Consider the following 57,671-nt stretch of genomic DNA (forward strand, 5'->3'; position numbering starts at 1 on the left):
TTTAGACCAAAAAGCCGATTTCCAAAGCTTACTTTTTATTTGTGGAAATTTCTTTTTTACTAGTCTAGATGAAGTGCTTTTATATGCATTTATGAATTTCGATAGCTGTGAATTTGGCTGTGCAGAAAACAGCACATGAATATGGTCTTTATCATGATTCCACTCTTGTAATTTAATACCATATAGCATATTATGCACAAATATGCAAATTCATTTCCATATTATAGAAGATGGAGTCTTCTTTGCTTTTATTTCGATAAAAATGAAAATATTTCTTCTCTTAAATATATTTTAGCTTCACCAAATATTGTACAAGATGTAGAATTTACTGAATATTATATAATTTTAAGTAGATCATACGGAATAAATAATAATTCAAAATTGGAATTTTATCCTAATATGTTAAACAAACAATCACACAAAAAAATAAATAATATTCCCGTTTGGTTTTTAGACGTTCCAGAAAAAACAATAAATATTTTACCTATGTCAGAAGGAATATCAAAAATTGATAATTCATTATATATATTATTTGAATCAGGTGCTTTAAAATATAAAAACTTTTGTAAATCACCAACAGAATATATTTGGAAATTAAATATAGAAATACTTTCAAAAAAAGAACATTAGATATAATTATTATGTTTTATATAAAAAAACAAAGAGGATAGCTCTTTGCTATCCTCTTGCCTTGGCGGGGACGACGGGATTTGAACCCGCGGCCACCGGTGTGACAGACCGGCGTGATAACCAGGCTTCACCACGTCCCCAACTCTAGTCATCAATTAATATTTTACCATATTTATATAATCTTGTCAATCGCCTTATCGGCTACATTTTATTTAACTGGCGGGGACGACGGGATTTGAACCCGCGGCCACCGGTGTGACAGACCGGCGTGATAACCAGGCTTCACCACGTCCCCAATCTTAATGACAAAGACCGTTATTTATTTTGCCATAAACACATGCATTTGTCAACACTAAAACGAGTTAAATTTCTGTAAAAACAAACCAATTACTTTACTAATTCATTAATCTTGTTTTTATCATGCAAATATTTTGCAAAATATAAAAACGGCGTATCAGCTGCTGCAACAATCCATTTAAAAAAGTAAGTGGTCCATAATATACTCCAAAAAACGTTTAATTCATATACACCCCAGAATGCTATAAAACAAAATACAAAACTATCTATAAATTGTGAAACCATAGTTGATAAGTTGTTTCTTACCCACAAAAATTTAAGCTGTGGTAACTTATTTTTCCATAGATGATATGCCCAAATATCATGAAGCTGTGATAACCAATATGCAGTTAATGATGCTATTACAATCCTTGGCATTATTGAAAAAATAGTTTCAAGAGCACCCTGTGCAAAATCTGATTGATCTGGTTTAAAATAAAGAGCTAATTGCATCATAACAGTCATAACTATAAGACTCCAAAATCCAACATATACAGCTTTCCTTGCATCTTTTTTTCCATAATTTTCTGATAAAATATCAGTTACTAAAAAGGTTGTTCCATAAACTATGTTTCCTAAAGTTGCAACGAATCCAAATAACTCTACCGTCTTTAACACTTGAATATTTGCAATAATAGTAGCAATAGCAGTCCAAATATACAGGCCAGTTTTACCCATTAGCCTGTAAAATAGCAAAATACCTCCAAAGTTTACAAGCATCAGCAAAAACCAGAGTACTTCGTTTGTCACAGCAGATTCCTCCTTTTTAATTTTCTATCTAATAATTTCTATACCAAAACCTGCCATTCCGATCCCAACATGTGTAGATATTACTTTACCAGTATTAGAATAATCAAAATATTCAACTTCATACCTTTCCTTAATCAATTTCATCATTTCATCAATATGCTCTTTTCCATTGCAATGAATACCTATCAAACCTATTTTTTGACCAATTTTTATTCCTTCCTCTTCCATTTTTGATAAAATCATACTATATGCCTTTTTATATCCTCTTGTTTTATCAAAAGGAATCATTTCTCCTTCTTCATTTATATAAATTCCAACTTTTATCTTCAACAAATTACCAACAAAACCTGTAAATTTACTTACTCTTCCACCTTTGGCCAGAAAATCAAAATCGGAAACAAAAAATATAGCATGAAATCTTTTATTTTCTCTTTCTTCCCTTACCTTTTTCGCAACTTCTTCAAGGCTCATTCCAGAATTAAGCAATTCTCTGGCATACTTTGCCATGTTAGAAATTATTGAAGAAGCCATTTTTGTATCAACAATTTCAATTGGAATATCAAAAGACTCTGCTGCAAGTCTTGCAGAATTAAAAGTTCCAGACATTTTAGTAGAGATTGTTAAAACCAAAACGCTATCATACCCATCTTCTATAGCTCTTTTATATGCATTCTGAAAATCCAAAATTGAAGGTTGTGAGGTTTTTGGTAACTCTTCTGCTTTTGAAAGTCTTTCATAAAATTCTTTTAAGCTTTCCTCATCTCTAACATTATCAGGTTCACTACTGCCATCTGGCCAATTTACATAGAGTGGGACAACATCAATATCGTATTTTTCAATCCACGATACTGGAATATCCGATGTACTATCAACAATAATTTTTGTTTTCATATTAACTCCTCCTTTGAACCTAGAATTATTCTATTTAATTGTTTTAATGAAGAAACTTTTACAATATTTTCCCCGTTTATATCTTCAACATTTGGTATTATAAATCTATCATAACCAGACTTTTTTGCATTTTCAATTCTTTTTTTAATATTTCTTACTCTTCTAACACTTCCATCTAATCCCACTTCCCCTATTATCACGACCTTTCCTAAGAAAGTGTTATACAATGAAGATAAAATAGATGATGCAATAGCTAGATCACTTGCTGGATCTGTGATTTTTAATCCACCAGATACATTTAAATATAAATCATGAGAATCAATTGGTAAATTAAGGTGTTTTGCAATTACAGCACCTAAAATAATCAATTTTCTAACATCAATACCATGAGCTATTCTTCGGGCTGTAGCAATTTTATCTCTTGATACAAGACTTTGAATTTGGACAAGAATAGGCCTTGTACCTTCAAACACACATGAAATAACATTTCCTGGCATATTACTTTCCTCAATAAACACTCTATCCTTCAAAGGAATTAGTCCTTCCTCTAACATTTGAAAAATTGCTAACTCTCCACTTGGACCAAATCTATTTTTTAAAACCCTTAAAATTCTAAAGTCTGTATTTTTTTCTCCTTCAAAATAAATAACTGTATCAACGACGTGCTCAACTAACTTTGGACCGGCAATATTTCCCTCTTTATTCACGTGAGCAACTAAAAGTGAAGGTATACCTTTTTCTTTTGATAATTTTCTTATCTTTTCTACTACTGTTTTAATCTGCAAAATCCCGCCAGGTACTCCATCTACACTATTTGAAAATATAGTCTGTATTGAATCAAAAACTATAAAAGAAGGATTTAACTGATTAATAGCAACAAAGATTGACTCTATTTCATTTTCTGTTGTAACATAAAGATTTGAGTCACTAATATTTAGTCTTTTTGATCTTAAGCCAATTTGCTCGATACTTTCTTCACCACTTACATAAAGTACTTTCCCATGTTTTGAAAGCATCTTACATAATTGCAATGAAAGTGTACTTTTTCCAACTCCTGGTTCACCACCAAGTAGTATAACCTGACCAGAGACAATACCTCCACCAAACAACTTATCAATCTCTGGATCATTTGACTTTAACCTTTTATTTTCATCAATTTTTAAACTATCATCAAGCAAAAAAATGCGGGAACTTAAACCCGCATTTTTCTTTTCATCTTCACTAACTTTAATCTCTTTCGCACTGTCCCATGCACCACATGAAGGACATTTTCCAAACCACTTTAAAGATTCATAACCACAATTATCACAAACATAAACTGTTTTTTTCTTAGTCATTTTTCACCTTTACTTTTCTCTGTCTTTTCTTTTTAAATACTATCTTTCCATTTTCATAACTACAGACAATTGTGTCATTCTCTTTAAACTTACCTTTCAACAATTCTTCCGATAAAGGATCTTCTATATGCCTTTGAATTGCACGTTTTAAAGGTCTTGCTCCATATGCGGGATCGTAACCTTCTTGTACTAAAAAGTCTTTTGCACTTTTACTTAACTCAAGTGAAATACCTTTCTCAGAAAGTCTTTTTCTGATATCCTTTAAAAGTATTTCTATTATTTTCCTAATATGGTCCTCTGTAAGTTTATGGAATACAACTACTTCGTCTATTCTGTTCAAAAATTCCGGTCTAAAAGTTTTCTTTACTTCTTCAATAACCTTTTCTTTCATTTCCTTAAATTCGACATTATTATCTTTACTATCCACAAATCCTAAGGATCTTTTTCCAGAAACAATTTGAGTACCACCAATATTACTCGTCATTATTATAATTGTATTTCTAAAGTCAACAACATGGCCTTGAGAATCGGTTAACCTTCCATCATCCATAATCTGTAATAAAAGATTAAAGACATCTGGATGTGCCTTTTCAATTTCATCAAACAAAATTACTGAGAAAGGTCTTCTTCTTACTCTTTCGGTAAGAGCACCACCCTCTTCGTATCCAACATATCCTGGAGGCGCTCCAATCAATCTAGAAACCGAGAATTTTTCCATATATTCGCTCATGTCAAATCTAATAAGTGCTTTTTCATCACCAAAAAGATACTCAGCAAGTGTCTTTGCAAGCTCAGTCTTTCCAACTCCAGTTGGACCAAGGAATAAAAACACACCTACAGGTCTTCTAGGATCTTTTAAACCACTCCTTGCTCTTCTAATGGATCTAGCAATAGCTCTCACTGCTTCTTCCTGACCAACTACCCTATTATGAAGCGCATCTTCAAGCTTCAACAATTTTTCACTTTCTCCTTCTTCAAGCTTCTTAAGTGGAATACCTGTCCAATTTGAAACTACTTCCTCTATCTCCTCAACACCTACAACCACAACACTAGTTTCAACATTCTTTTTCCACTCATTGTATCTAATATTAAATTCCTCTTTTAACTCATTCTCTTCTTCTTTTAATTTAGCTGCTTTTTCATATTCTTGATTTGCTGCAGCAATTTCTTTTTTCAACTTTATATCTTCAATCTTTTCTTTAAAATTCAATAATTCCTTTGGCATAACGAATGCTTTCAGTCTTGCTCTTGCACCAGCCTCATCTATCACATCTATCGCTTTATCCGGCAAGAAATGATCACTTATATATCTTTGTGACAAATATACAGCTGCTTCTAAAGCTTCATCAGTGTATTTTACTTTATGATGTTTTTCATATTTTGGTTTTAAACCCTGTAAAATTCTAATAGTCATCTCAGGTGTCGGTTCTTGAACATATATCTTTTGAAATCTTCTTTCTAATGCTGCATCTTTTTCAATAAACTTTCTATATTCATCAGGTGTTGTAGCGCCTATACATTTTATCTCTCCACGTGCAAGCGCTGGTTTTAAAATATTTGCAGCATCAACTGCTCCTTCAGCTGAACCTGCACCAACAATCATATGTATCTCATCAATGAAAAGTATAATATCTTTTTGATTTTTTAATACTTGAAGTAGCTTTTTCATCCTTTTTTCAAACTCGCCACGGTACTTTGTCCCAGCAACAAGAGAAGCCACATCCAATGAAAAAATAGTCTTTCCTTTTAAAGGTTCTGGAACTTCACCGTTTACAATTTTTTGAGCAAGTCCCTCAACAATCGCAGACTTACCAACGCCAGGATCACCTATTAATACTGGATTATTTTTCTTTCTCCTAACTAAAACTTGCATTACACGTTCTATTTCACTTTCTCTTCCAATAACTGGGTCAAGTTCACCTTTTATCGCTTGTGCAGTTAAATTAATTCCAAAACCTTCCAATTGTCTTGCACGCGTCACTATTTCCTCATCAAAATCTGTAAAATCAGCTAAATCCTCTTCAGGCATATCTCCTGACAACTCCCTTCTTAACATCTGAACATCAATTCCCATTTTCCTTAAAATATGAACTGCTATTCCTTCACCTTCTCTTAAAATTCCTAAAAATAAATGAATAGGCTTTATTTTATTTTCACCAAGACTCTTTGCTTCTTCATATGCTAACTCCGTTACCCTTTTGGCTCTGGGTGTCATCTGAGGTGACATTATAAATCCTCGCATTCCCATACCTACAATAGAAATTACCTCGTTTCTAATTTTTGTATAAGTAATTCCATAATTTTCAAGTATTGACTTTATCTTATTATCATTAATTTTCAAAATAGCCAAAAGTAGATGCTCTGTACCAACATATGAATGTCCTAGCTCTTTTGCCTCTTCTTGAGCCATTACAAAAACTTCTGCGGACTCTTCAGAAAACTTGTCAAACATATATTTTCACCACCCTTTCTGTCCGCGACAAATTACTTCTGTTTCTATTATACCTTATAAACACTAAAATATCAATTTTTATTAATTTAATATTATATTTGAAATAAACTCCTTGTTATAGTCAAAATCGTAATCTGAAAATATTGACTTTCCTAAAATTATTACTTTGCCCAATCCTGATTGCTCTTCAACACCCAAAACTATTTTATCAACCTGTATAGCATCACCATTTCCATCACTATCTTCATTCTTTGCAGTTTCAGATTCTAGCAATACTTTTGCACTTTCTCCAACTATTAATGAGCATGGGCTATAGAGTCTCACACCATTTACAAGAATCTTGTATCTTGCACCATAATTGTTTACTTCATCAACAACTTGATCATCATTAAATTTAGTACCCAGCCCTAGTTTTTCAAGTATGTAATTAAGTTCTTGAGTGTTTCCACCGTTTCTATAATCACTTTTGCTTGTTATTATAAGTTTTCCACCTTTCTTTACAAAGTCTACAATACTTTCTACCTCTTTTTCACTATATCCCTTACCATTTTGAATAATTAACACATCTCCATCTATTTCTTCCAGTTTATTAGCATAACTAATTTCTAGTCCAAGTGATTTTACAAAATTTTCAAGCTTCGTAAGTTTTGTTGTGCCATAATCGTTCATATGTCCTATATCAATTATTATTTTATTTACTGATTTCTTCTTAGCATATCCAAACATTTCATATAAAGCTTCAAGTTCAATAACTTTACCATTAATTTTTTGTTTGTAAAGATCAAGGTATGTTTCATCACTACCTGGTATTATTATAATTTCTCCATCAAATTCGCTTAAAGCTTTAATTTCAGGAGCTAATAAATCCTTTGAAAAATCAAATCCATCAACTTTTGGAGTAGAAATAATCAATACGTCAACATCTTTTAGATTGGTTAGCATTCTCTTTGAGTACAAAACCCTATAACCATTTTCAGATAAAAATTGACCAAATTTCTTTAATTCAACCATATAATCATTTTCATGAAGTATGTCAATCATTACAGCCTTTTTGTATGACTTTACAAATATTTTGTGTGATTGAACAAATACATTATTCACTAAAAATTTGATAAGGTGATCTCCTGATGATAATTTTCCTAAATCTACAGATAAAGACTTTATCTCATATGGTTTAAAACTTACCTGCTTAGTTGTAACTACGCGATCATTATCAACAATTTTCAGATCAGCTTCTACATTTTCACTAGTAACATTATAAATATCAAATAAAATAACATTGTTGTTATACTTTACATTATTAACATAAATAGAACTTTCTTTTTGAAACCAGATTGGAGAAGTAACTATTTCATCAGAATCACTTTGTTTAATGTAACAGTAATACCATTCATATCCATCAGGAATTTCAACTGTAATATTGGTTGAATAAGAATCACTTCTTGGATATGCTTCAACTACTGTTCCACTTTGAGAAATTAACGCAAAATAATCTATATTGTCGTAGTCTTTATACTCAAAGTGCAAAGTTACCTTTTTAACAGGTTCTTTAACAATATCTCCCATTATATAATTTCCATAACTAAAACTAACTTTAACATCTTTATCCTCGGTTCCAAATGTATGCCTTGACCATAATGCACTCATTATATCATCATAGCTTAAATATTGAGCAATTATCCCTGTTCTTCCTTCATTTGCACTACCCCAGTTGGGCTTATGATTATCCTGACCAACTGTTGCACCAAGATGCCAACCTTTGTTAAGTGCTACCCTGTAATTTTTAAGCATTTCATCATTTATTACATCACCAGCCTTCCAATTACCATTTCCAACTTCAATTAAATTCATATATAAATCAGCTTGAGGATAATATTCAAAATCATTAAAGGTGCCAAATACAGAAATTGGATGGTTAAATTGTCCAAGCTTTTTATGCTCAACAATCCACTTATAGAAACCTTCCATTGAACTTACGTTGTTTCTGTCTACCCATTGCAACGATTCATACACATTTATATGACCTATTCCAGAAGTCCATTCAAAACCTTGAAGAGCTATAAATTCTCCTTCAACAGTTGCCTTTTCAGCAGCAAGCTTTGTTAAGTAAGTTTTAGTTTTACCATTTATAAGTTGCTCAAAATAATATGCATGATCTGTTACTGCTTGCACATCTACATAATTTTTTGCGTAACTATACGCATCTTCCGGATAAAGTTTTCCATCAGAATAAGAAGTATGTGAATGTAAATTTCCATAATAAATATTTGCAAATGTTAAAAACGTCACTAAAATTGCTAAAATAGAAATCCACTTTTTCATAAAAAAACACCTCCAAAATTTTCTCTATAAATTATTATAACCTAACTTCTGTTTTTTTAAAAGAATATATGTTAAAATTATTTAGTTAGGGAGGTGATAAAATGTGGCTAATTTTAAGTGATTCTCACGATAACTTACACAAAGCTAAAGAAATAGAAAGAATGATAATTAAAAATAACATAAAAAAGATATTTCATTGTGGTGATTTTGTAGCTCCGTTTATTTTACCATATTTTGTAAAAGAAGAAATAGAATTTTATGGAGTATTTGGTAACAATGATGGTGAAAGACTTCTTTTAACACAGAGATCAAACGGAAAAATAAAAGTTGGACCACGCGATCTTACAATAGATAATTATAGAATTTTAATGATGCATGAACCTTTTGCGTTAGAAGCAGCAAAATCAAGTAACTTGTATGATTTTATATTTTTCGGACACACACATGAAATATATACTGAACAAACAGAAAAAACTTTAATAATTAATCCCGGTGAATCTTCAGGATGGTTAACTGGAAAATCAAGTATAATACTTTTAGAACCAAAAAATAAAAAATGGGAAATTCTATATCTTTGAGGCATTTATATGTGTAGAATGCTCGGATTTTCATTTGAAAATGATAAACCAATTAATTATCTATTTAAAGAATTACAAAACATGGCGAAAAATGGCTTAAAAAGCCCTCATTCACATGGCTTTGGAATTTACGCACTTACTGAAAGTAATGAGGTATTGTACCACAAATTTGAAGAACCAATTTATGAAAAAGATATCTCTTTTCCTAGACTAAAGATTGGTATAATTCACGCAAGAAAAGCTTCTCCAAGTTATCCAATTGGTTTTCTTCAGATACACCCATTTGTTGATGAAAACGGCACAGCTTTCTGTCATAACGGAACGATACACTCATTAAAAAGAAATAATATCTTTGAAAGCGATAGCTATGAATATTTCTTAATAGTAAAAGATTTCAAAGATCTACATGATCTTTCTAAAAGATTGAAAAAATTTATTAAAGAAAATGAATTTACTGGCATCAACTTTTTGATGATCAAAAGAAAAAAGCTATATGCATTTTGTTATTTTAATAGTGATCCTGATTACTATACTATGTGGTATTCTAAAAATATAATTTCATCTGAAAAATTAGGCTTAGATTTTAAAATGGTTAAAAAAGGCGAACTTTTAATTTTTGAAAATGGAAAATTAATTTTCAAAGATGTTATTATTTAAAATACATAAAAGTGGTATAATTAAGGAAGTAAAATTTAGGAGGTGAAAAAGAAATGAGTAGTGACAGTTTTAGTAGATACTCAGATGAACCTTTATCTAGACCACCGTAGTTTAATATAAGGAGGTAGAAAAAATGGTAAAATTTTACACAATGCAAGAAAATAAAATTGTGGAAGTAGAAAAATTCGTTCCAAATTCCCTTATTAAGGTAATTGACCCTTCCGCTGATGAAATTCACATGCTTTCAAGTCTTCTCCAATTTGATCCTGATTTTATATATGACTCCCTCGATGATGACGAAAGGGCTCGTATAGAATTAGATGACGATACTGTACTTATAATTTTAAAAATTCCCAAAAAATTTAATGGTAATTCAAAAATACCATATAGAACAGTTTCGATGGGGGTAATTATTGGGAAAAATTACACTATCTTTTCCAGTAAAGAACCTGTGGACTTTATTGATTATATGATTGAAAATAATAAATTTGACATTAATAAAAAGAGTAGAATGATATTTCAGATATTCCTTTTAAATGCAAAAGTTTTTCTTTCATATTTAAAGGAAGTAAATAAAACTATTAGTATAATAGAAGAAGAACTTCATAGATCTATGAAAAATAAAGAACTTGAAGAAATGATGTACCTTGAAAAAAGCCTTGTTTATTTTACAACTTCACTCCGTTCAAACGAAATAATGATGGAAAAGCTTCTGCGAGGTAACATAATAAAAATATACGAAGAAGATAAAGATGTATTAGAGGATGCAATAATCGAAAATAGGCAAGCAATAGAAGTTTCAAATATATATAGTGATATCCTTGCTGGTATGATGGATTCATATGCTTCGGTTATTTCAAATAACTTAAATATAGTGATGAAAATTCTCACTGTAGTTACAATACTAATACAAGTTCCAACAATAATAACAAGCTTTTACGGTATGAACGTAAAATTACCCCTTCAAAACAATCCAATAGCTTATGTACATATAATTTTTTGGTCTATTGGAACTATACTTTTGACACTTGCTTGGTTTAAAAGAAAAAAATGGTTATAATTATAAATAAATCTACTAAAAGGAGAAATATTTATGTTTGGAAAAATTACTAAAGAATTATTTGGAAAAACACAAATAGAAACTCCTGTGTTTCAATATACACTGGAAAATAAAAATGGAATGATTGTAAAAGCCTTAAACTTTGGAGGAATAATTACTAACATATGGGTTAAAGATAAGTTTGGAAAATATGTTGATGTTGTCTTAGGTTTTGATAGTTTAGAAGAATACGAAAAACTAAATCATAAATATTATTTTGGTGCAGTTATTGGAAGATATGCAAATAGAATAAAAAATGGACAATTTAAAATTGATGATACAATATACCAGCTTGCACTAAACGATGGTAAAAATTCTTTACATGGGGGGATAGGGGGTTTTCATACTAAAATCTTTAAAACATCTACTGAAATTACTCCATATGGTCCAAAATTAAATCTAAAATATCTAAGCCATGATGGCGAAGAAGGCTTTCCGGGGAATTTGCTAGTCAATGTAATATACACACTAACAAATAACAATGAACTTATTATCGAATATATTGCACAAACCGACAAACCTACAGTTGTTAATTTAACACAGCATAGTTATTTTAATTTATCAGGAAAAGGATGTATTTATGACCACAAAATTCAAATAAATGCAGATTTATACACTCCAGTAGATGAAAATTTGGTACCTACAGGCGAAATTGTGCCTGTAGAAAATACACCCTATGATTTTAAACAACCAAAAAATCTAGGAAAAATGCTAGAAAAAATTGATTATGATGTAAATTTCGTATTAAACAAGTCAAAAATTGCCGCAGTAGTTTCTTCTTTAGAAACCGGAATAAAATTGGAAGTATCAACAACAAAACCAGGAATCCAATTATACACGGGAAATTTCCTTGACAATATTATTGGAAAGTCCGGAAATGTATATAAAAAACATTCCGGACTTTGCCTTGAAACACAATATTTCCCTGACTCACCAAACAAAAAAAACTTTCCAAATGTAATACTAAAAAAAGGTGATATTTATTACCACAAAACAACATTTAAATTTACTGTTGAGCAGTAAAATATTTCTCCATTTTTTCTATTACATAGTCAATATCCTTCTTTTTTATCCAATAATGTGTAACAAACCTAAATATTCCGTCATCAGACGGATTTATTTTTATACCATTTTCAAACAGGTACTTAACAAAGTCTTCCTCTTCAAATTGCTTATTTATCTTGAAAAATACCATATTAATTTCTACATCTTCTACAATCTCAATAAAATCAAAATTTAAAAGCTTTTGTGCAAGATACTTTGCATTTTCATGGTCTTCTTCTAGTCTAAATATCATCTTTTCAAGAGCAATAATCCCTGCCGCTGCTAAAATTCCAGCTTGTCTTAATCCTCCCCCCATTATTTTTCTTTTCTTTCTTGCCTTCTCAATAAATTCTTTTTCCCCAACAAGTAGTGATCCAACAGGTGCACATAAACCTTTTGAAAGGCAAAAACTTACAGAATCAGCATATTTTGCAATTTCACTTGCTTGAATTTTTAAAAACGTTGCAGCATTAAATATTCTCGCTCCATCAAGATGAATTGGAACTTTATATTTCTCTGCAATATTTCTTATTTTTTCATAATTTTCAAGTTTAATCACCCTTCCATTAGAATGTGCATTCTCAAGACAAATAAGACCTGTTTTAGGATAATGAATATCTTCTACTTTTCTTATCTTTTTTTCAACTACTTCTGGAATTAATGCTCCTCTATCCGTTTCTATTGTTCTAAGCTGTACTCCTGATATTATTCCTGCAGCACCTGCTTCATGCTGAACAATATGGTAATCATCACCAATTATTACTTCATCGCCTCTATTACAATGCGTAAAAAGCGCTAGTTGATTTGCGAATGTTCCACTTGGAACAAATAATGCAGCTTCTTTTCCTAATATTTCAGCTGCAAGTTTTTCAAGTTTATTTACTGTAGGATCGTCACCATATACATCATCACCAACTTCTGCATAAGCCATTGCTCTTCTCATTTCATCAGTTGGCTTTGTCACAGTATCACTTCTCAAATCAATAAACTCCATATATTTCACCTCCAGCTACAATTATAACAAAAAAGGGGCTGAAAAAATTCAGCCCCTTTAATATCAGATCTTCATTAATTATTCACCAGCAAGAGGAGTTCCTTTTGATGCTTCATCTAATACTGAATTTAATGCTTTAAAGAAGTCAACGCCCTGCTTACCCAATTTTTTCACAGAATCACTTACAAGTGCTTGAGATTCAAGTATAGAAAGTAAGTTTGTAGGATCATAGAAATAAAGAACATGAAGCTCTACAACATTTCCTTTTCTTACTTCCCAACTTGCATATTTTAAAGCACCACTTACTATAGCCTCCGCCATAACCTTGGTAATTCCTTTATATGCTGACACAGCAGCTTCTACCAATTGTTGATTGTTTTCTTCATTTCCGGAATTTGTTTGAACACTCTGAAGTTGTCCTTCAACAACTTTTCTGAAAGTTTCTACCTTTGCATTTAAAAACTCTGCAATTTTTCCTAATGCTTGTGTTCTTGCAGCATTTTCAGCAATTGTCATATTTACTCCGCCACCAACATTTACTCCTTCAAATAAGAAAAGCCTTCCTTCTCTTGCAAGCTGAGCTACTTTTGCCTCTTGAGAATAATTAATCTGAACATTTTCTGCCTCTTTTGGAAGTTTCCAAATCTTAATTCCTTGTGCTGTAATATACTGATCTTTAGGCATGATAAGGAAAACTACACCAACAACCAAAGCAACTGCTAATACACCTACTCCTACCCACATTAAAATGTTATTTTCTCCCATATAATCACCTCCCTAGACATATTATACCATAAATATTTTTTTATTTTACAAAATTATACGCATTATCAATCTTTTGTTTTTCCAATAAATGTTTTTGAACATATTGCCCACAATTACTCCCTATATTATTCTCTTCCAATTCTCCTATGCTGATTAATACATCATAACCATATTCTTTTAATTTTTCCACAAAATTCTTGTGATTAACTGGCATAAAATTATTTAAATCAATATCAGAATGTAATCCATTTTTAATTGCTGAATATGTCGGGTTAACAGGTGTAATCTTAATTAAAAACTTTTCCGGTGAAAAGTAGCTTTTTATAACTTTAGAATCAACTATATTTTCTCTTGCAAGTGCAAAATTAAGTGTTACTTTTCTATCTCCTTCTCTAACAAATTTTTCTCCATACAATGCTATCTTTTCAAAATTCCATTTTTTAATAGGAATTATTTTATCTCTTTGCTTTTCATCTGTACTATGTATTGAAAATTGTAATTGAAATCTATTTCTATAAAATTTTTCTTTTATTTCATACAATTCTTCAAAAAAATCATCGGTTCCAATTGGAGCAACTGTTGAAATTGATGGTAAGAGGCCAGGTGCGTCCAAAATTTCAGGCAACTCTTTTAAAACTTCTAAAACTTCATTATTTAAAGCCGGTTCTCCCATACGTGCAAATTGAATCTTAAATTTTTTAACCGGGACTTTTTTACTATACCTTGTATTTACAAGGTATAGAATTTGTTCTAAAATCTCTTCTTTTGTAAGCTTTCCTTTATAAAAACCTCCTGCATCGCACATCATACATTGCACTGGGCAACCATTCAACGTTGAGACAATTAAAACCCATTTTTCATCTCTTGGAATAGGTGGTTGAATAGATTCAACAAATTCAACCAAATTTCCTCTTGAGGTTTCTCCTAAATAAACATATGCTATTTCTTCTTTTCCAAATTTTTCTAAAATTTTCACACCTTTCCCTCCCCGATGATTTTCATTGCAATTTTTATACCATCTCCCATGGCTATCGAAGCCTGTCTAAAATTTGGATGAGCAACATCACCTATTAAAAATACTTTATCAGTTTTTAAAAATGATAAATCTACTTTTCTACCTGTTGCAAGTAGTAAAGCATCAAATTTGTATACAGACTTTTTTGTATGTATTATTACATAATTTTCTTTGTTTTGTACAACTTGTATTGGCTCACTTTCATGATATATTACACCCAAACTACTTGCAATATTAACAAGTCGTGAAAGAGCTTTTATCCTGTTTGATCTATTAAAAATATGAACATTTTTCCTTAAAATTTTTGCTTGTATTGCTCCATCAAAAGCTACATCGCCCGCACCATATATTGCAAGTGATTCAATTTTTTCCGGTAAATCCAAAAATTCATAGTATACTCTTTCTCCTTCTAATTCTTCAATTCTGTTTGGAACCGTTCCTGATGCAACAATTATATAATCAAAATAATACATATCTTTTTCAGTTATAATCCTTTTATCATAAACCTCTTTCACTTCTTCAAATATTATATTAACGTTATAAAGCTCCAAATATGATTTCATATTCTCAACAATTTTTTTACCAGGTAACGGCTGAAAAAATGGAATATTTTCAACTCTCCATGCGTTATTTATAAGTCCACCAATTCTTTTCTTTTCAAACAATGCTACATCTATACCATATCTTTTCAAAAAAACAGCAGCTGAAATTCCAGCAGGACCCGCTCCAACTATTCCAACTTGCACAATACTTCCTCCGTTTTACAAATATGTGCAAAACCGTGTGCCAAAGATTTTAAAGACAAAAAGTGATAAAATTCATCTTTATCCCAAAGCGCATCTTCAACCATTACCACATTAAAATTTCTTACAAAACCACTTCTTGCAGTTGTCTCACAACACAAGTGTGTCATAACTCCGGTAATTATAATATCAGTTACATTTTTTAGCCTTAGTACTTTTTCAAGATACGTATTATAAAAAGCATCATAAGTATCTTTTATTATATACACATATTCGTTCGACTTAAAATAAGGTTTTGCCCACTTTTCATCCACTTTATTACCCCACCATCTCTGCATTTGTAAAGCTCCACCTTTGTGTATTGTTGATATCACAGGGTAAGCTTTTTGCAAAAATCTTTCCGAAAGTTTTTTTATATTTTCATATATATTTTCAATCCCTTCTAAATATGCAGAACTTTCTCTATCAGTAAAATAGCTTTGAACATCAACAATTAACAATGCAGGCACATTTAGAACAAGTGGATGCTTTTTTCTTTCTTTATAAAAATTCATTCAAGCACCTTCTTTGCTATTTCTTCAAGATTGTTAGCATATTCAAAATAATTGTAAGGCTCTTTTGAAGGTTTTTCGTTATAATACGGCCTTGTACAATGACTACAACCTGAGGTTAAAAATGCCTTTCCAAGTCCATTCTTAAAAGGATAATTAATTTTTTCCAACTGCTCTTTATTGAAAACAAATACATCTTTTGGGACATCTTCTTCAAATATTAAATACCTTGCCAACTGAATTTTTCTGTATCTTTCCATACTTGGTGAAGGTAAATTTTCAAAAGCTGTTCCTTTAATTGGAGTAAAAGAAAAAAGGGCAACTAATACGTTTAGTTCTTTCATCATGTAAAAAAATTCTATAAGTTCTTTATCAGTCTCACCTAGTCCTACTATAACATGAGTAGTAATATGCCCTGGATATTTTTTTGCTGCATTTTTAATTAATTCAAGTGTATTTTCAAACTTTCCACCTCGTATTTTTTCAAATAATTCTTTGTTTACAACATCAACTGACAAACCTATTGCATCTGCTCCAAGTTCAAAATACTTATCTATTTCTTTCATCGAAAGAGCTCTTACTGAAACTGAAACTTTCTTTCCATTTAGCTTTAAAAGTAAATTTTCAAGATCTTCCTTGTAACCTTTATAGCTTACAACCTGAAGGCATATTCTTTTTACATCAAGTTTTTCAATCATATCAACACTAATTTCTTTCCAGACTATTCTTGAAAGAAATTTATTTTCCGTTCTTGCATCTCTTGCATGTGCACAAAATGCACAATTAAACATACAGCGACCATCAAGCATAAAATAAGCTGTATCCATTTTAATTTTGCTATTTTTCACAAGCCCAAGCAATGATAAAGTTCCATATGAAGCTCTTAAAACCAAATTATCACCTCGTTTAACCAACATCTAACAATTTTAATCGTTCTTTATATAAATCTTTGACATAACTAATTAAATCTCTATATTTTTCTTCATTTTCAATAATGTATTTTGCATCTTCCCGCGCCACCATTATTATGTCAATATCATTTATGATATCTGCAACTTTAAATTCTGGAAGTCCATGCTGTCTTACTCCCAAAAATTCGCCAGGACCTCTTAGTTTTAAATCAAATTCTGAAATTTTAAATCCATCATTCGTTGATGCAAAGAAATTTAGCCTTTCAAAGGCTTCCCTTGAAACATTTCCAACTGTTAAATAACAATACGACTGTTTGTTTCCCCTTCCTACTCTTCCCCTTAGCTGATGAAGCTGAGCAAGTCCAAAACGTTCTGCATTTTCAATTACTATTACTGTAGCTTGTGGAACATCAATTCCAACTTCAATAACGCTTGTAGAAACAAGTATTTTAATCTCTCCAGATGCAAATTTGTACATTATATCATCTTTTTCTGAGTCACTCATTTTACCATGAATAAGTCCCACAGGAATATCAGGAAAATACTCTTTTGTAAGAACCTCATACATTGAAGTCGCAGATTTAACCGCTAATTTTTCTGATTCATCTATCAACGGATAGACAATATATGCCTGTCCACCATTCTCCACTTCACTGATTACAAATTTATACACTTCTTCAATTTTTGATTGGTGAACAACGAATGTCTTTATTGGTTTTCTCCCTTTTGGCATTTCATCAATAATCGATACATCTAAGTCACCATACAATGAAAGAGAAAGTGTTCTTGGAATAGGTGTCGCTGTCATAACCAACGTATCTACCAATTTTCCTTTACTGATAAGTTCCTTTCTTTGCTCAACACCAAATCTATGTTGCTCATCTATTACAACCAAACCTAAATTCTTAAAATGAACATCCTCTTGAATTAAGGCATGTGTTCCAACTACAACTTCAATATCACCATCTTTTAATCTTTGTTTTATACGTTCTTTTTCAGAATTTGAAGTTGCTCCAATTAAAAGCGCAACCTTTATTCCAAATCTTGAAAAATGATCATAAATCTTTTTAAAGTTTTGAATAGCAAGAATTGAAGTTGGTACCATAACCGCTGATTGAAAACCTGCTTCATAGTTATCAAGCATTGCTAGTTCTGAAACAATAGTTTTTCCAGAACCAACATCTCCCTGGAGTAATCTATTCATTGGTTTATCTGATTTTAAATCATTTTTAATCTCTTCGTATGCTTTCTTTTGAGCATTTGTCAACTCAAAAGAAAGAGAATTTATAAGCTCTGTTGAATATTTTCCATTAAATTTTTTAGATATTCCACCTATTTTTTCATTTTCTTTTTTAGACAGTAAAAATGCAACTTGAAGATATAAAATTTCTTCATATGCAAGTCTATACCTTGCCGCTTTTTTATGAAAATTACTCCTTGGAAAATGCATTCCAGTATAAGCTTGGTAAACATCTAATAAGTCTCTCTTTGAAATTAGATCATCAGGTAAATGCTCCTTGAAATTGTAAATATTATAAATATTTTCACTTATAATTCTTCTTACAGTATTTTGATTCAATCCTTCTGTTAATGGATAAATTGGAAAAATCTCTCTTTTATTCTCATTAAAAAGCTCAATTTCTGGATTGTGAATCTCCAAACTTCCATAAAATCCTTTTTTAACCGTACCAAATACATATAGTTTCTTTCTCAAAAGGCCTTTTAATATTCCCTCCATAAAGTCTTGATTAAACCATTTTAAAAGAATTTGGTACATTCCATCGGATAAAACAGCACTAACAATAGTTAAATTACCTTTTTTTACTTTTTCAACCCCGGTTAATTTTCCTGTCGTAACAACTTTATCATCTTCACGAAGCAAAGGAATAGGAATAATTCTTCTTCTATCTTCATAGTCTCTTGGGAAAAAGTTTAAAAGTTGCTCAACATTATTCACATTTAGCTTTAAAAATTTTTGAGCTCTTTTTGGACCTATTCCCTTAACATACTTTATAGGTGTATCAAGTGGTTTTAAATCAGAAGATTTTTCAACTTTATAAACCAAATGCATCAACTTAAATCTTTTAACCATTCCTGGAATATAACTCAATCTCTTTTGAATCCTTCTTTCTGGAAGATTTTTCATTTCAACAATGTATGTATAAAATTCCTGAAGTCTTTTGAAAACTTCAGGATCTTCTTTTAAAGGGTCATCTATTTTTTCAAAATTATCCTCCACATATTCAATTAACGCTTTGTGATCTTTTATATTCAATATTTCATCTAAAAAGTCTTCAATTAACAATGGAATATACATTCCTTCATCCTCTCACAAGAATCTCTTCAGAAACTATTTGCCCACTATCCATTTTAATAATTCTATGTGCCTTTTTTGCAACATTTATATCGTGAGTGACAATAACAAATGTTGTTCCTAGCTCTTTATTCATATTAATGATTATATCAATTATCTCTTGACTATTCTTTGTATCAAGCGCCCCAGTTGGTTCATCTGCCCAAACAATCTTTGGATTATTAATTAATGCCCTTGCAATAGCCACTCTTTGCTGTTCACCACCAGACATTTCTGACGGATAAGCATTCTTCCTATGAATTATATGTAACCTTTCAAGCCACTCAAGAGCTTTTTTTCTAATCTCACTTGGAGTTCCGTTCTTTGAAATCAGCAAAGGAATCTCAACATTTTCAACAGCAGTTAGAACTGGTATAAGATTAAAAAATTGGAAAATAAACCCCATGTTTTCGGATCTAAAAATTGTTTTTTCCTCTTCATTCATTCTGTCAAGTCTTTTTCCAAGAACTTCAACTTCACCTGATGTTGGCTCATCAAGTCCTGAAAGACAATTTAAAAGAGTAGTTTTACCACAACCAGATGGTCCCAAAATAGCAAGAATTTCACCTTCATTTATTTCAAGATTAACACCTTTTAAAGCTTCAAATTTTTCCTTTTTACCATACACTTTTGTTAATTTTTTTGCCCTTACTATCATTCTTTCATCTCCATGATATAATTTTCTTGTATATATTATAACATTAGGAGGGATATAGTGAAGGCAACAATTGTTTTAAATGGTAATATTGATGAAACATTAGTTTTAAACACAAACCACATAATAGCTGTTGATGGTGGAGCAAAGTTACTCAAAAAAAGAAATATATTGCCAAACATCGTAATAGGTGATCTTGACTCTATTGACAATGAAACGATAGATTTTTTAAAAAAACAATCTGTGAAAATTATCGAATACCCCAAAGAAAAGGATGAAACAGATTGCGAACTTGCTATAAAATATGCTCTTGAAAACGGTTTTAAAGAAATAGAAATAATAAATTTCCAAGGTGAAAGGATAGATATGATATTTGCACTCTATGGACTTTTAAAAAAATTTGATGCAAATATTTACTTAAATTCCGAAAAGTTAGAATCTGCAATTTTAAAAGAAAATAATACACTTGAAAAAGAAGTTAAAATAGGTGAAATATGGTCTTTTATTCCTTTGTGTAATTCAACTTTTATGATAGAAGGCTTTAAATATCCCTTCAATGGTAACATGGGTATAGAAAATCCAATAGGTGTAAGTAACGAAACAACGGCTGAAAAAATAAAAATACATGTAGAAAAAGGAGAGGTGATTTACTTTAGATGGAAGAAAAAACCGTTGTAATATTAGGAGCAACTGGATCAATTGGAATGCAAACTCTTGAAGTAATTAAAAAACTTGATAACTTTAGAGTAAAAGGTATAGCTTTCGGGAAGAATACTACTCTTGCTGAAAAAATTATAAAAGATTTTAAAGTCGAATACTTTTACTCTCCTGTAAAATCTAATGTAAGTTCTATAAAAGATATGGTGGCAAAAATCAAACCTGATATTGTAGTTGTTGCAATACCTGGTTTTGATGGTGTTCTTGCAACAATTGATTCTATACCTTACACAAAAAGACTTGCACTTGCTACAAAGGAAGCTTTGGTCTGTGCAGGTCCATTTGTAAAAAAAGCTTGTAAAGAAAATAACGTTGAGCTAATACCAGTTGATAGTGAACATTCTGCAATTTTTCAGATATTTGATGAAAGTGTGGTAAAGATATTAATAACTGCATCTGGCGGTGCAATAAGAGATAAAGAAAATATAGATGATTTATCAGTCGAAGACATATTAAATCACCCTGTTTGGAGTATGGGTAAAAAAATAACTGTAGATTCTTCAACAATGGTAAATAAAGCATTTGAAGTAATTGAAGCCTTCGAACTTTTTGAATTGGAAAATATTGAGGTAAAAATACATCCAACTGGAACAGTTCATGGAGCTGTATTTTTAAAAGATGGGACTGTAAAAATTCATTTTGGATTTCCAGATATGAAAATTCCAATTTCTTACTCACTAAGTTATCCAAAAAGATTATACGAAAATAAAAATTGGCCAAATTTTGAAAGTAAAAATTTTATATTTGAAGATGTAAATCCCTCAAAATATCCTGCTTTTTTCTATGGAAGAAGTATAATTAAGGATCTTGCAAAAAGAATAGCCTTCAATGCAGCTGACGAAATTGCTGTAGAAAAATTCCTAAATGGTCAAATAAAATTTTCAAAAATAGCTGATATAGTCATAAACACATGCGAAAAAATAAATGGAAATATAAATGATTTTAAAGAAATCTTTGAAATAGACAAGATTGCAAGACAAATTGCAAAAGAACAATATTAGTGTTATAATCTATTTGCAGCAACTTAATATTTCCCTTTCAAATAAGGGAAGCCGGTGAAAGTCCGGCACGGGGACGCCACCGTAACCGGGGACGAAATCCACAAAATGCCACTGGGATATTTCCTGGGAAGGCGTGGAGAGTAGGATGATCCGGAAGTCGGGATACCTTATTTGAAAGGAAAGCATTCCACCTTTGCGGTCCCTAAGGGTGGGCATTTTTCTTTAAAATATTATATAGGAGGGATAAAGGATGAAAAGATTGGCTATTTTTTTAAGTGTCTTATTAACTACATTTATATTTGCACTCTCTATTGTTGATGATGCCGGGAGATTGGTAAGCTTTGATAAAATACCTGAAAGGATAGTTTCTGCTGCTCCAAGCTCTACAAAATTTCTTGTAAAACTTGGTCTTGGAGAGAATATAGTTGGTGTTACAGATTGGGATTCTTTTAATGCTGAAAAAATTGGAAATATGGTACCACTAAACATAGAAAAAATTATTTCATTAAATCCTGACATTGTAATCACTTTCGGTGGTTTTCAACTTCCAGAAGTTCAAAAGCTAGAAAAATTCGGTATTAAGGCACTTGTTTTAAATCCTACAACACTAAATGACGTTGCAAGAGATGTAATGCTTCTTGGAAATGTATTTGGTAAAGAACAAATAGCATCTGAAATTGCAAATAAAATAAAACAAACAATTTCAGACTATGGTGTAAAGAGCTCAAAAGTGCCTCTTGAAAAAAGACCAAAAGTCTTTTTCACAATAACAGTTCCAAATAATGAAACAAAAGACCTTTGGACTGCAGGAACTGGCTCTTATGTAAATGAATTGATTACATACGCAGGTGGAGTAAATATTTGTGCTCCTTATTCTGGTAATAATGGATGGTTCTCTGTGAATTGGGAATTTTTAACATACAATGATCCTGATATAATAATTGTCGCATCATACATTAGCCCAGATGAAACTATAAAGCAAATAAAATCGCATGAAATATTTAAAAACCTTAAGGCCGTTAAAAACAACAAAATATTTGTTATTGATGGCAACGACATAAGCTCAATATCTCCAGATATAGTAAAATATCTTGAAATTTTTTATAATTTCTTTTACGGAGGAAAATAATGACTAAAAAAAACATTTATAAGACTGGAAGGATGATCCTTCCAGTCTTGTTCTTCTTAGTAATTCTTATAAATCTTTCTATAGGAACTGTGAAAATTCCAATCTCTCAAATATTTAATCCTGAAAATGAGAAAATAAAATTCCTCATATGGAATGTTAGATTTCCAAGAATATTAATGAGCCTAATAGCTGGTTCAGGCCTTGCACTTGTTGGAAACATCTACCAAACAATTATGAAAAATCCACTTGTTGATCCTTATCTAATTGGTACATCTTCAGGGGCCGGTTTTGGTGCAGTTTTAGCACTTTATGTTGCTGTTTCATTGAACAGAACCGTCAGTGTCAATGTATTTTCTTTTGCATTTTCATTACTTGCTTCACTATTAACAATTATTCTTGCGAAAAGAAAGAGAATAATTCCTATCACTCACCTTATTCTTTCAGGTGTATTAATTAGTACTATATTTTCATCTGCTACAATCTTATTAATAAATCTTTCACGTAAAACTTTGACAAGCGCATATGTTTGGCTTTTTGGAAGCCTTTCTGGTACAACAATAAATGATTTAACAATTCCAGCAATATCGGTAATTGTACTGTTTTTTATTGCATTAATAAAAAACAAAGAACTCGATGCAATTGCTTTAGGAGAAGAGGAAGCAAAAATTCTTGGTGTTGATGTTGAAAAAATAAAATGGTTCTTTTATTTAGCAGGGTCTTTTGTAATATCGGTAATTGTATCAAAAACTGGAATAATCGGCTTTGTTGGTTTAATAATTCCTCATGCAGCCAGAATTCTTACTGGTTCAAAACATAAATACAGCCTTATTGGCAGTATCTTACTTGGTGGAATTTTTCTCTCCTTTTCTGACACCATATCTAGAACAATAGCTTCTCCCATTGAAGTTCCAATAGGTGTTGTTACATCGTTTATTGGTGCACCATTAATGTTCATCCTTCTTAAAAAACAAAAATAATAGTATAATATCTTTTGAGGTGAAAAAATGAAAATTCTTACAAAAGATTCTCTTAAAAAATTAGAGAATATTAAGTTGTTCGTTCTTGACATCGATGGTACTTTTTCCTTAAGTGGAAAGCTTTTCCCTGGTTCAATTGAGTTTGCAAACACTGTTTTAAAAGCAAACAAAAAATTTGTTTTCTTGACAAACAATTCAAACAAATCAATTGATGATTATTTATTAGAATTTAAAAACGCTGGTCTTTCAATAAATGCTGATCAAATTTTTACTGCTGGCATTGAAACTGCTGAATATTTGATTGAAAAATTTGGACCCAAAAAAATATATCTTGTAGGAAACAAGGCAATTAAACAAGTATTTGAAAATATTGGACATAAGGTTGTAGATAGTGAAGAACCTGATATTGTTGTTGTTACATTTGATACTACTTTAAACTATGAAAAACTAGCTAAGGCTTGCAATTATGTTTCAAAAGGAAAATTGTTTGTTCTAACAAACCCTGACCTAAATTGTCCATCAAAAGATGGACCTATCCCTGATACAGGAGCAATTGCAAGTATAATCACAAAGGCTACTGGAAAAGAGCCAGACATAATATTTGGAAAACCAGATCCATTAATTCTTGAAATGATCATGCAAAAAAATAATGTAAAAAAAGAAGAAACATGTGTAATTGGAGATAGGCTCTATACGGATATTCTTCTTGGCAAAAGAGCTGGAGTGCTGACCATTTTAGTATTAACAGGTGAAGCAAAAGAAAGTGATATAAAAAATATAAAACCTGATATAATTGCTCAAGAAATTGGTGAGATTTCAAAATATATTTAGGTGATAAATAATGATAAAGTACAACCTTAGGGGAAAAAGAATAGAAAAACTAGTTGAGCTGGCCCAAAGTGGATTAAAAGAAGCATTAGAACTCATAATTGAAAAGTATTATCCAATGGTCATTAGAATTTCATCAAAATATTATGCACCATGGGCTGAATTTGAAGACATCGTCCAAAATGGCCTTATTGGATTAATTAAGGCAGTTTTTTATTTTGATAATGAAAAAAGTTCTTTTAACTCATTTGCCTGGAAAAGTATAGAGGGGGAAGTTCAAACATTTATTACTTATTTAAATAGAAAGAAAAATAAAATCCTTTCAGATTCATCAAGTATAGATGTTTTTGATGAAGAAGAAAGTGGAGAACAAGCCGATTACTCACTCCAAGACAAATCAACAAATATACCCAAAAAAATATTCATAGATATAATTAAGGAAACAATTGTCAAACATTTAAAAGACGTGGAAATAGATATTTTTGAAATGTGGTTAGATGGTTATTCATATGCTGAAATTCAGGAGGAATTAAATGTAAACTTTAAAAAGGTAGATAATACAATACAGAAAGCAAAAAGGATTGGAAGAACAAAGATTGATAGGTTTATAATCGAACAAGTCTTTAATAATTAATCTGGTGGAGGCGGCGGGAATCGAACCCGCGTCCGAAGACAAAATCCCCCAAGCTTCTCCGAGCGCAGTCCGTGTTTTAAATTTCAGATTTGGAACGCCCACGGACAGGCTTTCCAAACCCTAGCCTTTCTAAGATTTCGCGACTTTGGACGAAAGGCAAATCCAAAGCCGCTAGACCGGTTATGTCACGCCCTAGCCAGAGCCCCGGTCAAACCCTGGTAGGACGGCAGCTTTTTAAATTAAGCTGCTAATGCTAATTCTTCGTTGGCACTTATCTTTTTCCCGAGTTTTTTTTACGAGGAACCCGGAAACCTCGGCTCGCTTCTTGGGGGATTTCATCCCCGTCGAAACCAGTTCGCCCCCGTATATATTTGACCTGTTTTAAAAGACCGAAGTTCAAAAAAAAGGTCCCGCATTCGGGACCTGGTGCCGAGGGCGGGACTTGAACCCGCACGAGCGCTGATGCTCACATGGCCCTCAACCATGCGTGTCTGCCAATTCCACCACCTCGGCTCGCGTAAATTATTATACCACAATTATAAATTTGGTCAAGTACTTTTTATTGAATTTATCTTTCTATTTATATTGGCCATTTCAAGTGCAACCATAGCAGCTTCAAAACCTTTATTCCCCATTTTTGCACCTGCACGATTAATTGCTTGTTCTAAAGTATCTGCAGTAACAACACCAAATGAAATTGGTACTTTCCCTTCTAAATTTAACTGCATAACAGCTTTTGATATCTCATTTGAAACAACTTCAAAATGATACGTTTCCCCTCTTATAATAGCACCTAGTGCAATAAGAGCATCATAGTCTAAGTTCACAAGTTTTTTTAATACAAACCCAATTTCCATACTTCCAGGTACCTTTATGATTTCAGTATTCTTGACTCCATGTCTTTTAAGACAATCAAGTGCTCCATTTAGCAACATTTCAGTAATTTGACTATTAAATCTTGAAACAACAATACCTATTTTTAAATCCTCACAATTTTGGTATTGACCCTCTAAAATCATTATTCCACTCCTTCCAATTTTAAATTATGCTTCATCTTTTTTGCCTTTGTAAAAAGATACTTTTTGTTATACTTATTAACCTTTCCATAAATACTAACTATTTCTTTAATTTTTATCCCATATCTTTTCAAATCTTCATATTTTTTCGGATTGTTAGTTAAAATCTTAACTTCATTTATTTTCAAAGCTTTAAGTATTAAATATGCTGCAAAATAATCCCTTTCATCATCTTTAAATCCCAGCTTTAAATTTGCTTCCACTGTATCATATCCTTCATCTTGCAATTTATAAGCTTTTACCTTATTATTTAAACCTATTCCTCTTCCTTCTTGTCGAAGATAAATTAACACACCACCTTTTTTAGAAATGATTTTCAATGAATTTTCTAGCTGCTCTCCACAATCACAACGAAGTGAATGAAAAATATCACCGGTGGCACATTCAGAATGAATTCTTAAATAAGGAATTGATTCTTTAAATGGCCTTTTTACAATTGCAATATGTTCTCTAGAATCATATGGATTCTTAAAAGTATAAATGTCAAAATCTTCATCAATTGCCGTTGGAAGTTTAACTGATGTATCAATAGAAAATCTCTTTTTTACATATTCCTTGTACAAATCTTCTATATCAATTATTTCCAATTTGTACTTTTTTGAAAGCTCTAAAATATATTCAAAATCATGTGAATCACCATTACTATTTAAGATCTCAATAATTACACCGTAAGGTTTATACCCAAGATGTTCAGAAAAAAACACTGAAGCTTCCGTATGTCCCCATCGCTTTTCCTTTGCACCTAGCACATTTACATGCCCTGGATAAACAAAATCTTTAATACTTAGCCCTTCTGAAATTTTTTGTATTGTGTTACACCTTTCACTAATAGATATTCCTGTACCTTTTCCATAGTCTACCGTAATAAAAAAATTTGTTTTGGAACCATTAGAAGGTAATTTAAAAAAGCCTCTTTTTAATAGATCATCTTCATGAGCACTAACACATAAAAGCCCTTTGCCTTTTTCAATAATAAAGTTTAAAATTTTTTCATCACAAATTTGAGCTGGAATAAAAAAATCACCTTCTAATTCATTCTTTTTATCAATTAAAATATATGGCTTCAATAAATTCACCCCCTATATCTTGCAAATACATCAATTTCATAATTTACAATATCTCCGGTTTTTAAATACTTTAAATTTGTATTTTCATTTGTAAAAGGAATAACTTGAACCTCAAACGTATCAAGAGAGACATTAGCAATAGTTAAACTAATACCATTTAATGAAATAGAACCTTTTCTCTTTATCGCATAATTTTCTTTAGGCATTGAAAATTTATATAAAATTCCAGAATTCATTGCTTTTCTTTCAAGAAAAGTTATCACACCATCAACATGTCCAAGAACAAAATGCCCATTCAATCTATCTCCAACCTTTAAAGCTCGCTCTATATTTAAGTATTTAGCTTTTCTTATATTCGTTTTTTCAATAGTTTCATATCCCAAATCAAAATAGTAAACATCCCCTTTTACTTCTTTTACCGTCAGGCATATACCATTTACAGCCACACTATCGCCAACATTACATGAAAAAGGCAGCTTAATCTCCAGTGTATTTCCAACAATTTTAAAATCCTTAGCTACATATTCAATAATTCCCGTAAACATTTTTTATTACCTCCAAATAAAACTCATTTTTTAATCGTCTTATTTTTTTAATCTTCAAATCAAACTCTTCATCAATGTATTTTTCAAACCCTGAAAATGCAGAAAGCCCTCTTCCAAAAATTTTTGGAGCATAAAAAAGGTGTAGTTCATCAGAAAAATCATAAAATTGAGATATTACACTAGCACCTCCTTCAATCAAAACTGAGTCAATATTTAATCTATATAACCTTTCTAAAATATCCTCAGGGCGGGTTTCAGGATAGCATTCAAATCCATTGTATTTCTCACATCTACTTGAAAAAATAATTGTTCTAGATTGTTCATCAAAAACATTAAAATTTTTCCCCGCAAGTTTTCCTTCATAATCCAAAATTATTCTGATTGGATTTCTGCCACCATTTCTACAAGTAAGTTGTGGATTATCTTTTAACACTGTATTTGCCCCAACCATTATTGCAGTAAAAAAATTACGTAAATTATGTGAAATATTAAAATTATTTTTTGTTATCCACTTAGACTTCCCCAAGTTATCGCAGATAAATCCATCAAGAGTCATTGCAGCTTTTAAAGCTACATAAGGTGTCTTTTTAGTAATGAACTTTATAAAAACCCTATTAAGATAACTTGCTTCTTTTTCAAGAAGCCCTACATGAACTTTTATTCCATTTTTTCTTAAAATATCAACACCTTTACCATTTACTAAAGGATTTGGATCTAGGATGGAAATAAAAACTTGAGAAATTTTAGACTTTATAATTAAATCAGTACAAGGTGGGGTTTTACCATGGTGGCAACAAGGTTCAAGGTTTACAAACAAAGTACTTCCTTCAAGAGAAGTTTTTGCATTTAAAATAGCGTTTCTTTCAGCATGAAAATCACCGTATCTTTTGTGATATCCCGTGCTAATAATCTTACCATCTTTTACGATAACAGCACCAACTAATGGATTTGGAGATACTCTTCCTGTACCTTTCTTTGCAAGCTTTAGTGCAAGTTTCATGAATTTTTCCAAAATAAATCCCTCCTTTTTCAGGAGGGAGAGGAAAAAAGCATAAACGTATTCATTTATGCTTGCCCTCTCCCATCCGGACTTTTACCGTCGGCTCCGGAATTCCACCGGATCAACCCCATTAAGGGCTCGCGGGCTTTCACCGCCGGTCGGGAATTTCACCCTGCCCCGAGGACATTTTCAAAAATATTATATCATCCTAATAATTTTTATCAACTATTCAAATTTGAATTTTTTGATTTCTTGATTTAACTTAAATATCATTTCAGTTAAACTTGAAATATTACTGTACAAAATATTTGCAATTTCTTTATCTTCCTCTGAAAATTTCTGCACATCTTCTGATAACTTATACACATTATTGACCTGGTTTAAAACCTCATTTGCTGCACTAGACATTTCTTCTACAGATGCATTTTGCTCTTGAGAATGTGCTGCTAGAACATCAACAATAGAAGAGAGTTTATTAAACGACTCTAAAATTTCATCCAATACACTTGCCAATTTTTCTATCTCTTCTTGTGATTTTTCTATTTCTTCCTTCACTTGATCTGTTTCATCTTTAATCACATCAGAACTTTTTGTTATCTCTTGAATAGTGTTTGTTATTACATCTGTAGCACCTTTTGTTTCTTCAGCAAGCTTTCTAATTTCATCAGCAACTACCGCAAAACCTTTTCCTGCCTCACCAGCACGAGCCGCCTCAATTGCTGCGTTTAGTGCAAGAAGATTTGTTTGTTCTGCTATATTACGTATAGTATTTACTATTTCTCCAATATTTTGTGTAAAATCAAGAAGCTTAGATATTTTTTCATCTAGTCCATGATACTTTGAAACTACCCTGCTATTTGCATTCTTTACTTTTTCAAGATTTTCCTTTCCAAGATTTGTAGTATTTAATAGTTTTTCGTTAATTTCTAAGGTATCGGATGCTGTATTGTTTAAAGTTGCTGCTTGGTTTGATAACTCTTCAAGACTTGCAGTAATTTCTTCAACAGCAGCACTTATTTTCTCAACAGATTTTGTTTGCTCAATTGTACTATTTCTAGTCTCTTCAATTGAAGAAATCAGTTTTTCAAAATTCTTATTTGCAAATTCAGTTACATCTTTAGATTTATATTCGTACCTTTAAATTCCCTTATTATATTTGAAATTTCATTAACCATATTTTCTAGATTCAAAGAAATTTCTTTAAATTCATCTAAAGATGAAATGTTAATTTTTCTTGTAAAATCACCTTGGCCATAACTTTGCATACTATTATTAAGTTCTTCAACTGGTTTTAAAATATATTTAATAACCAAATATATCGTAAAAGCTAAAATAACATTCAATAATAAACTAATATATGTTGCATTCCAACTGTTATGTTGATCCAAAATTCCTTTCGAATAAAGATATCTTATAATTATAGGCCCAATCCAGAGAGTAATTGATAAAACAGAAATAATAATTTTCAAATTAGCACTAATTTTAAACTTATTAAATAAATGCTTTATTTCATCAAAATTAACAATCTTTGAGTAAGCAAAAATAAATAATGCTATTATGTTCATATTTATTGCAAATGCACCATTTAATCTTAATGCCAAAGTTTCGCTTGGAAGCTCTGCCATTTTAGATGCAATTAAACCCACTATTGTTGCTGCAATAAAGTTTCCAAAAAATAGCACAATAGTAGAGTAATAAGGAACGTTAAAGCCTTTTCCTTGTTTTGCATTTTTTACATTTTTATATATAAGAACAACTACTAATGCACCAAATGTAGCAACAGCGAGAATATAACCAAGTAAAAGATTAATTACAGGATAATTTTTTAATCCTGAAAATACATAATATGAAAAAAGAAGTGCAGGAAAATCTAAAACTAATAGAAAAAATAAAACAAGATTCAATAACTTTTTCTCGATAGGCATCTTTTCACCTCACCAAAAAAACAAAGTGATAAACTTTGATTATCACTTTTACTAAACTTATATCATAAAAATTATAAATTTCAAGAAAATATTCTTTTTCAATTAAAATGGATTAAAATTATATATTTGTTACAACTTATTTAAATGAAAGTTCTAAAGTTTTCCATGCAAGTAAAAAACATTTAATTCTCATTGGATAGTCTTTAATACTTTTGAGCTCCTCTATCAATCCTAAAACCGATTTGTCGTATTCTTCTCCACGTGTCATTTTATATACATTATCTATCAATATTTTTACCTCATCAATTGATTTATTAATAATATTTTCTATCATCAAGTTAGCAGAAGCTTGACTAATTGCACACCCAATCCCTTCAAATTTTGCATCAACTATTCGCTCATTTTCAATTTTTAAATATAAAGTTATTTCATCACCACAAGAAAGATTTTTACCCTCTTCCACTTTAGTTGCATCTTCAATCTTTCCTTTATACTTTTTAAGTTTAGAATAGTCCATGATTAATTCATTATACATCAAACCACTCCTTTATCCTTTTTATACCTTCTATTAATATATTTATGTCTTCATATGTGTTGTATATATAAAAACTTGCTCTACATGTACTGTTTGGAAATTGAGACAGTCTACTTTGTGACTTTAAAACATTCATTAAAGGTTGTGCACAATGATGACCGCTCCTTATTGCCACTCCAAATTTTTCATCCAAAAGATGTGCAACATCATGTGGATGAATTCCATTAATATTAAAACTTAAAATACCGCAGTGAGATTCATCAAGTGGTCCATAAACCTCGACATTTTCAATATTTCTAAATTTTTCAATAGCATATTTTGTAAGATCTAGAATGTGTTTTTTTACCTCATCATACCCAATATTATTTAAATATTCAAGCGCATAATTTGCACCGACAATTCCACCAATATTTGGAGTCCCTGCCTCAAATTTGTACGGAAGCACATTAAAGGTAACATCTTCAACACTAACCTTATCGATCATTTCACCACCATACAAAAAAGGTTCAAGTGTTTCCAAATATTGGCTTTTCCCATATAAAACCCCAATTCCACTTGGCCCAAGCATTTTATGGACTGAAAAACAAAGAAAATCAATATCTAAGCTCTTAACATCAATCCTCTGATGCGGAATAAGTTGTGCTCCATCAACTATTAATATTGAATTAGGAAAAATATTGCGAATTTTTTCTATATCAATTAACTGCCCCGTTACATTTGAATGCCCTGTAATAGCAACAACCTTAGGATTTATATCTTTTTTTAAAAAATCATCTATAGCTAAGGTTCCAAAACGCAAACTAGGTTCAACAAATTCTACTCTAAATCCATGTAGTTTGGAAAGTCTTACCCATGGAACAAAATTTGCATGATGCTCCACTAAAGTTGTTAAAACTATATCATTCTCGTTCAACATCTTACTTCTTACTAAACTTTCAACTATGAGATTTATTGACATTGTTGTTCCTGATGTGAAAATTATCTCATGTTCGCTAGAATTCAAAAAATTTGCAAAGTTTTTTCTAGAAAACTCTAGCATCTGAGTCGATTCAGATGCTAGAGTATGAACTGCTCTATGGACATTTGCATAATTTTCTAAATAAAATTTGGATAATTTATCAATTACTGGCTTTGGTTTTAATGTGCTTGCAGCACTGTCAAGGTAAACAATTCGATTTCCTTTTATTGTTCTTGAAAGTGCAGGAAAATCACTCAATATATTTTTTGAGAGCATTTTTTACGACCTCCTCAAGGCCAAATACCGAAAGCTCATTAATTAAATTTTCAAAAATACCATTTAATATAAAGCTTTTTGCTTCCTTTCTATTAAATCCTCTGCTCATTAAATAGAAAATTGCATCTTCATCAAGTGGAGCAGAACTTGCTGCATGTGATGCAGTAACTTCATTTTCATCTACTAACAAACTTGGGATAGCTTCCATTTTTGAATCTTTTGATAATAATATACATCTTTCCATCTCTTCTGCTTCGCTATTTTTTGCACCTCTTTTTAAATCAAGTATACCACGAAATACTACTTTTGCTTCATCAGAAAGTGCACCTTCAGCTTTTATTGAACCTTTATTTTCAAGTCCTACAAATCTTAAAAGATATTGAAGATCAAAAATTGCGCTTTTACTTCCCAAAAAGTATGGTTTAACATCTACATTACTTTCATTACCATTCATTTTTACTCCTAAATATCCTGCTACTTTCCCTTCCCCGATATATATATCTCTAACCTTTACTTGTACCTTATCTTCAACCATAATAAAAATATTGTCAACTGAAAAAGAGTTTTCTTCACTTACATGAATGTTGTAAATTTCAACTTCTGCATTATCTTCTGCCACAACTCTTAATGTGTTGTTTGAAAAATTATTCGTTTTCAAAATTCTTACAAGAACTAACTTACCATTAACCTTATACACATCATTTGTTATTCTATCAATATATTCAACTTTTACATCTTTTTCATTATCAACCTTTATATATTCACCCATAGATGAAAATATATCCGATAACAAAACATATTTTCTATGAGTTCCTTCAAAATCTATTAAATCTAAATCTTCTTCAACACCTTTAAAATACCCTTCATATTTATACTCCGGCAAACTTAAACTATTAATTTTCAACCTTTTCCATATAGGAAAACCTATTTTTGTATATTCACTATACTTTTCCAATACATACTTTCTAACAAATTTATTTTCAATACTTGAAAGTGCTCTTTCTAAATCTTTTTCAGTATAGTCACCTTCGAAAAATTGTTTTGGGACACTTACCACTGCTTTTTCATTATCTAAAAATAATTCTAAATTCTTTTCCATAACTAACACCTCACCCTATTGATGATTCAATTTCCATTTCAATTAACCTATTAAGCTCAAGGGCATACTCAAATGGCAAACTACTAACAATCGGTTCAATAAAACCTTTAACAATCATACTTTTAGCTTCTGTTTCACTTAAACCTCTTGTCATTAAGTAAAAGATTTGTTCATCTTTAATTCTTCCAATTCTAGCTTCATGACCTACATCAGAATCACTATTATATACTTCTATTAATGGTACTGTATCACTTTTTGATTTATTATCAAGCATTAATGCTGTACATTGAACATGTGATTTACTTTTTTTAGCATCTTGCGCTATTCTTAATAGTCCTCTATAAAAAGCCCAGCCGCCACCAACACTGATACTCCTTGCATCAATTGTGGAACTTGTATAAGGTGCAAGATGTACGACTTTTGAGCCTGTATCCATATGTTGGCCTGGTCCTGCATATGTAATACCTAAACTTTCTGCTTTTGCTCCCTTTCCTTTAAGGATCGTCATAGGATACAACATTGTTTTCATACTACCTAGCGATCCTGAAACCCAAGACATCACTCCATTTTCTTCTACTATAGAACGTTTTGTATTCAAGTTATATGTATTTTTACTCCAATTTTGAATTGTCATGTATTTTACTTTTGCATCTTTTTTTACATAAATCTCAACCATTCCTGTATGTAAATTTATAACATTGTATCTTGGAGCTGAACATCCCTCAATGAAAGTTACCTCAGAGCCTTCATCAGCAACAATAACTGTATGTTCAAGCTGACTCATACCAGGATTACTCATTAAAAAATAAGCTTGAAGTGGCATTGGAACTTTAACACCCTTTGGAACATACAAAAATGTTCCTCCGCTCCAAATTGCGCCATGTAGTGCCGCAAATTTATGATCATGTGCTGGAACAAGTTTCATAAAGTATTCTTTTACCAAGTCCGGATATTCTCTTACTGCACTTTCCATATCCATAAAAATCACACCAAGGCTTTCAAGTTCTTTCTTTATATTTTGATACACTATCTCAGAATCAAATTGTGCTCCAACACCAGCAAAATATTTTCTTTCAGCTTCAGGAATTCCAAGTTTATCAAAAGCCTTTTTAATTTCTTCAGGAACTTCTTCCCAACTTGTCTGCTTATTGGCCTTTGGCTTAATATATGGAATTATCTTATTTAAATCCAATTCAGAAATATCAACTCCAAATCTTGGATCATGCCATTTTTGAAAAATTTCCAAAGATTTAAGCCTAAGTTCTCTCATCCATTTAGGCTCACCTTTAATCTCAGAAATTTCTTCAATTATTTTTGGTGTCAAGCCAGGTAAACTTTTATACTCTGGCTCAATATTAGCAATATAATTAAACCTATCTTCATTCTGTTTTATATCAAACATGTCATCACCCCGCAATTACAGAATAGCCATTTTTCTCTATCTCATCAGCCAATGAAAAGTCTCCACTCTTTACAATTTTTCCATCTGTATAAACATGAACTTTATCAACATCTAAATAATTAAGTATTCTTTTGTAATGAGTTATAATAAGTACACTTGTCCCAGACTCTCTTATCTTATTAATCTGATTGGCAACAATTCTTAAAGCATCAACATCTAAACCGGAATCAATTTCATCCAAAATTAAAAGCTTTGGTTTTAAAAACCTTGCTTGCAAAATTTCAGATTTTTTCTTTTCACCACCAGAAAATCCAACATTCAAAAACCTATTTAAGAAATTATCTGAAACAACAAGCTCACTTAATATTTCATCAATCTGCTTATTTAGTTGTGCAAAAGATTCACTATCTCCATGAATTTTTCTATACGCACTTAAAAGAAAATTACTGAATTTTACACCGTCTATTTCAAATGGATTTTGAAAAGTCATAAAAATACCTTTTTTTGCTCTCTCATCAGTGGTTAATTCAACAATATTTTCACCTTCAAAAATTATTTCGCCTGAATCAACTTTATATCTTGGATTCCCCATTATAACGTTTGCAAGAGTCGATTTTCCAGAACCGTTTGGACCCATAATAGCATGTAATTCTCCATACCCTATATCCAAATTAACACCTTTTAATATTTTTAAGTTTTCTTCTTTCACAGATGCTTGCAAGTTTTTAATTTCAAGCAATTTTTCCATGATATTACCTCCTTAATTAGTTTTTCCTAATTTAAGTATAACATATTAATTTGAAAAGTCAATAATAAAAAATAAAGGTTTGAAAAAATCAAGCATAAAAAAATTCCCCGGAAAAACTTCCGGGGAATTTGTCTATTAAAACGATTATTAATATTCTGGCATTTCTGGCATTGGTGCGTTATTCTTTGGTTCTGGTTTTTCAACTACAAGTGCTTCTGTTGTTAACAACATGCTTGCAATTGATGCTGCGTTTTGAAGTGCACTTCTTGTAACTTTTGCTGGGTCAATAATTCCGCGTTCAAACATGTTACAGTATTCACCTTTTAATGCATCAAATCCGTATGCTGGATCATCATTTTCAAGTACTTTGTGGATAATAATTGCACCATCATAACCTGCGTTCTTTGCTATTTGGTTAATTGGAGCTATCAATGCTTCGTAAACAATCTTTGCACCAATCTTTTCATCACCATCAAGTTCATTTACAACTTTTTCAACTGCTTTTCTTGCGCGAAGTAATGTAATTCCTCCACCTGGAACAATACCTTCTTCAACAGCTGCTCTTGTAGCACTGAGAGCGTCTTCGATTCTATGTTTCTTTTCTTTTAATTCGGTCTCTGTTGCAGCACCAACTTTTATTACTGCTACACCACCAGCAAGTTTTGCCATTCTTTCTTGTAATGTTTCTTTTTCATATTCTGATGTAGTTTGTTCAATTTGTGCTTTAATTTGAGCAATTCTCTTTTTAATCTCTTCTTGGTCTCCATGTCCGCCAACAATTATTGTTTCGTCTTTTTTAACTCTTACGACATCTGCTCTTCCTAGATCGTTTAATGTCAAGTCTTCCAAGTTAATTCCTACTTCTTCGCTTGCTACTATACCACCGGTAAGAATTGCAATATCTTGAAGCATAGCTTTTCTTCTGTCACCAAATCCAGGTGCTTTAACTGCTACTGTATTAAGTGTTCCTTTTAGTTTGTTAAGAACAAGTGTTGTTAATGCTTCGCCTTCAACATCTTCTGCAATAATTACAAGTGGTTTTCCAGTTTGTGCTACTTTTTCAAGAATTGGAATAAGTGGTTTTATATTTGAAAGTTTCCTATCGGTAATGAGGATAAACGGTTCATTGTAAACTACTTCCATTTTTTCAGGATCAGTTACAAAGTAAGGGGAAACATATCCTCTATCAAATTGCATACCTTCGGTAAATTCAACATATGTCTCAATTGATTTGCTGTCTTCTACAGTAATTACTCCATCTTCTCCAACTTTTTCCATTGCTTCTGCAATTAATTTTCCAATTTCTTCACTGTTTGCACTGATAGATGCTACATGTGCAATATCGTTTGTACTTGAAAGTTTCTTTGAAATTTTCTTAATTTCTTCGACACCTGCTGCAACTGCTTTTTCAATTCCCCTTTTTACAAGGATTGGATTTGCACCAGCTGTTACGTTTTTAATTCCTTCTTTTATCATTGCTTGTGCAAGAACTGTTGCTGTTGTTGTTCCATCACCTGCTACATCATTTGTTTTACTTGCAACTTCCTTAACAAGTTGTGCACCAAGATTTTCAAATTTATCTTCAAGTTCAATTTCCTTAGCAATTGAAACACCGTCATTTGTAATTGTTGGACTTCCCCAAGATTTTTCAATAACTACGTTTCTTCCTTTTGGACCTAATGTAATTTTAACTGCATCTGCAACTGCATCAACACCTCTTTCAAGTGCTCTTCTTGCCTCTTCACTGAATTTTAACATCTTTGCCATGCGTGTCACCTCCCTATTAGTCTTCTATTTTTGCTAGAATATCTTCTACATCAATTATTATGTAATCTTCTTCCTCTATCTTAATTTCGGTTCCTGAATATTTGGAAAAGATTACTTTATCACCTACGTGAAGATCAACGTCTGCATCTTCTAAGTTACCTACTGCAACAATTTCTGCTTTCATAGGTTTTTCTTTTGCAGTATCTGGAAGAACAATTCCTCCTTCAGTTCTCTTTTCCTCCTGAATTGGCTTAATTAAAAGTCTTGATCCCAATGGAATAACCTTCATAATCGTACCCCCTTTCAAAGTTTTTGTTGTCACTCTAATTCATCGACTGCTAATTTAAGTTTACCAAAAATATTAAAATTGTGAAGTCCGATTATTGAAGATTATTAGAATTTATCAGCAATTAAAACCAAATAACATATATTTTCTTTTGTTTTCGCACTTTTTATATCACAAAAAAGGAAGGGAGGCATTTTCTGCCTCCCTTCTGGTGGAGCCGATGGGATTTGAACCCACTGCCTCTACCGTGCCATGGTAGCGCTCTCCCAATTGAGCTACGGCCCCTTACAATATATAATTTATCATATTTTCTATTTTCAGTCAACATTTAGCACAAAACATAATTATATGGTAAAATTGTTAAAAATAGGGGGCGTATAAATTGAACATTTTTGAAAAAATTCATCCTAATCTTAATGTTAATGAACTATCTACAGATAGTCTTGCTTATCTAGGTGATGCAGTATTCAACCTTTTCGTAAAGGTGTTATATTTCAAAAATACAAGTGTAAAAAATTTACACAAAGATTCTCAACTCCTTGTAAATAGAAAATTTCAATCTACCCTCCTAGATAAAGTCCTTCCCCTACTTAATGAAGAAGAAAAAGCATTTGTAAAAAGAGGTATAAACAGTAAAGGAGCCGGAAGGTATGGAAATGATCCCGCCTACAGAAAAAGTACTGGTTTTGAAGTTCTGGTAGGATATTTGTATCTAACTAACCAAGAACGTCTTTACAATTTATTAATGGAGGTGTTAAAATGAGTCGCTCTGTAATCATTGATGGTTCAGTTATTTATACTAATTATAGCCAAATCATGGGACACAGGAAATTTGAAGAGCTTTTAAAAGAATTTATAACCATACTCTCTGAAAAAAATAGCCCACTCCTAGAAGCAATTTCACCCTTCAAATTTGGAAATGAATACGACATTAGAAGGTTATCTGAATATCTCCATCTTTTATCTATGAGGAATATTAGAGAATTAATTCACATAATGAATTACGTAAATCCCGAAAAACTTGAAAAATTTATAGAAGGCTTTTACTCATTCTGGAGATCAAAACACAGATTTATGGTAAGGCACGAAAAATACGTAAGTGACTACAATAGGCGTGCAAGTATAGAATATACAATGACAATGATTGGCGATCAATTTAAAGCTGTTATTAAAAATTTATACAGACAACTAATTTCAAATATATCAAATGAGTTTCCAAAAGTAATGAGACAGCTGCCAAGCGGAGCTCAAGCAATGTTCTTATACGATTATATTGAGTGTGACGATTTTGGTGCAAAATGGATGAAAAATATTCCAACAATATGGGCAGCAATTTTTGATCCACCCGCAATTTTTTATACAAAATCAAACAAAAGAAAGGGAATAATTCCAATAGAGGAAAAAGATATTTTAGACAAAATAAATCTTTCTAGCAATGAATGGTTTAGGATCCCAATATACGTTGGAAAATTATTGTTTTTTAATTTTGTACACAAAGAATATCTTGTACATGGTGCTGGACTTGCGAATTTGTTTGAAATAGCCTCACCAAAGGATATAAAAAATAAAAAACCCGACGGAATAATAATATTTGGAATTGCTCCAGAAAAAATACCAGATTATAATGAAAAATGGAAAAATGCAGTAGTTTTTAAAGACAAAAATTGCTACGTTGGTGTGATACCTGGAACAGACGAAAATGACTACTTTGGATACATGAAAAAAACTACCTTGACGGTTCACAATTTGATAATGATAGATAACGAAAAACTTCCAATCCATGGCTCAATGGCTCAAATAACATTAAAATCTGGAAAAAAAGCAGTAGCTATGTTTGTAGGTGACAGCGGTGCTGGAAAAAGTGAAACACTTGATGCGCTAAATAGAATGGAAGAAGTAGCAGAAGTAAATATTATAATAGATGATATGGGGAGTTTAGATATATACAACGATTCCGTTGTAGCATATGGAACTGAAACTGGAGCATTTGTTAGACTCGATGATCTACCACCAGGATATGCATATCATACAATGGATAGAAGTATATTCATGAACCCTGATAAAATTAACGCAAGAGTTATAGTTCCATTCAATAACTATAAAGATATTATTACCCCAATCAAAATTGACTTTTTATTCTATGCAAATAACTACACAGAAGTCAAAGATGAAAGCGAAAGAATAAAGTTCTTTGAAACATATGAAGATGCCTTAAAAGTATTCTCAGAAGGAAAGAGAATGGCAAAAGGAACAACCTCTGAAAAAGGATTAACTACATCATATTTTGCAAACCCATTTGGTGCAATACAAATGAAAGAAAAACATGAAAAAATTGCGCAAAAATTCTTCAAAAAAATGTTTGAAACGGGGGTGAAGGTTGGTGAAATAAGAACGATGCTTGGAGTTGAAGGGTACGAAAAAGAAGGAACTATGCTTGCAGCAAAAGCATTAATGAAAATCATTGAGCAAAAGGGGTGAAATAGTGTTAAATCAATCTTTAATAAAAGATATTATTGGCACAGTATTAAAATATGGGGGAGACTTTGCAGAAGTTTTTGTAGAAAACAAATATGAAAACAGGATAGAACTTACAGATGGAAAAATTCAAAAAGCAAATACTAATAACATCTCTGGTGTCGGTATTAGAGGATTTCTTGGAAAAAAGGCAATATATGCATATACTAATGTTTTTGAAAAAGAAAATTTATTATCTGTAGCAAAAAGAGTAGGAGAAGCTTTATCTGAAGTCAAAATTGATGATTTAACTTTAGACTTTGATAACAAAAAATTAAAAAACAGGCATGTTATATATTTATACCCAAGAGATGTTGAAAAAACAGAAAAAGTAAAAGTAATGAAAAGAGCATACGAGTCAGCGAAAAATTATTCAGAATTAATTAAGCAAGTTCAAGTATGGTTCTGGGAATACGACCAAGAAGTATTAATTGCAAACTCTGAAGGGGTTTGGGCAGAAGATAGGCGTGTAAAAACAAGACTTATGATTAATGCTATAGCCGAACATAATGGTAATATGGAAAGAGGCTTTTATGGACCAGGAGCAAGCATGGGATTTGAACTATTTGATAGAATAGACGTTGAAGAAGCTGCAAAAAGAGCTGCAAGGATCGCTGCAAGAATGGTAGATGCCGAACCAGCACCTGCAGGTAAAATGCCAGTAATTATTTCAAATGAATTTGGTGGTGTTATATTCCACGAAGCAGTTGGACATGCACTTGAAGCAACTTCTGTTGCAAAAGGGGCATCCGTTTTTGCAGGAAAATTAGGTCAAAAAGTTGCCGCTGAATGTGTATCAGCTGTTGATGATGCAACAATACCAAATGCTTGGGGTTCAGCAAATGTAGATGATGAGGGAACACCAACAAGAAGAAACCTTCTTATAGATAAAGGTGTGTTAGTTGGATATTTAATTGATAAATTAGGTGGAAGAAGAATGGGAATGGAAAGCACAGGAAGTGCTCGAAGACAAGATTATACATTTGCTCCAACTTCCAGAATGAGTAATACATTTATACTACCTGGTGATTACCACCCTGAAGAAATTATAGCAGCAACTGAATACGGTCTTTATGCAAAAGAAATGGGTGGGGGCTCAGTTAACCCAAGTACTGGTGAATTTAATTTTGCAGTTAATGAAGCATATTTAATTGAAAAAGGTAAGATTACAAAACCAGTTAAGGGAGCAACACTTATTGGAAAAGGATATGAAATAATTCAAAAAATTGATATGGTCGGAAACGATGTTGGCAGAGGTCAAGGAGTTTGTGGATCAATTTCAGGAGCTGTTCCTGCAGATGTAGGACAACCTACAATAAGAGTTTCAGAAATAATCGTTGGGGGGCGAAACAAATGACATACAACGAATTTAAAGAAAAATTATTTTCTATTGCAAAAGAAAAAGGATTTGAAGCTCAGATTGATCTATCAGAAAGTTCAGAATTTTCACTAAGATATGCTAATGATGATATAGATCAATATACAGACGCTTCAAAATTTTCAGTTTCTATAAAAATTTTAAAAGATGGAAAGATAGGAAGAGTTTATACTGAACAACTAGAAAATCCAGAAAAATTATTTGAAGAAGCCCTAAAAAACTGGGAGTTAACAGATAGTGAAGATGAAGAATTTTTCTATGATGGAACCGGCAAATACATTGAAATGGATCTTTACAGTGGAAGTTTTGAAAAAACAAGTGTTTCAGAAAAGATAGAATTTGTCAAAAAGCTCTATAACAGTGCAAAATGTGATGATAGAATAGTCATGGTCCCTTATGCAATGTACAATAATTTTAAAGTTTCAAAAAAAATTTCAAATACTTTAGGGCTTGATGTTTCAACGACTGCAGATGGTGGATACAGCTATGCAATGGCAGTATCAAAAGACGAATCAACACATTCTGGATTATGGATGGAAGTTGGAACTAAATTTTCTGATCTTGATCCAGAAAAAATTGGAAAAACTGCTTGTCAAAATGCACTAAGTTTACTTGGCGCAAAATCTGTTAAAAGCGGTAAGTACAGAGTAATAATCAAAAATACCGCTTTTGAAGATATGCTCAGCCTTCTTATTAGTATGATTTCAGCAGAAAATGTTCAAAAAAATATGTCCCCATTAAAAGGAAAACCAAACCAAAAGATTGCAAGTACAATTTTAAATATTAAAGATGTTCCTTACTATAAAAACAGTATTTCAAATAGGCCTTTTGACGATGAAGGGGTTCCAACAAAAGAAACACCAATAATAGAAAACGGAATATTAAAAAGTTTCTTATACGATTTAAAAACTGCAAAAAAAGATAACACTGAATCAACTGGAAATTCTCTTGGTGGTTCAATTAGGCCAATAAACTTACTTGTGGAAAGTGGAGAATACGACTTTGAAAGCCTTCTAAAAAAATTAGATGATGGAATAGTAATTATAGGTGTGGATGGAATGCATTCAGGTGCAAATCCAATATCTGGAAATTTCTCACTCGGTGCAAGAGGCTTTAGAGTAATTAATGGAGAAATATCCCATCCTATAGAGCAAATAACCATCTCTGGAAATTTCTTACAATTATTGGAAAAAGTTGAAGCAGTCGGAAATGATTCAAAAATCTTCTATGGAATAATAACACCAAGTATTTTAATAAGTGAACTTGATATTGCTGGTGAATAAGGCGGATTTCTCTCCGCCTTTTTTATTTACAAAAAACAAAAATTAGATTAAAATTAAGTTGTACCTTTAAAAAAGGGGAGGGGGAAAAGTGGATTTCCCTAAGTTGTTTGTTAACCTCAAAAAAATTAGAGAAAATGCAGAAAAACTACTTGAAACACTCTCAAAACTTAATATTGAACTTGTTGCCGTAACTAAACTAACTTTAGGCGATCCAATCATTGCAAAAACACTTAAAGATGCCGGGGTAATAAAGATTGGTGAATCAAGATTAAAAAATATTAAAAGAATGATTGAAAATAATGTACCTGGACCTTTTCAACTTTTAAGAATCCCTATGGCATCAGAATTGGAAGATGCAGTACTTTTAACCGATGAAATATTAATTTCTGAAGAAAAAGTCGCATATATGATTGATGAAATTGCAAAAAAATATGATAAAAATATTGAATTGATCTACATGATAGATGTCGGGGACTTAAGAGAAGGAATTTGGTATGAAAAAGCTGCTTATACAATAGAAAAAGTAGCTAAAAAGTTAAAAATGGCTAAAATTGTTGGAATTGGGACAAACGTTGGGTGCTTTGGTGGTGTTTTACCAACGAAAGAAAATTTAAATATTCTCGTAGAAATAAAAGATTACCTTGATGATAAACTAAACACAAATCTTAAAATTTCTGGGGGAAGCACCGTAACTTTATCACTTATAGAAAACAATGAACTACCTTCTAAAATAAATCAATTTAGAATAGGTGAAGGGATATTACTAGGTACCGATGCAACTGGAAATAGAGATATTCCATACCTTTCACAAGATACAATAATTTTAGAAGCTGAAGTAGTTGAAGTCGATTATAAACCATCTGTTCCTGTGGGAAAAATCGGAAGAGATTCTATGGGCAGAATTCCGCATTTTGAAGATTTTGGATGGAGAAATAGAATAATATTAGCAATTGGTGAGCAAGATATTGATTCTTCGGGCCTCAAACCATTCGATGAAAAATTAAAAGTACTTCACGCATCAAGTGACCATACAATAATAGATTACACAGATTCTAATAAAAAATATTCTATTGGAGACACCTTAAAATTTCATCTTTCCTATGGTGCAGCACTTAGGGCGTTTACTAGTCCTTTTGTTAAAAAAGAGTATATAAAAAATGCCTGACCATATGATCAGGCATTTTTTATTTTATATATCATCTAGCTCTAAAAATGCTACTCTTAACTTTCCAGCCAAGAAAATAAAGAAGTTATCATTTGGTTTTCTTTTCACTTCATAGCCCAACTTTTCAATATATTCTTGCCATCCATCAAGATTTCTTACTACAAACAATGTATTTAACCTTGAAAATTTATCTCCTCTTTTAATATAAGCTGTTCTTGATACAATATATGCATTTTCTATCTTTCTAACAGGAATTGACAATTTATTAAAAAATTCCAAAACAGGTTCCATTTCATCAACAACTTCTATTGATAAAATTGTTCTCAAATCTCCACTCTCGGTTATATATCTTGCAATATCTTCTATTGTTTTTGTTGAGCTATATTTAAATAAGTCCATAACATACGGTAGTGAAGGTTGTGCAATAACTTGCCTTGCAACAGCAACATTTCTTAATATTTCAACCGACAATGGTCTTTTCAGACTTATATCAACCTTTTTTTGAAGTCCCCTTAGCATTAAAGCAAGGTAAGAAGGTTTTACTGCTTCTCCATCTCCTGTCGAAATTAAATATTCATCCTTTCCTTCGTATTTTTTCAACCACTTATCAATCGGTGGCACAATTTCTACTTCATAATTTTCATCTGAGACATACAAATAGTTTCCTCTTATATCTGTTCCTTTAAGCTTTACAATGTCTCCAGATTTCAACCCTAAAATACCGGCAAGCCCAACTAAAAGCACATACTTTTCGTTGCCGTGTTTTGCCATTTTTTCCGCTTCTTCATATAATTTCCAAAAATCTAAGTAATTTATCATTTCGTAATCTGCCTTTTTATAAGGAACTTTTAAATCTTCTACTACTTCTGAATAAATTAGTGGATAAAATCTTTGTAAAAAAGCTCTCAAAGGAACAAAATATTGTCTCCACGCTGTTGACTTGTAATTTTCTTTTATTTTTGAAAGCCATTTTCTAACGTTTTCGCTCGTTACATTACCTTCTACAAATTTTAAAAACGAATCAACCATATTAACATAATTTTTCTTGGTACTCTCTGATATATTTTGAGTGTTTATATATTCTATAAATCTTTCTAAATCTGAGTTTATATTCACTCTATATCCACCTCCGAAAAATTAAGAAATTTACTCGTATTTTGATTATAACATAAATTATATTTATTTTTCTTTTAAATAGTCTTACTAAAGTTACAATTCGCATTGCGAATTTTTAAATAATTTTACATTTTAGTAAATAAAACATGCATCACCTAACGAGAAAAATCTATACTTCATCTTTACCGCGGTATTATAAGCTTCTAGAATAAAATCTTTTCCTGCAAAAGCAGAGACAAGCATTAAAAGTGTAGATTTTGGAAGATGAAAATTCGTGATTATTGCATCTGTCAATTTAAATTCAAAAGGTGGATAAATAAATATATCAGTTTTTCCATGGTAGCTTTCTTGATTAGGAAGTCTTGCAATTGTCTCAAGAGTTCTTACACTGGTTGTCCCAACTGCTATTATTCTTCCTTTATTCTTCCTTGTCTCTCTTATCTTTTTAACCGTTTCAGCTGGTACATAATACCTTTCTGAATGCATTTTATGCTCTCTTATATCTTCAACCTTTACTGGTCTAAAAGTACCAAGTCCAACATGTAAGATTAAGTCTGCAAATTCCACTCCTTTATTCCTTAACCTTTCAAGAAGTTCTTCTGTAAAATGAAGCCCAGCTGTAGGTGCTGCAACCGACCCAGTTTCTTTTGAATATACTGTTTGATATCTTTCAAACGGAACTTTCTGATTCTTTATATATGGTGGTAGTGGTGCATTACCAAGTTCAAATAATTTATCATCACTGCAATTAAATTCTAAAATTCTTGCTCCTTGCTGTGAATAATCTTTACATATTACTTCAATACCTTCAGATAAAATAATTTTGGTTCCCTTTTTAACTTTACTGCCCGGTTTTACCAACGCCTCCCAAACACCTTCACTTATTTTCTCTAAAAGTAAAATTTCAACTCTGGCTCCCGTTTCTTTTACACCATGTAGCCTTGCAGGAATTACTTTTGTAATATTTCTAACGAGCAAATCTCCAGGGCTTAAATACTCAACAATATCTCTAAAAATTCTATGCTCAATTGTTTTTTCTTTTCTATTTAACACCATCAATCTAGAAGAATCTCTCGGATCTGCAGGAGTTTGAGCAATCAACTCTTCTGGTAAGTAATAATCAAAATCGCTAAGCTTCATCTATCTTCCTCCTTCTAAAAAATTGGGGAGGTAATTTCACCTCCCCATTTTTCGATTATTTTCTTAATCCTAATTTTTGAATTACATTCTTGTATGATTCTGGATCCTTGTTTCTTAAATATTTCAAAATTTTTCTTCTTCTTCCAACAAGTTTCATAAGACCTCTTCTTGAGTGATAATCTTTTGGATGTTTTTTCAAGTGCTCTGTTAAGTGTTTAATTCTTGCAGTTAAAAGAGCAATTTGTACTTCTGTACTTCCAGTATCACCCTCGTGAATTTGAAATTCCTTAATGATTTCCTCTTTGTTCATATCTTTGCACCTCCACACTTTATTCCCACTACCAAGTAGGGGATTAATCCACCTACCGAGTAGGGGTCAAATATATGATACATTAATTTTGTTCAAAAGTCAATATTTACATCTTATTTATAGCATTTAAAATTTGCTCCATATTTGCATCAACAAATATTGCTTCTTTTCCTCTTTCTTTTATTTCTACTTTTCCTTCTTTTAATTTCCTACCCACAGTAATTCTTATTGGAAACCCTATTAAATCAGCATCTTTAAATTTCACTCCTGGCGATACGTTTCTATCGTCAATAATTACATCTACACCTTTATCTAATAAATAACTGTACAACTTTTCAGAAAATTCCTTTTCCTTTTCCTTTCCAACTACAACAATGTCCACTTCATATGGTGCAACTGAACGAGGCCAAATTATTCCATCATCATCATGGAGCTGTTCAACTATTGCACCTAAAGTTCTTGAAATTCCCCATCCGTAACATCCCATAATAAATGATTTCATTTTACCATCTTTATCCATATATTTTACATCCATTGAGTCTGAATACTTTGTTCCAAGCTTGAATATATGACCTAGTTCAATACCTTTTTCACCTTTTAAAGGTTTCCCACAAACAGGACATGGGTCACCAATTTGAACTACTACCAAATCAGTCCATTCATTAACCTTAAAGTCCCTATCTAAATTTACATTTAAATAGTGATAATCTTTTTCCATTCCACCCACAACAAAGTTTTTCATATATTTAATTCCATAATCTGCAACTATTCTAACCTTATCTGCTCCTACTGGACCCAAAAATCCTATTGGAACTCCAAACTCTTCAAGAATCTCATTTGCTTCTGCCATCTGCAATGATTGATCACCTAAATATGCCTTTAATTTTTCAAAATTAAGTTCTCTATCTCCCGGCACAAGAGCCATAACAAATCCATCACGTCCCTTAAAGACTAAAGATTTAACTATCTTCCTAATTGGAAGGTTTAAAAACTCTGCTACTTGCTCAACAGTTCTCACATTTGGCGTATATACCTTTTCTAAAGTCTTTTCAGATTCATCGTCTTTTTCGTAATCTCCTTTATACGGTACCCTTTCATCACTTCCTGCATACCCACAATCACAATATAAAACATTACTCTCTCCAGTATTTGCAAAAGCAACAAATTCATGAGATTCATTACCACCAATTGCTCCAGTTGCCGCTTCTATTACAGAATATCTCAATCCAATTCTTTCCATTATTTTTGAATATGCATCTTTAAATAATTGATAAGTCTCATCCAGCGATTCCCATGAGTCATGAAAACTGTATGCATCTTTCATAATAAATTCTCTTGCACGTAAAACACCAAATCTAGGTCTAATTTCATCCCTAAATTTCGTAGTTATCTGATATAAAGAAACTGGAAGCTGTTTATATGAATTCAATTCATTTCTAATCAATTCAGTAACAAGCTCTTCATGTGTTGGACCCAACGTAAAATCTCTATTGTGCCTGTCTTTTAACTTCATCATTTCAGGGCCATAATCATCCCATCGTCCACTTCTTTGCCAAAGCTCTGCAGGCTGAATTATAGGCATAAGTATTTCTTGAGCACCAATTTTATCCATTTCTTCCCTAACTATATTCTCAATTTTCAAAAGAGTTCTCCTTGCAAGTGGAAGATATGTGTAAACTCCTGCTGCGATCTTTCTAATAAAACCAGCTCTTTGAAGTAGTGCTTGACTTGGAATTTCTGCATCTGATGGATCTTCCCTGAGTGTTGGTGCATAAAGCCTCGAAAATCTCATTCCTCCACCTCCAAAATCTCCCACTTTGTACCATCAGGAGTATCTAATATCTTAACATTGGAATTTAACAGTGCATCGCGAATTTTATCAGCAGCTTCAAAATTCTTAGCTTTTCTAAATTCCTGTCTTACCTTTAATATCTCTTCAATTACTTTATTTGTATTTTCACTTTCTGAAATTTTCACTCCACCTTCAAATAATCCAAGAACACTTCCAAAAACTCTTGTAATAAGATGATATCTCTTTAGTGCTTCATCATCTTTCCCTTCATCCATGGCCTTATTTAATTCTTTTGAAAGATCAAATATAAGTGCAATTGCTTTTGGAGTATTAAAATCATCCTCAAGCGCTTCTACAAATCTTTGCTCAATATCATTCATATATTCATCACGTTTTGGAACTTTTGGATATGGATACTTTTCTTCAAATCTATTTAGGGTTTTTAATACCTTTAAAGCTGCTTTTTTATTTTCCATCATAATTTCATCAGAAAATTCTATAGGAGTTCTATAATGCTTTGAAAGTAAAAATAGTTTTACTGCATCTTTTCCATATCTTTTAACAGCTTCTCTGACCAAAAATACATTTCCTATAGATTTACTCATTTTATCTCCACGAGTAATTATCATTCCATTGTGCATCCAATATCTTGCAAAAGGTTTACCAGTCAGCGCTTCGCTCTGTGATTTTTCATCCTCATGATGCGGGAAGATCAAATCTTCTCCACCAGCATGAATATCAAATGTATCTCCCAAAAGCTTTTGAGACATAACTGAACATTCTATATGCCACCCTGGTCTTCCACAACTCCATGGACTATCCCAATTAGGTTCTCCAGGTTTTACAGCCTTCCAAAGTGCAAAGTCAAGAGGATCTTTTTTCAATGTATTTACTTCAACTCTTGCACCCGAAATTAAATCTTCAATTTTTTTACCAGAAAGTTTTCCATACCTCTCAAATTTTTTAACACTAAAATACACATCGCCATTTTCAGCAGTATATGCATACCCTTTTGAAATCAACTTTTCAACAGCATCTACAATCTCATTAACATAATCCGTTGTTCTTGGATGAAAATTTGCTGCACGTATTCCTAAACTTTGTGCATCTTTCCAGTACTCTGCAATAAATGTATCTGCAACGTCTTTAAAATCAACACCCCATTCATTTGCTTCGTTGATAATTTTATCATCAATATCAGTAAAATTTTGAACCATTATAACCTTATAACCTCTATATTCTAAAAAACGCCTGAACGCATCAAAAACCACTGCAGGCCTTGCATTCCCAATATGTATATAGTTATACACAGTTGGTCCACAAACATACATTTTTACAACGCCAGGTTCAATTGTTTTAAGCTCTTCTTTTTTTCCCGTTTCAGTGTTTGTTATATATATAGCCATACTAAATCACCCCAGTTGTTTTTGAATCCTTTTAACAATATTTTCCTTTCCTAGAAGATAAACTATATCAATTAATTCTGGACCTTCTTCTCTTCCAGTTAATACAATCCTAAGATTCATATAAAAGTCTTTCCCTTTAACTTTCCCTTTCTTCATTGCATTTTTAAACGCTTGATAAATATTCTTTTCATCCCACTGTTCAATGTTTTCTATTTCTTTTACTAATTCACTATATACTTGCTTTACTTCATCTGACAATTCTACTTTATTTTCTGGTTCTACAAAGAAAAATTCTACTAGCTCTGGTATCTGACTTAATTCTTCAACTCTATCCTTAATCGCTTTAAGAAGTCTTATAAACCACTCTTTTCTTTCATTTATTTCTTCTTCTCTTGCAAACTTTTCCAAGTAAGGCTTTGAAACTTCAAGCATTTCTTCATCACTTAAATGTCTGAAATGCTCAGCATTCATCCATTTTAATTTTTGTGGATCAAAAATTGCAGGATTTTTCCCCAATCTATCCAAAGAAAATGCACTAATTAATTCTTCTAAAGACATAATTTCCTTTCCTTCTGGGTGTGACCATCCAAGAAGTGCTAAAAAGTTTACTACAGCTTGTGGTAAATAACCTCTTTCCTTAAACTCTTCAACCGATGTTGCACCGTGCCTTTTACTTAATTTTTTAGCATCTGGTCCAAGAATCATTGAAACATGTCCAAATTCTGGTGGATTCCATCCTAAAGCTTCGTAAATAGCAAGTTGCTTAACTGTATTTGAAAGATGATCGTCACCTCTTATAACATGTGTAATTTTCATTAAATAATCGTCAATAACACATGCAAAGTTGTATATTGGAACTCCATTACTTCTAATAATCGCAAAGTCTCCTAATGTACCTTCTTTAAATACAACTTGACCCTTTACAATGTCATTTAAAACATACTCTTTTCTTGGCATTTGAAAATATATAGCTGGTTTTAAACCCTTTTCCTCGTATTCCTTTATCCTTTCAGGAGTTGTAAAACTTTCAAGCATTTCACGTGTATAATGAGGAGCTTTTCCTTGTGAAAGAAGCTCTTCTCTTAATTTTTCTATCTCTTCAGGATAAGCATAGACTTTGTATGCTTTTCCTTCTTCTATAAGTTTTTGCGAATATTTGTTGTAAATATCAAGTCTTTCACTCTGTCTATATGGGCCATATTCTCCACCCACATCTGGTCCTTCATCCCAATTTAAACCTAACCACTTCATTGATTCTATTAAACCTTCTTCAAATTCTTTTTCAGATCTTTCCAAATCTGTATCTTCAATCCTTAAAATAAATTTACCATTCATTTTTCTCGCGTATAAAAAGTTAAATAAAGCTGTTCTTGCACCACCAACATGTAAATATCCAGTAGGACTTGGGGCAAACCTTAATCTAACCATTAAGACACCTCCTAATTAACTTTTACTTTGTGTTTTATTATACCACACTTCTATTATCTTATCTTGTATTATTAATTAAATTGACAATAGTCAATGTAAAAAATAGGTTAAGTTAAAATATTAAAAATAGACCCTGAGCAAAAAAATAAAATTAAGTTAAATTAGAATAAAAGGGATACACTTGCTAAAATTGCTTTTTTACCAAATAAAAACAAAATAATGAGATCTAATCCTGCAATATTTTCTTCAATATTACTAAAAGAATGCATCTAAGAAAGTATCCTGATCATATCTTTGTTATTTGCTTATCTTTTAGATAGATTGGAAAGATTGTCAAAAAAGAAAGCAAATAAGAAACTAAAAAGACTTTTTAGTACACTGCTAGTTATTGACAGCAGTGAAATTAGAGGTAAGAAAAAGAGACTTCATCTTCTATATGAAGCAAAAGTGTTATTAGATTTTGAGGTAGGAAATAATAGAGAAGTAGAACATGCGGAAGTTATGTTAGAAGAAATAGAAGGTTCGATATTGTTACCAGATAGAAGGTAATGGCAATAGAAATAAATAGGTTGATATATAGCAAAAGATGCGAAAAAGAGTGGTATATAGAAAGGTTGAAGCAGAGAATAAAGATGAGATGTATAAATGAAAAGATGCTATAAGCACAGATAACATATATGTTACTAGGATAGCAGTTAAAAATATTAATAGACACACTCTCTGCTCAACCTAAAATAATTAGATTAATTGACAAATAATTTTTACATTGGCTGTGGTGTTATATGTAAAAATTTATAATCAATAATAAACAACAACTTCTCTTTTTATTAGTTCTTCTATAATCTTCATATTTTCAGACTCTGGATCTACTAAATTTAAATCATTCATTCTAATATTCAGATATTCCAAATTAGGCAATTTCAATAGAGGTTTTACACTTATGATAGCATTAAACTCAAGATCTAAATATTTCAAACTATTCATTCCTGATAACGGTGTTACACTTTTAATATTATTATTATATAATTTCAACCATTGCAAATTATTCAAATTTGTTATTGGGCTTAGATCATAAATTCTATTATTAGAAAGATTTAGCCACTGTAAATTAACCAGCTCTGATATAGGAGTTAAATCTATAATTTCATTTCCCGATAGATCCAACTTATGCAAATTAATCAAGTTAGAAATCGGAGATATATTTTTGATGTTGTTATCACTAAGAATCAATACTTCCAAATTTACAGCATATTCCAATCCAAATAGGTTTGATATTTCACTTTTACTTGCATCCAAATAAGTTAATTTAAGCATATCCTTGACTGTTATGTCTCCTGATAACTTATTTAGTTGCTCTCTAATTGCTTTTTCAAGATTATCATTTGCAAAATTTACTGTAGCATCTTCTTCAACTGTTTTGAAACTCCAAACAGGTCCTATTTTTTCTCCACCTTTCCCATCTTTTAATACTATCTTCCAGTAATATGTTGTACCAGGTTTCAATACTCCTAGTCTATATTTGTTCTTTTTAAAGTTAAATGCTATTAAGTTTAGAGGTTCTTCAGTACCAAAGTATATGTCATATATTAGTGTATCTCCATCAGGATCATTACTTTGCCATCTAAGTATTGGAGATAATAAAATTTTTGTTGATCCATTTAATGGCATGGGATTATTTGGTACATTTGGTGGATTATTATTTATATTTGTATTATCAGAGCTCCAAATAAGAGTTGTGATAAACAACATAAACAAAATAAAAAACACTTTTGTTTTTCCATTCAACATTCTTAACCACCATCCTCTTTATTAAATTTCAAATTAATGAAGTATAAAATATTTTACCATAAAAATAAACCAAAAAAGTATTTGGAAATTAAATATTTTAAAAAATTATAGCAATTTGATTTAGACTAAAATATAGTTCAATTATGAATAGAGTAATAAAAAAACAATTTATACTTTACGCAAGACGAATGCAAAAAATCCTAAATTCAACTTAAGAATACATATTGACAAAATAGATTTTTTATGATATAAATCCACAGAAGGCGCCTTTAATTTGGCCCAGTGAGGCCAGAAAGGAGGAATATGGGTATGATCGATTTACAAGAAACTGTTGAGTTTTATTCTAAGGTAGAAGGTCCGCAAAAGTTCGTTTTAGCTCTTCAACATTTCATTGCTATGTTTGGTGCTACTGTTTTAGTTCCCCTCCTCACAGGTTTTGATCCCCTTGTTGCTCTATTTACAGCCGGAATTGGAACTTTGATTTTCCACTTTTTAACCAAAAAAGAAGTCCCAGTATTTCTAGGTTCAAGTTTTGCTTTCATAGGTCCAATTTTAATTGTAAAATCACAAACAGGAGATTTAAGATACGCAAGTGGTGGTATTGTTGCAGCAGGACTTGTGTATTTATTACTTGCAACTCTGGTCAAACTAATAGGTATTAAAAAAATTAAAAAACTATTCCCACCTGTTGTTACTGGCCCAATGATTATGGTTATTGGTTTAAGCTTAAGTCCAGTTGCAATAAATTGGGCTTCTCAAAATTGGGGGATTTCAATAACAGTAATTGTCTCTGTAATTCTAGCTTCAACTGTTTTCAAAGGATTCTTTAACCTAATTCCGGTACTAATTGGTGTTAGTGTCGGATATTTAGTCGCTATAATTACAGGTAATGTTGACTTTTCCCCCATCATAAATAGCAGTTGGATTTCTATTCCAAAATTTATGTTTCCAAAATTTGATATTTCATCAGTTCTACTTATTGCACCAGTTGCTCTCGCAACTTTCATGGAACACATAGGAGATATAACAACAAATGGAGCGGTTGTTGGAAAAAACTTTTTAGAAAAGCCGGGACTTCATAGAACCTTAATAGGAGATGGAGTCGCAACAATGGTCGCGGGTTTCTTAGGTGGACCTGCAAATACAACATACAGTGAAAACACAGGAGTTCTTGCACTAACTAAGGTATACGATCCATCTATACTAAGGCTCGCTGCAGTTTTTGCAATATTTATGTCATTTTTATCAAAATTTGGAAGTATATTACAAACAATTCCACAACCAGTTATTGGAGGAGTAAGTTTAATACTGTTTGGTATGATTGCCTCTGTTGGTATAAGAACTATTGTGAATGAAAAAGTAGATTTTTCAAAGCCAAAAAATTTGATAGTTGCTTCATTAATACTGACAATAGGTATCGGTGGAGCAAGTATAAAAATAGGAACAGTTGAACTAAAGGGGCTTGCCCTAGCTGCTTTGATAGGAATATTAGCTAATTTAATAATCCCTGAAAAAAATCAATAATAAAAAGATATTTTAACAATAGCAAGCACCAGCTTTAAAGCTGGTGCTTTTTTATTAACAATATATTTAATAAAATACTCTTTAAATTTCATAAAAAGCACTAATTCATTATTAGCTTCTGATAATATCTTAATCTGAACTTAATAGTATTATTAAAACCATTGAACCAAATCCTAACCATCCCATATTAGCTTTAATTTTTTTAACTTCATTTTTGTAAGTTTTTACATATAAATCAAACAAATAATCGTTCTCACTTGAAATTTTACTTCTCACATCAACCAATCTCAAAGCAGGCACTTCTGGATTTGAAAAATATTGAAATAAAGGTGAAAATGGCCCCAATATTAACCCTCCTAAAAAAGGGAAAAACTTGTTAACATCTTCTTTTGCATGTTCCCTTGCTAAAAGCTGAACATCTGCTACAGATGTAATATCAGCATAAATAAGGTTAACTAATAAAATAAATATAATTGCAAAAATAAACCTCTTACTCATACCTCCACCTCCAGTAGAAATATTAGTTATAGCAATAATGAATAAATATCATTAATTTTTAAATTATTAACTAAAATTCTAACTTCCTATCACTAAAATAACATGTTTATTCAAACATTTTACTTTGTTTAATATTGTTCTCTCTAATACCGGAATGTGAATAGCTTCTCAACAAATAAAATCTTCCCTCAAGTAAATAGATTAAATTCTCAGGAACAATTTTTAAAAATAAGTATAGTATAAAAACAGCCAAAATATAATATATGAACCAATACTTTTCTAAAAATTGCACAGGGTCTTTTATAAATATTGCTAAAGTACCTGGCAACACAATATGATAACCAAGTAGAAATATTGTATTTTTACCAAATAACTCAAAAAATCTTTTGATTTTATCAGATTTTATCATTTGTGCAAGAGAAATAATAATTATAACAGACGAAAATTCTCCAACATAGGAAAGTAGAGGATAATTTCCATAGCTATTTATTCTCCAATCATCAAATCCGTTAAATGTTGCAACTACAGCTAATAAACCAGAAAAAATTATAAAAAGCAAAAATGGATTTTTAAATTTAAATTTAAAACCTCTGTTTTTCAAAATATATCCTAAATAAAACCAAATTAATCCATGAAGTGCAACACCAATCTTAAAGAACTTCGTCTGTACATTAATTAAAAGGGTTGACAAAATTGATAATATAGGTATAAAATGGATTATTCTTAACTTAATAAATAATATAAAAATTAATTCAGCAACTGCAAACATATACAAATACCATAAAGGAAGGACATTTACCGGAACATCAAATGTTGAATATCCAAAAATAACAAAATCTAAAAAATTTGAAAAAACACTATTGCTATATCCTATAAATATATTCAAAATGTAATAAATGATGTATCCAACTAAACTTAAAAAAACAAATGGTATTAAAAGGTTTAATAATATTTTTTCAAACTTTTTACTAAATTTTCCATCCTTGAATAAGTATCCAGAAATAAACATAAAACTGGCTAAAATGTAAGAAAAATAAACTGCCAGAGAATAGGGAATATATGAATGAACAAAAATAATCATCAATATTAAAATACCTCTTGAAACATCAATTTCTCTAATTCTCATTTTTTCAAATCCCCCCATAATAATTCTAACACATTTAACACTTCTGTTATATTTAATTTGTAGAAAGTTATTTTTAAAATGTTAAAATTATCTCGATAATTATTGTTAGGAGGGAAAAAATGAAATTCTTTATTAAAACATATGGCTGTCAAATGAATGAAAATGATAGTGAAGTTGCAAGATATTATCTTGAACAGGAAGGTTATGAATCTGCTGAAAATGAAAATGAAGCAGATATTGTAATATTAAATACATGTGTTGTTAGAAAAAAAGCAGAAGATAAATTTCTCAGTACTATAGGTGAATTAAGAAAAAAGAATAAAAAAATAGGAGTTATGGGATGTGGTGCTGAAAAACTAAAAGAAGACCTTTTTAAAAGAGGAGTAAATTTTGTTATTGGAACACGCGCAATATCAAGAATACCTGAAGCAGTTGAACTTTCAATAAAAGGAAAAAAAGCAGCAATATTCGATGATAAATTAGATGAAATAGATTATAGAAATATTTTAAAAAGAAATTCAAAACATCATGCTTGGATAACTATTATATATGGTTGTAATAGATTTTGCACTTACTGTATAGTTCCATATACAAGAGGCCGTGAAAAATCAAGAAAAATGAATGATATACTTCAAGAAGTTAAAAACCTATCTCTAAATGGAGTAAGAGAAATTACATATCTTGGACAAAATGTAGATGCATATGGAAAAGATTTAAATGATGGTACATCCCTTGCAAAACTTTTAAATGAAACCAAAAAGATTGAAAATATAGAAAGAATATGGTTTTTGACATCATATCCAACTGATTTTTCTTTGGATATTGCAAGAGAGATTGCAAGTAGTGAAAAAATCGCCAAAAGCATACACCTTCCTGTTCAACACGGAAGTAATAAAATTTTGAAAAAAATGAATAGACGTTATACAATAGAAGAGTACTATGAATTAATCAAAAACATTAGAGAAATAGTTCCCGATGCCTCCATTTCAAGTGATATTATAGTTGGCTTTCCTGATGAAACTGAAGATGACTTCCAACAGACGGTAAAGTTAGTAGAAGAGATAAAATTTGAAAGATTAAACCTTGCGATATATTCCCCACGTGAAGGCACTATTGCATGGAAATATTTTGAAGATAACGTGCCACGTGC

52 protein-coding genes, 4 tRNA genes, 1 other RNA gene, 2 pseudogenes and 2 riboswitches (1 of these 61 running past the window's edge) are annotated in these 57,671 nt (G+C 31.3%); of the genes and pseudogenes, 19 read left to right on the top strand and 40 right to left on the bottom strand.

The features are described from left to right. A pseudogene (gene tnpA, locus JG780_RS00705) lies at nucleotides 1–183 on the bottom strand (IS200/IS605 family transposase); the annotation flags it as partial. A 9-nt stretch (nucleotides 184–192) separates the two neighbouring features. On the opposite strand from tnpA, the gene JG780_RS00710 reads away from it, so the two are divergent. Next, nucleotides 193–630: a hypothetical protein gene (locus JG780_RS00710; protein ID WP_004103775.1), complete on the top strand. Its 438-nt coding sequence runs from the start codon at nucleotides 193–195 to the stop codon at nucleotides 628–630. Between the two features lie 62 nt (nucleotides 631–692). On the opposite strand, the gene JG780_RS00715 is transcribed toward JG780_RS00710, so the two are convergent. The 7 genes from JG780_RS00715 to JG780_RS00745 form a co-directional block, all read right to left on the bottom strand. Then, nucleotides 693–770, bottom strand: a tRNA-Asp gene (locus tag JG780_RS00715). A 77-nt stretch (nucleotides 771–847) separates the two neighbouring features. Then, a tRNA-Asp gene (locus tag JG780_RS00720) sits at nucleotides 848–925 on the bottom strand. A gap of 92 nt (nucleotides 926–1,017) precedes the next feature. After that, nucleotides 1,018–1,716: a queuosine precursor transporter gene (locus JG780_RS00725; RefSeq protein WP_004103776.1), complete on the bottom strand. Its 699-nt coding sequence runs from the start codon at nucleotides 1,714–1,716 to the stop codon at nucleotides 1,018–1,020. A 24-nt stretch (nucleotides 1,717–1,740) separates the two neighbouring features. Continuing rightward, entirely contained in the window at nucleotides 1,741–2,607 is an 867-nt protein-coding gene (locus tag JG780_RS00730) for a DegV family protein (protein WP_004103777.1), read from the bottom strand. Continuing rightward, the gene (radA, locus tag JG780_RS00735; RefSeq protein WP_004103778.1) at nucleotides 2,604–3,944 is read right to left on the bottom strand and encodes a DNA repair protein RadA; all 1,341 of its coding nucleotides are present in this window, start codon (nucleotides 3,942–3,944) and stop codon (nucleotides 2,604–2,606) included. The genes JG780_RS00730 and radA overlap by 4 nt, the downstream gene beginning before the upstream one ends. Further along, the gene (locus JG780_RS00740; protein WP_287568920.1) at nucleotides 3,937–6,396 is read right to left on the bottom strand and encodes an ATP-dependent Clp protease ATP-binding subunit; all 2,460 of its coding nucleotides are present in this window, start codon (nucleotides 6,394–6,396) and stop codon (nucleotides 3,937–3,939) included. The genes radA and JG780_RS00740 overlap by 8 nt, the downstream gene beginning before the upstream one ends. An 81-nt stretch (nucleotides 6,397–6,477) precedes the next feature. Beyond that, on the bottom strand, nucleotides 6,478–8,718 hold the full coding sequence (locus JG780_RS00745) for a DUF4350 domain-containing protein (protein ID WP_287568921.1): 2,241 nt from the start codon (nucleotides 8,716–8,718) through the stop codon (nucleotides 6,478–6,480). A 101-nt stretch (nucleotides 8,719–8,819) separates the two neighbouring features. Here JG780_RS00745 and JG780_RS00750 point away from each other — a divergent pair, with 101 nt between their 5' ends. The 4 genes from JG780_RS00750 (at nucleotide 8,820) to JG780_RS00765 (ending at nucleotide 12,075) form a co-directional block, all read left to right on the top strand. Further along, nucleotides 8,820–9,296 carry a metallophosphoesterase gene (locus JG780_RS00750; protein ID WP_287568922.1) on the top strand — a complete coding sequence of 159 codons (477 nt, stop codon included), beginning with the start codon at nucleotides 8,820–8,822 and terminating at the stop codon, nucleotides 9,294–9,296. A 9-nt stretch (nucleotides 9,297–9,305) separates the two neighbouring features. Continuing rightward, nucleotides 9,306–9,953, top strand: a complete 648-nt coding sequence (locus tag JG780_RS00755; protein WP_287568923.1) for a class II glutamine amidotransferase — start codon at nucleotides 9,306–9,308, stop codon at nucleotides 9,951–9,953. A 133-nt stretch (nucleotides 9,954–10,086) separates the two neighbouring features. Then, complete coding sequence (locus JG780_RS00760; RefSeq protein WP_287568924.1) at nucleotides 10,087–11,013, top strand: magnesium transporter CorA family protein; 927 nt, start codon at nucleotides 10,087–10,089, stop codon at nucleotides 11,011–11,013. Nucleotides 11,014–11,046: 33 nt separating this feature from the next. Further along, nucleotides 11,047–12,075 carry an aldose epimerase family protein gene (locus JG780_RS00765; protein WP_287568925.1) on the top strand — a complete coding sequence of 343 codons (1,029 nt, stop codon included), beginning with the start codon at nucleotides 11,047–11,049 and terminating at the stop codon, nucleotides 12,073–12,075. Here the strand turns inward: JG780_RS00765 and ltaE are convergent. The 8 genes from ltaE to JG780_RS00805 all read right to left on the bottom strand — a co-directional run bounded on the left by ltaE (nucleotide 12,059) and on the right by JG780_RS00805 (nucleotide 20,086). Next, nucleotides 12,059–13,090 carry a low-specificity L-threonine aldolase gene (gene ltaE, locus JG780_RS00770; RefSeq protein WP_287568926.1) on the bottom strand — a complete coding sequence of 344 codons (1,032 nt, stop codon included), beginning with the start codon at nucleotides 13,088–13,090 and terminating at the stop codon, nucleotides 12,059–12,061. The two genes, JG780_RS00765 and ltaE, sit on opposite strands and share 17 nt — an antisense overlap. Nucleotides 13,091–13,168: 78 nt before the next feature. After that, the gene (locus JG780_RS00775; protein ID WP_004103800.1) at nucleotides 13,169–13,855 is read right to left on the bottom strand and encodes a hypothetical protein; all 687 of its coding nucleotides are present in this window, start codon (nucleotides 13,853–13,855) and stop codon (nucleotides 13,169–13,171) included. A gap of 40 nt (nucleotides 13,856–13,895) precedes the next feature. Continuing rightward, nucleotides 13,896–14,831 (bottom strand): radical SAM family protein, encoded by a 936-nt coding sequence (locus JG780_RS00780; RefSeq protein ID WP_287568927.1) that lies wholly within the window; start codon nucleotides 14,829–14,831, stop codon nucleotides 13,896–13,898. Further along, nucleotides 14,828–15,616 carry an NAD(P)/FAD-dependent oxidoreductase gene (locus JG780_RS00785; protein WP_004103804.1) on the bottom strand — a complete coding sequence of 263 codons (789 nt, stop codon included), beginning with the start codon at nucleotides 15,614–15,616 and terminating at the stop codon, nucleotides 14,828–14,830. The genes JG780_RS00780 and JG780_RS00785 overlap by 4 nt, the downstream gene beginning before the upstream one ends. Beyond that, on the bottom strand, nucleotides 15,601–16,167 hold the full coding sequence (locus tag JG780_RS00790) for a cysteine hydrolase family protein (protein WP_287568928.1): 567 nt from the start codon (nucleotides 16,165–16,167) through the stop codon (nucleotides 15,601–15,603). The genes JG780_RS00785 and JG780_RS00790 overlap by 16 nt, the downstream gene beginning before the upstream one ends. Then, entirely contained in the window at nucleotides 16,164–17,057 is an 894-nt protein-coding gene (gene lipS2, locus JG780_RS00795; protein WP_287568967.1) for a LipS2 family lipoyl synthase, read from the bottom strand. Before lipS2 ends, JG780_RS00790 begins: the two co-directional genes overlap by 4 nt. Nucleotides 17,058–17,070: 13 nt before the next feature. Further along, complete coding sequence (gene recG / locus JG780_RS00800) at nucleotides 17,071–19,392, bottom strand: ATP-dependent DNA helicase RecG (RefSeq protein ID WP_287568929.1); 2,322 nt, start codon at nucleotides 19,390–19,392, stop codon at nucleotides 17,071–17,073. Nucleotides 19,393–19,396: 4 nt separating this feature from the next. Beyond that, the gene (locus tag JG780_RS00805; RefSeq protein ID WP_287568930.1) at nucleotides 19,397–20,086 is read right to left on the bottom strand and encodes an ABC transporter ATP-binding protein; all 690 of its coding nucleotides are present in this window, start codon (nucleotides 20,084–20,086) and stop codon (nucleotides 19,397–19,399) included. 57 nt (nucleotides 20,087–20,143) lie between these two features. Between JG780_RS00805 and JG780_RS00810 the strand changes: the two genes are divergently transcribed. From JG780_RS00810 to JG780_RS00835, 6 genes are all read left to right on the top strand, one after another. Next, the gene (locus tag JG780_RS00810; protein WP_004103812.1) at nucleotides 20,144–20,761 is read left to right on the top strand and encodes a thiamine diphosphokinase; all 618 of its coding nucleotides are present in this window, start codon (nucleotides 20,144–20,146) and stop codon (nucleotides 20,759–20,761) included. Beyond that, on the top strand, nucleotides 20,740–21,801 hold the full coding sequence (locus tag JG780_RS00815; protein ID WP_287568931.1) for a 1-deoxy-D-xylulose-5-phosphate reductoisomerase: 1,062 nt from the start codon (nucleotides 20,740–20,742) through the stop codon (nucleotides 21,799–21,801). Before JG780_RS00810 ends, JG780_RS00815 begins: the two co-directional genes overlap by 22 nt. A gap of 22 nt (nucleotides 21,802–21,823) precedes the next feature. Further along, nucleotides 21,824–21,989, top strand: a riboswitch (cobalamin riboswitch). A gap of 62 nt (nucleotides 21,990–22,051) precedes the next feature. Next, nucleotides 22,052–22,930 (top strand): ABC transporter substrate-binding protein, encoded by an 879-nt coding sequence (locus JG780_RS00820; protein WP_038042675.1) that lies wholly within the window; start codon nucleotides 22,052–22,054, stop codon nucleotides 22,928–22,930. Beyond that, nucleotides 22,930–23,907 carry a FecCD family ABC transporter permease gene (locus JG780_RS00825; RefSeq protein WP_287568932.1) on the top strand — a complete coding sequence of 326 codons (978 nt, stop codon included), beginning with the start codon at nucleotides 22,930–22,932 and terminating at the stop codon, nucleotides 23,905–23,907. The genes JG780_RS00820 and JG780_RS00825 overlap by 1 nt, the downstream gene beginning before the upstream one ends. Nucleotides 23,908–23,934: 27 nt before the next feature. After that, entirely contained in the window at nucleotides 23,935–24,738 is an 804-nt protein-coding gene (locus tag JG780_RS00830; protein ID WP_287568933.1) for an HAD-IIA family hydrolase, read from the top strand. 10 nt (nucleotides 24,739–24,748) lie between these two features. Next, entirely contained in the window at nucleotides 24,749–25,369 is a 621-nt protein-coding gene (locus JG780_RS00835) for a sigma-70 family RNA polymerase sigma factor (protein WP_012579449.1), read from the top strand. A gap of 2 nt (nucleotides 25,370–25,371) precedes the next feature. Here the strand turns inward: JG780_RS00835 and ssrA are convergent. The 15 genes and pseudogenes from ssrA to JG780_RS00920 all read right to left on the bottom strand — a co-directional run bounded on the left by ssrA (nucleotide 25,372) and on the right by JG780_RS00920 (nucleotide 38,338). After that, nucleotides 25,372–25,732, bottom strand: a transfer-messenger RNA (tmRNA) gene (gene ssrA / locus JG780_RS00840). 61 nt (nucleotides 25,733–25,793) lie between these two features. Next, nucleotides 25,794–25,882 (bottom strand) — tRNA-Leu (locus JG780_RS00845). Nucleotides 25,883–25,917: 35 nt separating this feature from the next. Next, nucleotides 25,918–26,391: a 6,7-dimethyl-8-ribityllumazine synthase gene (gene ribH, locus JG780_RS00850; protein ID WP_193330475.1), complete on the bottom strand. Its 474-nt coding sequence runs from the start codon at nucleotides 26,389–26,391 to the stop codon at nucleotides 25,918–25,920. Continuing rightward, nucleotides 26,388–27,512 (bottom strand): bifunctional 3,4-dihydroxy-2-butanone-4-phosphate synthase/GTP cyclohydrolase II, encoded by a 1,125-nt coding sequence (locus tag JG780_RS00855; RefSeq protein WP_114702333.1) that lies wholly within the window; start codon nucleotides 27,510–27,512, stop codon nucleotides 26,388–26,390. The genes ribH and JG780_RS00855 overlap by 4 nt, the downstream gene beginning before the upstream one ends. 5 nt (nucleotides 27,513–27,517) lie before the next feature. Then, nucleotides 27,518–28,057 carry a riboflavin synthase gene (locus JG780_RS00860; protein WP_114702332.1) on the bottom strand — a complete coding sequence of 180 codons (540 nt, stop codon included), beginning with the start codon at nucleotides 28,055–28,057 and terminating at the stop codon, nucleotides 27,518–27,520. Beyond that, on the bottom strand, nucleotides 28,038–29,069 hold the full coding sequence (gene ribD / locus JG780_RS00865; protein ID WP_114702331.1) for a bifunctional diaminohydroxyphosphoribosylaminopyrimidine deaminase/5-amino-6-(5-phosphoribosylamino)uracil reductase RibD: 1,032 nt from the start codon (nucleotides 29,067–29,069) through the stop codon (nucleotides 28,038–28,040). Before ribD ends, JG780_RS00860 begins: the two co-directional genes overlap by 20 nt. 57 nt (nucleotides 29,070–29,126) lie before the next feature. Then, nucleotides 29,127–29,246, bottom strand: a riboswitch (FMN riboswitch). 36 nt (nucleotides 29,247–29,282) lie between these two features. Beyond that, nucleotides 29,283–30,982, bottom strand: a pseudogene (locus tag JG780_RS10735) (methyl-accepting chemotaxis protein). Between the two features lie 136 nt (nucleotides 30,983–31,118). After that, nucleotides 31,119–31,517, bottom strand: a complete 399-nt coding sequence (gene sufU / locus JG780_RS00885) for a Fe-S cluster assembly sulfur transfer protein SufU (RefSeq protein ID WP_004103834.1) — start codon at nucleotides 31,515–31,517, stop codon at nucleotides 31,119–31,121. Continuing rightward, on the bottom strand, nucleotides 31,510–32,751 hold the full coding sequence (locus tag JG780_RS00890) for a SufS family cysteine desulfurase (protein ID WP_004103835.1): 1,242 nt from the start codon (nucleotides 32,749–32,751) through the stop codon (nucleotides 31,510–31,512). The genes sufU and JG780_RS00890 overlap by 8 nt, the downstream gene beginning before the upstream one ends. Then, nucleotides 32,726–33,850 (bottom strand): SufD family Fe-S cluster assembly protein, encoded by a 1,125-nt coding sequence (locus tag JG780_RS00895; protein ID WP_004103836.1) that lies wholly within the window; start codon nucleotides 33,848–33,850, stop codon nucleotides 32,726–32,728. The genes JG780_RS00890 and JG780_RS00895 overlap by 26 nt, the downstream gene beginning before the upstream one ends. A 10-nt stretch (nucleotides 33,851–33,860) precedes the next feature. Then, nucleotides 33,861–35,252: a Fe-S cluster assembly protein SufB gene (gene sufB, locus JG780_RS00900; RefSeq protein WP_004103837.1), complete on the bottom strand. Its 1,392-nt coding sequence runs from the start codon at nucleotides 35,250–35,252 to the stop codon at nucleotides 33,861–33,863. Between the two features lie 4 nt (nucleotides 35,253–35,256). Next, nucleotides 35,257–36,000: a Fe-S cluster assembly ATPase SufC gene (gene sufC, locus JG780_RS00905; protein WP_287568936.1), complete on the bottom strand. Its 744-nt coding sequence runs from the start codon at nucleotides 35,998–36,000 to the stop codon at nucleotides 35,257–35,259. A gap of 147 nt (nucleotides 36,001–36,147) precedes the next feature. Beyond that, nucleotides 36,148–37,767 (bottom strand): chaperonin GroEL, encoded by a 1,620-nt coding sequence (groL, locus tag JG780_RS00910; RefSeq protein WP_012579459.1) that lies wholly within the window; start codon nucleotides 37,765–37,767, stop codon nucleotides 36,148–36,150. Between the two features lie 16 nt (nucleotides 37,768–37,783). Continuing rightward, a complete protein-coding gene (gene groES / locus JG780_RS00915; protein ID WP_012579460.1) occupies nucleotides 37,784–38,056 on the bottom strand; it encodes a co-chaperone GroES in 273 nt (90 codons plus the stop codon). Nucleotides 38,057–38,262: 206 nt separating this feature from the next. After that, nucleotides 38,263–38,338 (bottom strand) — tRNA-Ala (locus JG780_RS00920). Between the two features lie 97 nt (nucleotides 38,339–38,435). On the opposite strand from JG780_RS00920, the gene JG780_RS00925 reads away from it, so the two are divergent. The 5 genes from JG780_RS00925 to JG780_RS00945 all read left to right on the top strand — a co-directional run bounded on the left by JG780_RS00925 (nucleotide 38,436) and on the right by JG780_RS00945 (nucleotide 44,393). Further along, complete coding sequence (locus JG780_RS00925) at nucleotides 38,436–38,816, top strand: Mini-ribonuclease 3 (protein ID WP_004103853.1); 381 nt, start codon at nucleotides 38,436–38,438, stop codon at nucleotides 38,814–38,816. Then, the gene (locus JG780_RS00930) at nucleotides 38,813–40,531 is read left to right on the top strand and encodes a phosphoenolpyruvate carboxykinase (ATP) (protein WP_287568937.1); all 1,719 of its coding nucleotides are present in this window, start codon (nucleotides 38,813–38,815) and stop codon (nucleotides 40,529–40,531) included. The genes JG780_RS00925 and JG780_RS00930 overlap by 4 nt, the downstream gene beginning before the upstream one ends. 4 nt (nucleotides 40,532–40,535) lie before the next feature. After that, nucleotides 40,536–41,924: a TldD/PmbA family protein gene (locus JG780_RS00935; protein WP_004103860.1), complete on the top strand. Its 1,389-nt coding sequence runs from the start codon at nucleotides 40,536–40,538 to the stop codon at nucleotides 41,922–41,924. Further along, nucleotides 41,921–43,228: a TldD/PmbA family protein gene (locus JG780_RS00940; RefSeq protein ID WP_287568938.1), complete on the top strand. Its 1,308-nt coding sequence runs from the start codon at nucleotides 41,921–41,923 to the stop codon at nucleotides 43,226–43,228. Before JG780_RS00935 ends, JG780_RS00940 begins: the two co-directional genes overlap by 4 nt. Before the next feature lie 88 nt (nucleotides 43,229–43,316). After that, nucleotides 43,317–44,393, top strand: coding sequence for an alanine/ornithine racemase family PLP-dependent enzyme (locus JG780_RS00945; RefSeq protein ID WP_287568939.1), 1,077 nt, complete (start codon nucleotides 43,317–43,319; stop codon nucleotides 44,391–44,393). A 24-nt stretch (nucleotides 44,394–44,417) separates the two neighbouring features. Here JG780_RS00945 and JG780_RS00950 read toward each other — a convergent pair whose 3' ends face one another. The 6 genes from JG780_RS00950 to gltX all read right to left on the bottom strand — a co-directional run bounded on the left by JG780_RS00950 (nucleotide 44,418) and on the right by gltX (nucleotide 51,585). Then, nucleotides 44,418–45,509, bottom strand: coding sequence for a site-specific integrase (locus JG780_RS00950; protein WP_287568940.1), 1,092 nt, complete (start codon nucleotides 45,507–45,509; stop codon nucleotides 44,418–44,420). 132 nt (nucleotides 45,510–45,641) lie between these two features. After that, nucleotides 45,642–46,649, bottom strand: a complete 1,008-nt coding sequence (queA, locus tag JG780_RS00955) for a tRNA preQ1(34) S-adenosylmethionine ribosyltransferase-isomerase QueA (protein WP_004103866.1) — start codon at nucleotides 46,647–46,649, stop codon at nucleotides 45,642–45,644. Nucleotides 46,650–46,704: 55 nt separating this feature from the next. Beyond that, complete coding sequence (gene rpsO, locus JG780_RS00960; RefSeq protein ID WP_004103868.1) at nucleotides 46,705–46,959, bottom strand: 30S ribosomal protein S15; 255 nt, start codon at nucleotides 46,957–46,959, stop codon at nucleotides 46,705–46,707. A 106-nt stretch (nucleotides 46,960–47,065) separates the two neighbouring features. Then, nucleotides 47,066–48,751, bottom strand: coding sequence for a proline--tRNA ligase (locus JG780_RS00965; RefSeq protein ID WP_004103870.1), 1,686 nt, complete (start codon nucleotides 48,749–48,751; stop codon nucleotides 47,066–47,068). Continuing rightward, nucleotides 48,748–50,157: a cysteine--tRNA ligase gene (gene cysS, locus JG780_RS00970; RefSeq protein ID WP_287568941.1), complete on the bottom strand. Its 1,410-nt coding sequence runs from the start codon at nucleotides 50,155–50,157 to the stop codon at nucleotides 48,748–48,750. The genes JG780_RS00965 and cysS overlap by 4 nt, the downstream gene beginning before the upstream one ends. 6 nt (nucleotides 50,158–50,163) lie before the next feature. Next, the gene (gene gltX, locus JG780_RS00975) at nucleotides 50,164–51,585 is read right to left on the bottom strand and encodes a glutamate--tRNA ligase (protein WP_287568942.1); all 1,422 of its coding nucleotides are present in this window, start codon (nucleotides 51,583–51,585) and stop codon (nucleotides 50,164–50,166) included. Nucleotides 51,586–51,879: 294 nt separating this feature from the next. Here gltX and JG780_RS00980 point away from each other — a divergent pair, with 294 nt between their 5' ends. Beyond that, entirely contained in the window at nucleotides 51,880–52,134 is a 255-nt protein-coding gene (locus JG780_RS00980; RefSeq protein ID WP_287568943.1) for a hypothetical protein, read from the top strand. A 249-nt stretch (nucleotides 52,135–52,383) separates the two neighbouring features. On the opposite strand, the gene JG780_RS00985 is transcribed toward JG780_RS00980, so the two are convergent. Further along, nucleotides 52,384–53,373 carry a leucine-rich repeat domain-containing protein gene (locus JG780_RS00985; RefSeq protein ID WP_051001589.1) on the bottom strand — a complete coding sequence of 330 codons (990 nt, stop codon included), beginning with the start codon at nucleotides 53,371–53,373 and terminating at the stop codon, nucleotides 52,384–52,386. Between the two features lie 309 nt (nucleotides 53,374–53,682). On the opposite strand from JG780_RS00985, the gene JG780_RS00990 reads away from it, so the two are divergent. After that, nucleotides 53,683–54,897 carry a uracil-xanthine permease family protein gene (locus JG780_RS00990; protein ID WP_287568944.1) on the top strand — a complete coding sequence of 405 codons (1,215 nt, stop codon included), beginning with the start codon at nucleotides 53,683–53,685 and terminating at the stop codon, nucleotides 54,895–54,897. 129 nt (nucleotides 54,898–55,026) lie between these two features. Here JG780_RS00990 and JG780_RS00995 read toward each other — a convergent pair whose 3' ends face one another. Next, nucleotides 55,027–55,395, bottom strand: coding sequence for a hypothetical protein (locus tag JG780_RS00995; protein WP_287568945.1), 369 nt, complete (start codon nucleotides 55,393–55,395; stop codon nucleotides 55,027–55,029). A 106-nt stretch (nucleotides 55,396–55,501) separates the two neighbouring features. Next, the gene (locus JG780_RS01000; protein ID WP_287568946.1) at nucleotides 55,502–56,521 is read right to left on the bottom strand and encodes an acyltransferase family protein; all 1,020 of its coding nucleotides are present in this window, start codon (nucleotides 56,519–56,521) and stop codon (nucleotides 55,502–55,504) included. 119 nt (nucleotides 56,522–56,640) lie between these two features. Here JG780_RS01000 and miaB point away from each other — a divergent pair, with 119 nt between their 5' ends. Beyond that, a protein-coding gene (gene miaB / locus JG780_RS01005; RefSeq protein WP_287568947.1) for a tRNA (N6-isopentenyl adenosine(37)-C2)-methylthiotransferase MiaB crosses the window boundary here: on the top strand, nucleotides 56,641–57,671 show its 5' portion. 259 nt of this gene lie beyond the right edge of the window; 1,031 of the gene's 1,290 nt are visible here — the first part of the coding sequence; it begins with the start codon at nucleotides 56,641–56,643; the stop codon falls past the right edge of the window.

The organism is Thermosipho sp. (in: thermotogales) (assembly GCF_020054775.1).
In the GTDB taxonomy this organism is placed as follows: Bacteria; Thermotogota; Thermotogae; order Thermotogales; family Fervidobacteriaceae; genus Thermosipho; species Thermosipho africanus.

Bases quoted from the DNA above. Each gene is read 5' to 3' on its own strand.
- JG780_RS00710 (WP_004103775.1), top strand. From the start codon at position 193: ATGCACAAATATGCAAATTCATTTCCATATTATAGAAGATGGAGTCTT.
- JG780_RS00730 (WP_004103777.1), bottom strand. From the start codon at position 2,607: ATGAAAACAAAAATTATTGTTGATAGTACATCGGATATTCCAGTATCG.
- radA (WP_004103778.1), bottom strand. From the start codon at position 3,944: ATGACTAAGAAAAAAACAGTTTATGTTTGTGATAATTGTGGTTATGAA.
- JG780_RS00740 (WP_287568920.1), bottom strand. From the start codon at position 6,396: ATGTTTGACAAGTTTTCTGAAGAGTCCGCAGAAGTTTTTGTAATGGCT.
- JG780_RS00745 (WP_287568921.1), bottom strand. From the start codon at position 8,718: ATGAAAAAGTGGATTTCTATTTTAGCAATTTTAGTGACGTTTTTAACA.
- JG780_RS00750 (WP_287568922.1), top strand. From the start codon at position 8,820: ATGTGGCTAATTTTAAGTGATTCTCACGATAACTTACACAAAGCTAAA.
- JG780_RS00755 (WP_287568923.1), top strand. From the start codon at position 9,306: ATGTGTAGAATGCTCGGATTTTCATTTGAAAATGATAAACCAATTAAT.
- JG780_RS00760 (WP_287568924.1), top strand. From the start codon at position 10,087: ATGGTAAAATTTTACACAATGCAAGAAAATAAAATTGTGGAAGTAGAA.
- JG780_RS00765 (WP_287568925.1), top strand. From the start codon at position 11,047: ATGTTTGGAAAAATTACTAAAGAATTATTTGGAAAAACACAAATAGAA.
- ltaE (WP_287568926.1), bottom strand. From the start codon at position 13,090: ATGGAGTTTATTGATTTGAGAAGTGATACTGTGACAAAGCCAACTGAT.
- JG780_RS00775 (WP_004103800.1), bottom strand. From the start codon at position 13,855: ATGGGAGAAAATAACATTTTAATGTGGGTAGGAGTAGGTGTATTAGCA.
- JG780_RS00790 (WP_287568928.1), bottom strand. From the start codon at position 16,167: ATGAATTTTTATAAAGAAAGAAAAAAGCATCCACTTGTTCTAAATGTG.
- recG (WP_287568929.1), bottom strand. From the start codon at position 19,392: ATGTATATTCCATTGTTAATTGAAGACTTTTTAGATGAAATATTGAAT.
- JG780_RS00805 (WP_287568930.1), bottom strand. From the start codon at position 20,086: ATGATAGTAAGGGCAAAAAAATTAACAAAAGTGTATGGTAAAAAGGAA.
- JG780_RS00815 (WP_287568931.1), top strand. From the start codon at position 20,740: ATGGAAGAAAAAACCGTTGTAATATTAGGAGCAACTGGATCAATTGGA.
- JG780_RS00820 (WP_038042675.1), top strand. From the start codon at position 22,052: ATGAAAAGATTGGCTATTTTTTTAAGTGTCTTATTAACTACATTTATA.
- JG780_RS00825 (WP_287568932.1), top strand. From the start codon at position 22,930: ATGACTAAAAAAAACATTTATAAGACTGGAAGGATGATCCTTCCAGTC.
- JG780_RS00830 (WP_287568933.1), top strand. From the start codon at position 23,935: ATGAAAATTCTTACAAAAGATTCTCTTAAAAAATTAGAGAATATTAAG.
- JG780_RS00835 (WP_012579449.1), top strand. From the start codon at position 24,749: ATGATAAAGTACAACCTTAGGGGAAAAAGAATAGAAAAACTAGTTGAG.
- JG780_RS00860 (WP_114702332.1), bottom strand. From the start codon at position 28,057: ATGTTTACGGGAATTATTGAATATGTAGCTAAGGATTTTAAAATTGTT.
- sufU (WP_004103834.1), bottom strand. From the start codon at position 31,517: ATGTATAATGAATTAATCATGGACTATTCTAAACTTAAAAAGTATAAA.
- JG780_RS00890 (WP_004103835.1), bottom strand. From the start codon at position 32,751: ATGCTCTCAAAAAATATATTGAGTGATTTTCCTGCACTTTCAAGAACA.
- JG780_RS00895 (WP_004103836.1), bottom strand. From the start codon at position 33,850: ATGGAAAAGAATTTAGAATTATTTTTAGATAATGAAAAAGCAGTGGTA.
- sufB (WP_004103837.1), bottom strand. From the start codon at position 35,252: ATGTTTGATATAAAACAGAATGAAGATAGGTTTAATTATATTGCTAAT.
- sufC (WP_287568936.1), bottom strand. From the start codon at position 36,000: ATGGAAAAATTGCTTGAAATTAAAAACTTGCAAGCATCTGTGAAAGAA.
- groL (WP_012579459.1), bottom strand. From the start codon at position 37,767: ATGGCAAAGATGTTAAAATTCAGTGAAGAGGCAAGAAGAGCACTTGAA.
- groES (WP_012579460.1), bottom strand. From the start codon at position 38,056: ATGAAGGTTATTCCATTGGGATCAAGACTTTTAATTAAGCCAATTCAG.
- JG780_RS00930 (WP_287568937.1), top strand. From the start codon at position 38,813: ATGAGTCGCTCTGTAATCATTGATGGTTCAGTTATTTATACTAATTAT.
- JG780_RS00940 (WP_287568938.1), top strand. From the start codon at position 41,921: ATGACATACAACGAATTTAAAGAAAAATTATTTTCTATTGCAAAAGAA.
- queA (WP_004103866.1), bottom strand. From the start codon at position 46,649: ATGAAGCTTAGCGATTTTGATTATTACTTACCAGAAGAGTTGATTGCT.
- rpsO (WP_004103868.1), bottom strand. From the start codon at position 46,959: ATGAACAAAGAGGAAATCATTAAGGAATTTCAAATTCACGAGGGTGAT.
- JG780_RS00965 (WP_004103870.1), bottom strand. From the start codon at position 48,751: ATGAGATTTTCGAGGCTTTATGCACCAACACTCAGGGAAGATCCATCA.
- cysS (WP_287568941.1), bottom strand. From the start codon at position 50,157: ATGGCTATATATATAACAAACACTGAAACGGGAAAAAAAGAAGAGCTT.
- gltX (WP_287568942.1), bottom strand. From the start codon at position 51,585: ATGGTTAGATTAAGGTTTGCCCCAAGTCCTACTGGATATTTACATGTT.
- JG780_RS00985 (WP_051001589.1), bottom strand. From the start codon at position 53,373: ATGTTGAATGGAAAAACAAAAGTGTTTTTTATTTTGTTTATGTTGTTT.
- JG780_RS00990 (WP_287568944.1), top strand. From the start codon at position 53,683: ATGATCGATTTACAAGAAACTGTTGAGTTTTATTCTAAGGTAGAAGGT.
- JG780_RS00995 (WP_287568945.1), bottom strand. From the start codon at position 55,395: ATGAGTAAGAGGTTTATTTTTGCAATTATATTTATTTTATTAGTTAAC.
- JG780_RS01000 (WP_287568946.1), bottom strand. From the start codon at position 56,521: ATGAGAATTAGAGAAATTGATGTTTCAAGAGGTATTTTAATATTGATG.